Origin of the sequence: Corynebacterium sp. HMSC073B01 (genome assembly GCF_001838255.1) — a bacterium.
GTDB classification, from domain to species: domain Bacteria; phylum Actinomycetota; class Actinomycetes; order Mycobacteriales; family Mycobacteriaceae; genus Corynebacterium; species Corynebacterium jeikeium_D.
This window is the reverse complement of the sequence record NZ_KV836149.1, coordinates 33,406-91,076: the sequence shown is the minus strand read 5'-3', so window position 1 is coordinate 91,076 and position 57,671 is coordinate 33,406. Positions and strand designations below refer to the sequence as shown.

Annotated in this window: 50 protein-coding genes and 1 pseudogene (1 of these 51 running past the window's edge); 42 read left to right on the top strand and 9 right to left on the bottom strand. The window is 58.9% G+C overall.

Features of this window, described 5'->3' with window-relative positions:
- The 31 genes and pseudogenes from nusB to secG all read left to right on the top strand — a co-directional run.
- Positions 1 to 418: pseudogene (nusB, locus tag HMPREF2849_RS04115) on the top strand (transcription antitermination factor NusB); its annotated part reaches 104 nt to the left of the window's first position; the annotation flags it as partial.
- A gap of 434 nt (positions 419 to 852) precedes the next feature.
- A complete protein-coding gene (gene pyrR, locus HMPREF2849_RS04110; protein ID WP_049193730.1) occupies positions 853 to 1,422 on the top strand; it encodes a bifunctional pyr operon transcriptional regulator/uracil phosphoribosyltransferase PyrR in 570 nt (189 codons plus the stop codon).
- Positions 1,419 to 2,372 carry an aspartate carbamoyltransferase catalytic subunit gene (locus HMPREF2849_RS04105; protein WP_016422709.1) on the top strand — a complete coding sequence of 318 codons (954 nt, stop codon included), beginning with the start codon at positions 1,419 to 1,421 and terminating at the stop codon, positions 2,370 to 2,372. The genes pyrR and HMPREF2849_RS04105 overlap by 4 nt, the downstream gene beginning before the upstream one ends.
- Positions 2,373 to 3,734, top strand: a complete 1,362-nt coding sequence (locus HMPREF2849_RS04100) for a dihydroorotase (RefSeq protein ID WP_049193729.1) — start codon at positions 2,373 to 2,375, stop codon at positions 3,732 to 3,734. It abuts the gene before it with no gap.
- Between the two features lie 38 nt (positions 3,735 to 3,772).
- Positions 3,773 to 5,005, top strand: a complete 1,233-nt coding sequence (carA, locus tag HMPREF2849_RS04095) for a glutamine-hydrolyzing carbamoyl-phosphate synthase small subunit (protein WP_371259590.1) — start codon at positions 3,773 to 3,775, stop codon at positions 5,003 to 5,005.
- A 24-nt stretch (positions 5,006 to 5,029) separates the two neighbouring features.
- On the top strand, positions 5,030 to 8,389 hold the full coding sequence (gene carB, locus HMPREF2849_RS04090; RefSeq protein WP_070862632.1) for a carbamoyl-phosphate synthase large subunit: 3,360 nt from the start codon (positions 5,030 to 5,032) through the stop codon (positions 8,387 to 8,389).
- Position 8,390: 1 nt separating this feature from the next.
- Positions 8,391 to 9,260 (top strand): orotidine-5'-phosphate decarboxylase, encoded by an 870-nt coding sequence (gene pyrF, locus HMPREF2849_RS04085; RefSeq protein WP_070438379.1) that lies wholly within the window; start codon positions 8,391 to 8,393, stop codon positions 9,258 to 9,260.
- 421 nt (positions 9,261 to 9,681) lie between these two features.
- A complete protein-coding gene (mihF, locus tag HMPREF2849_RS04080) occupies positions 9,682 to 10,008 on the top strand; it encodes an integration host factor, actinobacterial type (RefSeq protein ID WP_016422714.1) in 327 nt (108 codons plus the stop codon).
- A 5-nt stretch (positions 10,009 to 10,013) separates the two neighbouring features.
- Entirely contained in the window at positions 10,014 to 10,586 is a 573-nt protein-coding gene (gene gmk, locus HMPREF2849_RS04075) for a guanylate kinase (protein WP_070438382.1), read from the top strand.
- 117 nt (positions 10,587 to 10,703) lie between these two features.
- Entirely contained in the window at positions 10,704 to 10,982 is a 279-nt protein-coding gene (rpoZ, locus tag HMPREF2849_RS04070; protein WP_005510796.1) for a DNA-directed RNA polymerase subunit omega, read from the top strand.
- Positions 10,983 to 11,009: 27 nt separating this feature from the next.
- Positions 11,010 to 12,290: a bifunctional phosphopantothenoylcysteine decarboxylase/phosphopantothenate--cysteine ligase CoaBC gene (coaBC, locus tag HMPREF2849_RS04065; RefSeq protein WP_049190762.1), complete on the top strand. Its 1,281-nt coding sequence runs from the start codon at positions 11,010 to 11,012 to the stop codon at positions 12,288 to 12,290.
- Positions 12,291 to 12,408: 118 nt separating this feature from the next.
- Positions 12,409 to 13,626: a methionine adenosyltransferase gene (metK, locus tag HMPREF2849_RS04060; protein WP_048731861.1), complete on the top strand. Its 1,218-nt coding sequence runs from the start codon at positions 12,409 to 12,411 to the stop codon at positions 13,624 to 13,626.
- Positions 13,627 to 13,675: 49 nt separating this feature from the next.
- Complete coding sequence (locus HMPREF2849_RS04055; protein ID WP_070862631.1) at positions 13,676 to 15,712, top strand: primosomal protein N'; 2,037 nt, start codon at positions 13,676 to 13,678, stop codon at positions 15,710 to 15,712.
- A gap of 60 nt (positions 15,713 to 15,772) precedes the next feature.
- Positions 15,773 to 16,276, top strand: a complete 504-nt coding sequence (def, locus tag HMPREF2849_RS04050) for a peptide deformylase (RefSeq protein WP_016422719.1) — start codon at positions 15,773 to 15,775, stop codon at positions 16,274 to 16,276.
- 94 nt (positions 16,277 to 16,370) lie between these two features.
- Positions 16,371 to 17,345: a methionyl-tRNA formyltransferase gene (gene fmt / locus HMPREF2849_RS04045; RefSeq protein ID WP_016422720.1), complete on the top strand. Its 975-nt coding sequence runs from the start codon at positions 16,371 to 16,373 to the stop codon at positions 17,343 to 17,345.
- Positions 17,346 to 18,803: an RsmB/NOP family class I SAM-dependent RNA methyltransferase gene (locus HMPREF2849_RS04040; protein ID WP_016422721.1), complete on the top strand. Its 1,458-nt coding sequence runs from the start codon at positions 17,346 to 17,348 to the stop codon at positions 18,801 to 18,803. It abuts the gene before it with no gap.
- A gap of 11 nt (positions 18,804 to 18,814) precedes the next feature.
- Positions 18,815 to 19,483: a ribulose-phosphate 3-epimerase gene (rpe, locus tag HMPREF2849_RS04035; RefSeq protein WP_016422722.1), complete on the top strand. Its 669-nt coding sequence runs from the start codon at positions 18,815 to 18,817 to the stop codon at positions 19,481 to 19,483.
- Positions 19,484 to 19,499: 16 nt separating this feature from the next.
- Positions 19,500 to 20,552, top strand: coding sequence for a bifunctional diaminohydroxyphosphoribosylaminopyrimidine deaminase/5-amino-6-(5-phosphoribosylamino)uracil reductase RibD (gene ribD, locus HMPREF2849_RS04030; protein ID WP_070862630.1), 1,053 nt, complete (start codon positions 19,500 to 19,502; stop codon positions 20,550 to 20,552).
- A 69-nt stretch (positions 20,553 to 20,621) separates the two neighbouring features.
- Complete coding sequence (locus HMPREF2849_RS04025; RefSeq protein ID WP_070567147.1) at positions 20,622 to 21,209, top strand: riboflavin synthase; 588 nt, start codon at positions 20,622 to 20,624, stop codon at positions 21,207 to 21,209.
- Between the two features lie 11 nt (positions 21,210 to 21,220).
- A complete protein-coding gene (locus HMPREF2849_RS04020; protein ID WP_070567144.1) occupies positions 21,221 to 22,483 on the top strand; it encodes a bifunctional 3,4-dihydroxy-2-butanone-4-phosphate synthase/GTP cyclohydrolase II in 1,263 nt (420 codons plus the stop codon).
- Complete coding sequence (ribH, locus tag HMPREF2849_RS04015) at positions 22,484 to 22,966, top strand: 6,7-dimethyl-8-ribityllumazine synthase (protein WP_048731874.1); 483 nt, start codon at positions 22,484 to 22,486, stop codon at positions 22,964 to 22,966.
- Positions 22,967 to 22,968: 2 nt separating this feature from the next.
- On the top strand, positions 22,969 to 23,463 hold the full coding sequence (locus tag HMPREF2849_RS04010; RefSeq protein ID WP_070862629.1) for a PH domain-containing protein: 495 nt from the start codon (positions 22,969 to 22,971) through the stop codon (positions 23,461 to 23,463).
- Positions 23,464 to 23,492: 29 nt separating this feature from the next.
- On the top strand, positions 23,493 to 25,541 hold the full coding sequence (gene uvrC / locus HMPREF2849_RS04005; RefSeq protein ID WP_070862628.1) for an excinuclease ABC subunit UvrC: 2,049 nt from the start codon (positions 23,493 to 23,495) through the stop codon (positions 25,539 to 25,541).
- Positions 25,542 to 25,653: 112 nt separating this feature from the next.
- Positions 25,654 to 26,544, top strand: a complete 891-nt coding sequence (gene rapZ, locus HMPREF2849_RS04000) for an RNase adapter RapZ (RefSeq protein WP_005510809.1) — start codon at positions 25,654 to 25,656, stop codon at positions 26,542 to 26,544.
- Between the two features lie 23 nt (positions 26,545 to 26,567).
- Complete coding sequence (gene yvcK, locus HMPREF2849_RS03995) at positions 26,568 to 27,515, top strand: gluconeogenesis factor YvcK family protein (protein ID WP_048731879.1); 948 nt, start codon at positions 26,568 to 26,570, stop codon at positions 27,513 to 27,515.
- Positions 27,516 to 27,706: 191 nt separating this feature from the next.
- Positions 27,707 to 28,705: a DNA-binding protein WhiA gene (gene whiA, locus HMPREF2849_RS03990; protein WP_049190810.1), complete on the top strand. Its 999-nt coding sequence runs from the start codon at positions 27,707 to 27,709 to the stop codon at positions 28,703 to 28,705.
- A 183-nt stretch (positions 28,706 to 28,888) separates the two neighbouring features.
- On the top strand, positions 28,889 to 29,893 hold the full coding sequence (gap, locus tag HMPREF2849_RS03985; protein ID WP_048731894.1) for a type I glyceraldehyde-3-phosphate dehydrogenase: 1,005 nt from the start codon (positions 28,889 to 28,891) through the stop codon (positions 29,891 to 29,893).
- A 110-nt stretch (positions 29,894 to 30,003) separates the two neighbouring features.
- Positions 30,004 to 31,215, top strand: coding sequence for a phosphoglycerate kinase (gene pgk / locus HMPREF2849_RS03980; RefSeq protein WP_070547090.1), 1,212 nt, complete (start codon positions 30,004 to 30,006; stop codon positions 31,213 to 31,215).
- Positions 31,216 to 31,284: 69 nt separating this feature from the next.
- Positions 31,285 to 32,073 (top strand): triose-phosphate isomerase, encoded by a 789-nt coding sequence (gene tpiA / locus HMPREF2849_RS03975; protein WP_049190741.1) that lies wholly within the window; start codon positions 31,285 to 31,287, stop codon positions 32,071 to 32,073.
- Between the two features lie 202 nt (positions 32,074 to 32,275).
- The gene (gene ppc, locus HMPREF2849_RS03970) at positions 32,276 to 35,104 is read left to right on the top strand and encodes a phosphoenolpyruvate carboxylase (RefSeq protein ID WP_070862627.1); all 2,829 of its coding nucleotides are present in this window, start codon (positions 32,276 to 32,278) and stop codon (positions 35,102 to 35,104) included.
- A gap of 101 nt (positions 35,105 to 35,205) precedes the next feature.
- Positions 35,206 to 35,442, top strand: a complete 237-nt coding sequence (gene secG, locus HMPREF2849_RS03965; protein WP_005510775.1) for a preprotein translocase subunit SecG — start codon at positions 35,206 to 35,208, stop codon at positions 35,440 to 35,442.
- Positions 35,443 to 35,559: 117 nt separating this feature from the next.
- Here secG and pgl read toward each other — a convergent pair whose 3' ends face one another.
- The 3 genes from pgl to zwf are packed head-to-tail and all read right to left on the bottom strand — an operon-like array spanning position 35,560 to position 38,995.
- On the bottom strand, positions 35,560 to 36,327 hold the full coding sequence (pgl, locus tag HMPREF2849_RS03960; RefSeq protein WP_070567129.1) for a 6-phosphogluconolactonase: 768 nt from the start codon (positions 36,325 to 36,327) through the stop codon (positions 35,560 to 35,562).
- Positions 36,324 to 37,340 (bottom strand): glucose-6-phosphate dehydrogenase assembly protein OpcA, encoded by a 1,017-nt coding sequence (locus tag HMPREF2849_RS03955; protein WP_070567126.1) that lies wholly within the window; start codon positions 37,338 to 37,340, stop codon positions 36,324 to 36,326. The genes pgl and HMPREF2849_RS03955 overlap by 4 nt, the downstream gene beginning before the upstream one ends.
- Before the next feature lie 50 nt (positions 37,341 to 37,390).
- Entirely contained in the window at positions 37,391 to 38,995 is a 1,605-nt protein-coding gene (zwf, locus tag HMPREF2849_RS03950; protein ID WP_049193711.1) for a glucose-6-phosphate dehydrogenase, read from the bottom strand.
- Between the two features lie 104 nt (positions 38,996 to 39,099).
- Here zwf and HMPREF2849_RS03945 point away from each other — a divergent pair, with 104 nt between their 5' ends.
- From HMPREF2849_RS03945 to HMPREF2849_RS03935, 3 genes are read left to right on the top strand one after another with little or no spacing between them, the layout of a single operon-like run.
- On the top strand, positions 39,100 to 39,492 hold the full coding sequence (locus tag HMPREF2849_RS03945; protein ID WP_370449830.1) for a GntR family transcriptional regulator: 393 nt from the start codon (positions 39,100 to 39,102) through the stop codon (positions 39,490 to 39,492).
- The gene (locus tag HMPREF2849_RS03940; protein WP_070862626.1) at positions 39,489 to 40,208 is read left to right on the top strand and encodes an AAA family ATPase; all 720 of its coding nucleotides are present in this window, start codon (positions 39,489 to 39,491) and stop codon (positions 40,206 to 40,208) included. Before HMPREF2849_RS03945 ends, HMPREF2849_RS03940 begins: the two co-directional genes overlap by 4 nt.
- Complete coding sequence (locus tag HMPREF2849_RS03935) at positions 40,205 to 40,924, top strand: hypothetical protein (RefSeq protein WP_070862625.1); 720 nt, start codon at positions 40,205 to 40,207, stop codon at positions 40,922 to 40,924. Before HMPREF2849_RS03940 ends, HMPREF2849_RS03935 begins: the two co-directional genes overlap by 4 nt.
- A 268-nt stretch (positions 40,925 to 41,192) precedes the next feature.
- On the opposite strand, the gene tal is transcribed toward HMPREF2849_RS03935, so the two are convergent.
- Entirely contained in the window at positions 41,193 to 42,308 is a 1,116-nt protein-coding gene (gene tal, locus HMPREF2849_RS03930) for a transaldolase (RefSeq protein WP_070567121.1), read from the bottom strand.
- A gap of 170 nt (positions 42,309 to 42,478) precedes the next feature.
- A complete protein-coding gene (gene tkt, locus HMPREF2849_RS03925) occupies positions 42,479 to 44,578 on the bottom strand; it encodes a transketolase (RefSeq protein WP_070854076.1) in 2,100 nt (699 codons plus the stop codon).
- Positions 44,579 to 44,867: 289 nt separating this feature from the next.
- Here tkt and HMPREF2849_RS03920 point away from each other — a divergent pair, with 289 nt between their 5' ends.
- Entirely contained in the window at positions 44,868 to 45,782 is a 915-nt protein-coding gene (locus tag HMPREF2849_RS03920; protein WP_172954651.1) for a heme o synthase, read from the top strand.
- A gap of 382 nt (positions 45,783 to 46,164) precedes the next feature.
- Here the strand turns inward: HMPREF2849_RS03920 and HMPREF2849_RS03915 are convergent, their stop codons facing one another.
- The 4 genes from HMPREF2849_RS03915 to mptB form a co-directional block, all read right to left on the bottom strand.
- Positions 46,165 to 47,178, bottom strand: a complete 1,014-nt coding sequence (locus HMPREF2849_RS03915) for a COX15/CtaA family protein (RefSeq protein WP_016422745.1) — start codon at positions 47,176 to 47,178, stop codon at positions 46,165 to 46,167.
- Positions 47,179 to 47,271: 93 nt separating this feature from the next.
- Complete coding sequence (locus HMPREF2849_RS03910; RefSeq protein ID WP_070862624.1) at positions 47,272 to 48,075, bottom strand: ABC transporter permease; 804 nt, start codon at positions 48,073 to 48,075, stop codon at positions 47,272 to 47,274.
- Complete coding sequence (locus tag HMPREF2849_RS03905; RefSeq protein WP_049193479.1) at positions 48,075 to 49,043, bottom strand: ABC transporter ATP-binding protein; 969 nt, start codon at positions 49,041 to 49,043, stop codon at positions 48,075 to 48,077. Before HMPREF2849_RS03905 ends, HMPREF2849_RS03910 begins: the two co-directional genes overlap by 1 nt.
- A 25-nt stretch (positions 49,044 to 49,068) precedes the next feature.
- Positions 49,069 to 50,808: a polyprenol phosphomannose-dependent alpha 1,6 mannosyltransferase MptB gene (mptB, locus tag HMPREF2849_RS03900; RefSeq protein WP_070862623.1), complete on the bottom strand. Its 1,740-nt coding sequence runs from the start codon at positions 50,806 to 50,808 to the stop codon at positions 49,069 to 49,071.
- 185 nt (positions 50,809 to 50,993) lie between these two features.
- Between mptB and HMPREF2849_RS03895 the strand changes: the two genes are divergently transcribed.
- The 7 genes from HMPREF2849_RS03895 to HMPREF2849_RS03865 all read left to right on the top strand — a co-directional run bounded on the left by HMPREF2849_RS03895 (position 50,994) and on the right by HMPREF2849_RS03865 (position 57,444).
- Positions 50,994 to 51,692: a helix-turn-helix transcriptional regulator gene (locus HMPREF2849_RS03895; protein ID WP_048734176.1), complete on the top strand. Its 699-nt coding sequence runs from the start codon at positions 50,994 to 50,996 to the stop codon at positions 51,690 to 51,692.
- Entirely contained in the window at positions 51,689 to 53,155 is a 1,467-nt protein-coding gene (sufB, locus tag HMPREF2849_RS03890) for a Fe-S cluster assembly protein SufB (RefSeq protein WP_016422750.1), read from the top strand. Before HMPREF2849_RS03895 ends, sufB begins: the two co-directional genes overlap by 4 nt.
- A gap of 5 nt (positions 53,156 to 53,160) precedes the next feature.
- Positions 53,161 to 54,351 carry a Fe-S cluster assembly protein SufD gene (sufD, locus tag HMPREF2849_RS03885; RefSeq protein ID WP_016422751.1) on the top strand — a complete coding sequence of 397 codons (1,191 nt, stop codon included), beginning with the start codon at positions 53,161 to 53,163 and terminating at the stop codon, positions 54,349 to 54,351.
- 92 nt (positions 54,352 to 54,443) lie between these two features.
- Positions 54,444 to 55,205, top strand: a complete 762-nt coding sequence (sufC, locus tag HMPREF2849_RS03880; protein WP_049190726.1) for a Fe-S cluster assembly ATPase SufC — start codon at positions 54,444 to 54,446, stop codon at positions 55,203 to 55,205.
- Positions 55,198 to 56,451 (top strand): cysteine desulfurase, encoded by a 1,254-nt coding sequence (locus HMPREF2849_RS03875; RefSeq protein ID WP_049190724.1) that lies wholly within the window; start codon positions 55,198 to 55,200, stop codon positions 56,449 to 56,451. The genes sufC and HMPREF2849_RS03875 overlap by 8 nt, the downstream gene beginning before the upstream one ends.
- Before the next feature lie 20 nt (positions 56,452 to 56,471).
- Positions 56,472 to 56,987, top strand: coding sequence for a Fe-S cluster assembly sulfur transfer protein SufU (sufU, locus tag HMPREF2849_RS03870; protein ID WP_070567113.1), 516 nt, complete (start codon positions 56,472 to 56,474; stop codon positions 56,985 to 56,987).
- Entirely contained in the window at positions 56,980 to 57,444 is a 465-nt protein-coding gene (locus tag HMPREF2849_RS03865; protein WP_016422755.1) for a metal-sulfur cluster assembly factor, read from the top strand. Before sufU ends, HMPREF2849_RS03865 begins: the two co-directional genes overlap by 8 nt.
- Positions 57,445 to 57,671 lie beyond the last annotated feature (227 nt).

Here is a 57,671-nt window from a genome sequence, read left to right as displayed (position 1 = left end):
CCGTCGTGCGGTAGATCTGCTATTTGAGGCCGAGCAGCGAGGCGTCGACGTCGTCAAGCTTCTTGAAGAGCGGCTGGAAATGGTCCGTAATCCCGATCTGGATGTGAATCCAATTGCGGAGTACACCGAGCAGATCGTGCGCGGTGTAGCTGCGGAAATTATCGGTATCGACTCGACGATTTCTTCGTACCTGACGGAGGAGTGGCCGCTGCGTCGCCTACCGGCAGTCGACCGTGCTATTTTGCGTCTTTCCACCTGGGAGCTGTTCTACAACTCCGACGTGCCTCCGCGTGTGGCCGTGGTGGAAGGCGTTGAGCTGGCATCGGAATACTCCACTGATGTGGCGGCACCGTACATCAACGCAGTTCTCGATGCCGAGGCCAAGATTGCCGACCAGGCACGCCTGGCAGCAGCAGCTGTTAGCACTTCGGTGGGCGAGTCCCAGTTCGACGAGGCTATTCAGGCACAGGCTGCTGCAAATGAGGAAGCTGACAAGGCACTGGCTGACTCCGATGAGATGGCTAAGATTACCGGCCTGGACATGAGCGATATTGCCAAGCTGGTGGCTGAAGACGTGGCTAAGAGCGAGAACGGGTCCTAGCCAATCAAAGCGGCCGGGCTCACTGCGAGCCGATCACAGTCGGTTCTCGCGGATTGTCTGAAACTCCAAGTCCCTTTTTTGGGGGCTTGGAGTTTTGTTGCATTTAGAGGCAATTTAAGTGTGAGTGCTATTCTGGTCAGCGGAAGTTTGCACCGCGACCGTAGTTGCGGGTCACGCAAACTGATAATCAAATATCCACAATCAAGACATCCTTTAACGGACCGCACTGAGAGGCGGGGAAGGAGGTCACGATGAGCGAAGGAACGCCGCAAACAACCGAGCTGCTCAATGCAGACGAAGTTGCACGTACCATCGCGCGCATCGCGCACCAAATTATTGAAAAAACTGCGCTGGATAGCCCAAATGCTGGGCGCGTAGTTCTCCTCGGTATTCCGTCTGGTGGCGTACCGCTGGCGGAGAAGCTAGCCGATTTGATTGAACAGTTCTCCGGCATTCGCCCGGAAACTGGATCGCTTGATATCACCCTGTACAGGGATGACTTGCGCAAGGGCCCGCACCGCGCCCTGCAGCCCACGAACATTCCAAACTCCGGAATCGACGGCACCACCGTTGTTCTCGTAGACGATGTCCTCTTCTCAGGTCGCACAATTCGTGCCGCACTCGACGCTATTGCTGACATGGGTCGCCCGCGAGTAATTCAGCTTGCAGTGCTGGTTGATCGTGGTCATCGTCAACTACCAATTCGCGCCGATTACGTCGGTAAGAATCTGCCAACTTCCCGCGACGAAGACGTCGATGTGCTGGTAGAGGCACTTGACGGCCGTGACGCGGTTATTCTCACCCGGGCGGAGGAACAGTGAAACACCTGATTAGCATTGCGGATTTGACCAAGGATGAAATTGTCGGCCTGATGGATGAGGCCGATCGTTTCAAGGAGGTCATCCGCGGTCGGGAAATTAAGAAGCTGCCGACCCTGCGCGGCCGCACTATTTACAACCTCTTTTACGAGAACTCCACGCGTACCCGCTCTTCTTTTGAGACTGCGGGTAAGTGGATGAGCGCCGATGTTATTAATATCTCGGCTTCCTCTTCCTCTGTGAAGAAAGGCGAAAGTCTGAAAGACACCGCGCTGACTTTGGATGCTATCGGCGGCGATGCCATCGTCGTTAGGCACCCATCGTCGGGCGCGGCACAGCTGATCGCCAAGTGGACTGAGGAATTTGGCAACGGTCCATCGATCATCAACGCGGGTGACGGAAAGCACCAGCACCCGACGCAGGCTCTCCTGGACGCGGTGACGTTGCGTCAGCGCCTCGGTGGAATTGAGGGGCGCAAGGTCGTCATCGTTGGCGATATTTTGCACTCTCGCGTCGCTCGCTCTAACGCCGATCTGCTAAGCAAGCTCGGCGCCGAGGTCGTCTTCGTCGCGCCACCGACGTTGCTGCCGTTTGGCATCGAGACCTGGCCGGTGCGTGTTGCCTACCGCATGGAAGACGAGATCCGAGATGCTGATGCCGTGATGATGCTCCGCGTTCAGCAGGAGCGCATGAACGGAGGCTTCTTCCCATCCCATCGCGAATACGCCACTCGCTACGGGCTGTCGAAGGCTCGCGAGAAGATGCTTCGCGACGACTGCATTGTGATGCACCCAGGCCCGATGCTTCGTGGCATGGAAATTAACGATGCCGTCGCTGATCTGCCGCGCACTGCCGTGCTGCAGCAGGTAGCCAACGGTGTCCACGTCCGTATGGCAGTTCTTTTCACACTGCTGACCTCAGGTGTTTCCGCCAACTTGGAAGGACAGGCATAAATGTCGAATCGCAATGAGTATGACGAAGCCTCGTACCCCGAGGTAGGACCGCTGGCAGCGTCCGCGAGGGGACAGCTGCTGCTGAAGGGTGTGCGTCCCTACGGTGAAGGCGAAGATGTCGACGTTCTGATCGAAGATGGCGTTATCGCTGAGATTGGTGAAAATCTCACGGCCGAGGACGGGGTAGAGGTCCTGGAGTTCGACTCCCTCGTTCTCTTGCCAGGCCTGGTTGACATCCATGTGCACCTGCGCGAGCCGGGCCGTGAAGATACGGAAACCCTGGCCACTGGTTCCGCCGCCGCAGCACGCGGTGGTTTCACCGCAGTGTTCACTATGGCCAATACCGCGCCGGTAACCGATGACCCCTCGATTGCTGAGTCGGTGTGGCTCAAGGGCCAGGCGCTGAACCTCTGCGACGTTCACCCGGTCGGATCCATTACTAAGGGGCTGAAGGGCGAGACGCTGACTGAGTTCGGCATGATGGCAGACTCGCAGGCGAAGGTACGCATGTTCTCCGATGACGGTAAGTGCGTTGATAATCCGCTGATTATGCGCCGCGCGATTGAATACGCCCGCGGCGAAGACGTATTGCTGGCGCAGCACTGCGAAGATCCGCGTCTGACCGCAGATGCATCGGCTCACGAAGGTCCGACCGCCGCACGACTCGGCCTGACCGGGTGGCCGCGCGTAGCTGAGGAGTCCATCGTGGCCCGAGATGCCATTATGGCTCGCGACTACGGCGGACGCATGCACATCTGCCACGCTTCCACCGAAGGTACGGTTGAGCTGGTCAAGTGGGCAAAGGAGCATGATATTCCGCTGACCGCCGAGGTTACCCCGCATCACCTGATTCTCACCGATGAGAAGTTGGAGACCTACGACGGCGTCTACCGCGTCAATCCGCCGCTGCGTGAGCAGCGCGACACCCTGGCTCTGCGTCAGGCTCTGATTGACGGGATCATTGACTGTGTCGCTACCGACCACGCTCCGCACGGCTCTGAAGAAAAGTGCTGCGAGTTCGAGCACGCTAAGCCCGGCATGCTTGGTCTGGAGACCTCGATGCCAATCATCGCCGAAGAGTTCGTTTTGAAGGGCGATTGTGATTGGCGCTGGCTGGCCAAGGTCATGAGTGAGCGTCCCGCTCAAATCGTGAAGCTACCGGGGCACGGCCGTCCGATTGCTGTCGGTGAGCCTGCCAACCTGACCGTTGTTGACCCGGGCAAAAAGTGGACGGTCCGCGGCGAAGACCTGGCGTCGAAGTCCGAGAACACTCCTTATGAGGAAATGGAGATGGCCGTGTCCGTGGCAGCTACCGTGCTGCGCGGTAAGGTGACCGCTCTTAACGGAGAGGTCGCTGGATAATATTCATGTCAACGCATAAAAATTCACATGCGTCCCGTATGATTAATGTAAATTCCTCGCACGCTACCCAACTGAAAGGCAATAACGTGAGCAACGAGTCGCAGGCCGCGGCCGCTACAGCGGCAGTCCTGGTATTGGCAGATGGCCGAGTGTTCCGCGGACGCGGTTTCGGCGCCACCGGTACAACCCTGGGTGAGGCAGTTTTTACCACCGCTATGACGGGCTACCAGGAAACCCTGACGGACCCGTCCTACCACCGCCAGCTGATTGTGGCTACCGCACCACAGATCGGCAACACCGGTTGGAACGATGAGGACTACGAGTCCCGCGGAAACAAGATTTGGGCAGCTGGCTTTATTATCCGCGATTTGTCGCGCATTCCCTCCAACTGGCGCTCGGAGCGCAGCTTGGAAGATGAACTGAAGGCACAGGGCATCATCGGTATCCGCCAGATTGATACCCGCGCGCTGGTTCGCCATTTGCGCGACAATGGCTCGATTGCCGCTGGTATTTTCTCCGGTGAGGACGCACAGCAGCCCGTCGATAAGCTGGTGGAAATCGTTCGCGCTCAGCCTGCGATGAAGGGCGCGGATCTGGCTCGCGAGGTCAGCACCGATGAGGCCTATGTCGTGGAACCACAGGGGGAGAAGAAGGCACGTGTTGTGGCCTACGACCTGGGCATCAAGTCCAACACCCCGCGTGAGCTGGCTAAGCGTGGCCTGGAAGTCGTAGTTGTTCCGGCTAACACTCCGTACGAAGATATTAAGAAGGAATACCAGCCGGACGGTGTCTTCTTGTCCAACGGCCCGGGTGACCCGGCAACTGCTGATGAGATGGTTGCGGTCGCCAAGGCTGCCCTCGATGACGGCATGCCGCTATTCGGTATCTGCTTCGGTAACCAGATTCTTGGTCGCGCACTCGGCCTGAATACCTACAAGCTGGTCTTCGGTCACCGCGGCGTCAATGTTCCGGTGAAAGACCACCGCACTGGCCGTATTTTTATCACCGCTCAGAACCACGGTTTCGCACTTGAAGGCAAGGCCGGCGAGAGTTTCGATACCCCGTGGGGCGAGGCAGAGGTTACGCACAACTGCCTTAACGACGACGTCGTGGAAGGTGTCGCACTGAAGAACGGCATGGCCTTTTCTGTGCAGTACCACCCGGAGTCCGCAGCCGGCCCGCACGATGCGCACTCTCTCTTTGATGACTTCCTGGCGCTGATCCAGAAGGTCGATTTCAACAAGTCCGCAACCGGAAACTCGAACAAGTAGGAAAGGGCTAAGGGACCTAACACCATGCCACGTCGTACAGACATCAACCACGTACTGGTTATCGGCTCCGGCCCGATTGTTATCGGTCAGGCCTGCGAGTTCGACTACTCCGGCACCCAGGCTTGCCGCGTGCTGCGCGAAGAGGGCCTGAGAGTCACGCTGGTCAACTCCAACCCGGCAACGATTATGACTGACCCGGAGTTCGCAGACTCCACCTATATCGAGCCGATTGAAACCAAGTACATCGAAAAGATCCTGGCCAAGGAAGCTGCAGAGGGCAACCCGATTGACGCTGTCCTGGCAACTCTCGGTGGCCAGACTGCACTGAACGCAGCTATTCAGCTGGACCGCGAGGGCATTCTGGAGAAGTACAATGTCGAGCTGATTGGTGCTGATATTCCGGCCATTCAGCGCGGTGAGGATCGCCAGATGTTCAAGGACATCGTCGCCAAGATTGGTGGCGAATCCGCTCGTTCCCGCGTCTGCCACAACATGGAAGAAGTCCATGAGACTGTTGCAGAGCTCGGTCTTCCGGTCGTTGTTCGCCCGTCGTTCACCATGGGCGGTCTGGGTTCCGGTCTGGCCTTCAACCAGGAAGACCTCGACCGTATTGCAGGTGGCGGCCTGGCCGCATCGCCCGAGGCCAATGTTCTGATCGAGGAGTCCATCCTCGGCTGGAAGGAATTTGAGCTCGAGCTCATGCGTGATGGCGACGACAACGTTGTCGTGGTCTGCTCCATTGAAAACGTTGATGCCCTCGGTGTCCACACTGGTGACTCGGTGACTGTCGCTCCGTCGATGACTCTGACCGACCGCGAGTTCCAGACCATGCGTGACCAGGGCATCGCAATTCTGCGTGAGGTCGGCGTTGACACCGGTGGCTGTAACATCCAGTTCGCCATCAACCCGAATGACGGCCGCATCATCACCATTGAGATGAACCCGCGCGTCTCCCGCTCGTCGGCGCTTGCTTCCAAGGCAACTGGTTTCCCGATTGCAAAGATTGCTGCCAAGCTGGCTATCGGCTACACCCTTGATGAGATCACCAACGACATCACCGCTGAAACCCCGGCAGCGTTTGAGCCGGTGCAGGATTACGTGATTGTCAAGGCTCCACGCTTTGCTTTCGAGAAGTTCCCAGGTGCTGACGATACGCTGACCACCACCATGAAGTCCGTCGGTGAGGCCATGGCTATCGGCCGTAACTACATCGGCGCGCTCGGTAAGGTCATGCGTTCGCTGGAGAACAAGCCAGCTGGTTTCTGGACTGTTCCGGATGAGGACTTTGCAGGTGAGCGCGCAAACGATGTCAACGCTGTCCTTGAGGACCTGAAGCGTCCGACTGAAGGTCGCATCTACGACGTTGAGCTGGCTCAGCGTCTGGGTGCTTCCATCGAGCAGATCCACGAAGCTTCCGGCCTGGATCCGTGGTTTATCGCCGAGATGGAAAACCTGCAGGATATCCGCAAGGAGCTTATCGACGCTCCGGTGCTGACCTCCGACCTGCTGCGTGAGGCTAAGTACTGGGGCCTGTCCGACGCCCAGATTGCTGCGCTGCGTCCGGAGTTGGCCGGGGAAGACGGCGTGCGCGAGCTGCGCTGGCGCCTGAACATCCACCCGGTATTCAAGACTGTCGATACCTGCTCCGCCGAGTTCGAAGCACAGACTCCGTACCACTATTCGGCATACGAGCTGGACCCGGCTGCTGAGTCCGAGGTCGCCCCGCAGACCGAGAAGGAAAAGGTCATCGTCCTCGGTTCCGGTCCTAACCGCATCGGCCAGGGTATTGAGTTCGACTACTCCTGTGTCCACGCGGCGCTCGAGCTCTCCCGGGTTGGGTACGAGACCGTCATGGTCAACTGCAACCCGGAAACGGTTTCCACCGACTACGACACCGCAGATCGCCTCTACTTCGAGCCATTGACCTTCGAGGATGTCCTCGAGGTCTACCACGCTGAGAGCCAGTCCGGAAAGGTCGCAGGCGTCATTGTTCAGCTCGGTGGCCAGACTCCGCTGGGCCTGGCGGAGCGTCTGCAGGCCGCAGGTGTTCCGATTGTCGGCACTAGCCCAGAGGCAATCGACCTGGCTGAGGACCGCGGTGAGTTCGGCAAGGTGCTGGCTGAGGCCAAGCTGCCGGCGCCGGAGTTCGGTACCGCCACCTCCTTCGCAGAAGCTCGCCAGGTTGCCGCTGGTATCGGTTACCCGGTGCTGGTCCGTCCGTCCTACGTCCTCGGCGGCCGTGGCATGGAAATCGTCTACGATGAGGCCACTCTGGAGGACTACATCAACCGCGCTACCGAGCTGTCCAATGAGCACCCGGTACTGGTTGACCGCTTCCTGGACAGCGCCATCGAGATTGATGTTGATGCACTGTGTGATGGGGAAGAGGTCTACCTCGGAGGCGTTATGGAGCACATCGAGGAAGCCGGTATTCACTCCGGCGACTCCGCGTGTGCGCTGCCTCCGATGACTCTGTCTGCAGGCATCATCGACAAGGTGCGTGAATCCACCAAGGCACTGGCACACGGCATCGGTGTCAAGGGCCTGATGAACGTTCAGTACGCACTCAAGGACGAGACCCTCTACGTCATCGAGGCCAACCCGCGTGCATCTCGCACCGTACCGTTTGTCTCCAAGGCAACCTCGGTTCCGCTGGCTAAGGCCGCGTCCCGCGTCATGATGGGCGCTACTATCGCGGAACTGCGCGAAGAGGGCATGATTCCGTCCAACTTCGACGGCGGCTCTCTGCCTGCTGACGCTCCTATCGCGGTTAAGGAAGCGGTCCTGCCGTTCAACCGCTTCCGCGACTTCGAGGGCCGCGCTCTCGACAGCCTGCTGAGCCCGGAGATGAAGTCCACCGGTGAAGTCATGGGCTTGGCAGACAACTTTGGTGCCGCTTTCGCCAAGGGCGAGCTGGCCGGTTTCGGTGAGCTGCCGACCGAGGGCACGATCTTCGTCTCGCTGGCCAACCGCGATAAGCGCACTCTGGTCTTCCCGATCCTCACGCTGGCGGATATGGGCTTCCGCATCCTGGCAACGGAGGGTACGGCCGGTATGCTGCGCCGCAACGGTGTTGAGTGTGAGGTCGTCGCAAAGCGTACGACTGATTCCGATGCGCCGACGGACGAGCGCGACATCGTCGACATGATTCGCGACGGTGAGGTTGACATCATTATCAACACCCCGTCCGGTTCTGCTGGCGCACGCTCTGACGGATATGAGATTCGCGCTGCTGCTGTGAGCCAGGGCGTAACTTGTGTGACCACCGCTCAGGGGGCCGTCGCCGCACTGCAGGGCATTCTGGCACTGCGCAACGGTGAGATGAGCGTTAAGGCTCTGCAGGAACTCCACCCGGCAGAGTTGGCTGCTCAGGAGCAGGCCTAACATGACCGCGAAGGCTGAAGGTTCCGCAGTGCGGACAGTCAAAGGTTTCGGCGATCGCCTCAGCGAGGTTGTCGCCGAGCGCGGTCGGCTCTGCGTGGGCATCGACCCGCACCCGGGGCTGCTGGATGCCTGGCAGTTGCCGCATTCGGCTGACGGTCTAGAGCGTTTTGCCGCCACATGCGTCGAGGCGTTCGGTGACATCGTTGCCGTCGTCAAGCCCCAGGTGGCGTTCTTCGAAGCCTACGGTTCCAAGGGCTTTGCCGTCCTGGAGCGGACGTTGGCGGATCTGAAGGACGCCGGTGCGCTGTCGATTGCAGATGCCAAGCGGGGCGATATCGGTTCGACGATGGCTGCATACGCTGATGCCTGGCTGTCGGATAGCTCGCCGCTAGCCGCCGACGCACTGACGGTATCTCCGTACCTTGGGTTCGGTGCTCTTGATCCGGCGTTTTCGTTGGCGTTGGAGAACGGACGCGGCCTGTTCGTGCTGGCCGCAACGTCCAATCCGGAAGGTGCGTCCGTACAGAAGGCGACGGTTTCGGGTGAGAGTCTGGCTCAGACCATGGTCAACCAGGCAGCCGCTATTAATGCCCGCCAGATTGACGCTGGTGCAAAGGCGGGCAGCATCGGCGTTGTTGTTGGCGCAACGCTTGACGACGCCCCGGTGCTCAGTGACCTGCGTGGTCCCATTCTCATGCCCGGTGTGGGAGCTCAGGGTGGAACCCCGGCCGATGTAGATCGTCTGGCAGGGGAATCCAAGGGGCTTGCACTGCCAAATATTTCGCGTGCAATTCTCTCCGCTGGGCCTGATCCTGCTGCGCTGCGGCGCGCAACTATTGAAGCTGCGGCTCCGTTCCTATCCGAGAGTTAGCAGCGAATCGACAATTTGGCAGAGGCCCGCAGGGCGCACCTCATAGAACAGGTGCCCCTGCGGGCTTCTTCCGTACCTAGCTGCCGAGATTTTCCTAATGAGCCTCAGGTGGCGGCGGAGTAGGTATAGGCAAGTTACTGTGACGATTCCTGGGAGATTTCGTACAAAAACCGTGGTCAATTTCCATTCTCCTGGGCAAACGGTGCTACAATCGCCGGAGTTGGTTGACCACGACCGAAAGGTGGGGCGGATAAAGCCCTGGTGTCATTTTTATCGACACCCCGTCAGCATTTGCCTCAACAACCGGTAAGTGCGGTACGGTCTCCAATCGTTAAGCACGGTGTCGTTGCCTGCCCTTGGTGGACGCGAGGCTCGTGCAAGTAAATAAGAAACTAACCAATCTATTTTTACGGAGGAACACGTGGCCCTTCCGCAGTTGACCCCGGAGCAGCGTGCAGCAGCACTCGAGAAGGCAGCTCAGGCCCGCAAGGTACGCGCAGAGCTCAAGGACAAGCTGAAGCGTGGCGCTATCGACCTGCCAGAGGTTCTCAAGCAGGCTGACGAGAACGAGATCATCGGCAAGATGAAGGTCTCCGCTCTGCTCGAGGCTCTGCCGAAGGTCGGCAAGGTCAAGGCACAGGACATCATGAATGACCTGGAGATTGCTCAGACCCGCCGCCTGCGTGGCCTGGGTGACCGTCAGCGTCGCGCTCTGCTGGAGCGCTTCGGCTACGCAGTGGAGGACTAGTCGCAGTGGCCGGGAATGAAAACGGTCAGCTGGTAGTCCTTGCCGGCCCTGCCGGTGTGGGAAAATCCACTGTTGTCAGTCGGCTCCGTGCCGAGGTTCCCGGACTGTACTTCAGCGTTTCCATGACCACCCGCGCCGCACGGCCGGGTGAGGTCGATGGCCGCGACTATTTCTTCGTGACCCCGGAGAAGTTCCAACAGCATATTGATGCAGGAGAGATGCTCGAGTGGGCTGAAATCCACGGTGGTCTGCAGCGTTCTGGAACGCCGCGTGGCCCGGTGGATAAAGCTCTCGCCGAGGGACGTCCGGTACTCGTTGAGGTGGATCTGGCGGGAGCCCGCTCCATCCGTAAGGTAGCGCCGAATGCTCACCTGCTGTTCTTGGCTCCGCCAAGCTGGGAGATTCTCGTCAGCAGGCTCACTGGTCGTGGCACGGAAACCGAGGCGCAAGTCAAGCGTCGCCTGGAAACCGCGCGAGTGGAAATGGATGCTCAGCACGAATTCGATGAGGTTGTTGTCAACGACAATGTCGATGATGCTGTGGCGGCCATCGCTCAGGCGCTGACTACTGGCAAGTAACAGGGCGACTCCACATCATCGATAGTAGAAATCGTTTCCAAGCAATGGTGTTTCTATTGCTCCGACGGTTTCTATTGTCACCCCAGTAACTCACGTTCTATTGAGGAAAGATTTCTCGTGACCCAGGAAAATACCGCCACCGAGGCAGTGTTCGACCCGCCAATTGGTATTACCAATCCGCCGATCGATGAGCTGCTTGGTAAGGCTTCTTCGAAGTACGCTCTGGCTATCTTCGCTGCCAAGCGTGCACGCCAGATTAATGACTACTACCAGCAGATTGACGAAGGCATGCTGGAGTACGTTGGCCCGCTGGTTACTCCGGGGGTCGCTGAGAAGCCTCTGTCCATCGCTCTTCGTGAAATCAACGCTGGTCTGCTGGACCACACTGAGGGCTAGAGCATTTCCTTAAGGGGAGATATCTGTATGCATGCCGCCGGTAATGCTGACGTATCCGAATGTTTAAAGGTTGTCGTCGGGGTTGCCGGCGGCATCGCTGCATATAAGGCCGCACACGTTGTTCGTGGCTTCAAGGAACTCGGTCACGATGTTCGCGTCGTTCCCACCGAGTCCGCATTGAATTTTGTAGGTGCGGCTACTTTCGAGGCGCTGTCGGGGAACCCGGTGTCGACTACGGTTTTTGACGCAGTCGATGAAGTTCAGCATGTCCGCGTGGGGCAGGAGGCCGACCTCGTCGTCGTGGTTCCCGCGACTGCCGACTTTATGGCGCGTGCCGCACACGGGCGTGCCGACGACCTTCTCACCGCAACTTTGCTTGTGGCGACCTGCCCGGTGGTTCTGGCTCCTGCCATGCACACTGAGATGTGGAACCATCCAGCTACGCGCGATAATATCGCGATTCTTCGTCGCCATGGCACTATTGTCCTCGATCCGGCCCATGGCCGTTTGACTGGTAAGGACACTGGTCCAGGTCGTCTGCCGGAGCCAGAGCAGATAGTTTCGCTGGCATTAGCGGCAGTCGAGAATCCGCGCCACTTCCGCCGCGACTTCGAGGGCGTGCGCTTCATGATTACTGCCGGTGGCACCCGTGAGGCTATCGACCCGGTACGTTTTATCGGCAACCACTCCTCAGGGCGTCAGGGCTTCGCGCTAGCGGAGATGGCAGCACAGCGTGGCGCTCAGGTCACTGTGGTGGCAGGACATACAGATCAGTTGCCGACACCGCTGGGCGCGAATGTTGTAAAGGTTGATTCCACTTTGGAGATGGCCAAGGCCGCCCACGAACACTCCAAGTTGGCCGATGTCTGCATTTTTGCCGCTGCCGTCGCCGACTTCCGTCCGGCATCGACCGCTGGGGCCAAGATGAAGAAGGGCGTCGCAGACGACGCTTTGAGCAACATCCAGCTCGTAGAAAACCCTGACATTCTGGCTACCACTGTGGAGCGTCGTAAAGCGGGCGAGATTCCGGCAACCACGACGATGGTGGGCTTTGCGGCTGAGACCGGCGACGAGACGACGACGCCACTCGAGCTTGCGAAGCAGAAAATTGTGCGCAAGGGCTGCGATTTGCTCATGTGTAACGACGTCTCAGGTGGGCAAACTTTCGGTGCGACGGACAATGTCGGATGGTTGTTGTCTCTCGATGGCGAGCAGTGGGACGTGCCGCGGGGCTCAAAATTCTCGGTGGCCGGTTCGATTTTGGATGCAGTTTCCGAGCTGCGACAGGAACCTCAGCCAGCGGAGTAGCGGAGGCCTACTACGGCGACTGAACCGCTTGGTCTATAATTATCGAATCAAACGAAAACCCACGCCGCAGCGACATCGCAGGGCTGGGGAAATGATCTAGAAGAAAGTTGTACTGCTCGTGGCCTCTAATCTTCGGCTGTTTTCCAGTGAATCTGTTACCGAGGGGCACCCAGATAAGATTTGCGACTCGATTTCGGACTCCATCCTTGACGCTATGCTCGCGCAGGATTCTGCATCGATGGTCGCCGTTGAGACTGTGGTGACTACCGGTTTAGTCCATGTTGTTGGCGAGGTTCGCACGAAGAGCTACGTTGACATCCCTGGAATTGTCCGGAGTCGACTGAAGGAGATCGGTTTCGATTCTTCTGAAAAGGGCTTTGACGGCAAGACCTGTGGCGTCTCCATTTCGATCGGTGAGCAATCTTCAGACATCCACGACGGTGTGCACACTTCTCTGGAAGCACGCAGCTCTGGTGGCGAAGTCGAAGCAGAAGATCTCAAGGGCGCTGGCGACCAGGGGCTGATGTTCGGCTACGCTACCAACGAAACTCCGGAGTACATGCCGCTACCGATTGCACTGGCGCACCGTCTGGCTCGCCGCTTGACGCAGGTACGCAAGGAAGGCATCGTCCCATCGCTTCGACCGGATGGTAAGACTCAGGTCACCTTCGCTTACGACGAAGACAATAACCCGGTGTACTTGGACACCGTAGTGGTGTCCACGCAGCACGACCCGGATGTGACCCAGGAGTGGATTACCGAGCAGATTAAGACTCACGTAGTCGATTGGGTGCTCGACGACGCTAACTTGCGCGAGCGCTTTGTTACCGAGGAATTGAATCTGCTGGTCAACCCGTCTGGCCAGTTTATTATCGGTGGCCCGATGGGCGATGCCGGCCTGACCGGCCGCAAGATTATCGTCGACACTTATGGCGGTATGGCTCGTCACGGTGGCGGCGCATTCTCGGGTAAGGACCCGTCAAAGGTGGACCGCTCCGGCGCCTATGCCACCCGTTGGGTTGCGAAGAATGCCGTGGCCGCAGGTCTGGCTGACCGCCTGGAGATTCAGGTCGCCTACGCTATCGGCCGCGCTCGCCCGGTAGGCCTTTACGTCGACTCTTTCGGCACCGGTCACGTTTCGGACGACGCCATCCGCGAGGCTATCAACAAGGTCTTCGACCTTCGTCCGGCCGCTATTATTCGTGACCTGGACTTGCTGCGCCCGATTTATGCGCAGACCTCCACCTACGGTCACTTTGGCCGAACTGACTTGGACCTGCCGTGGGAGCAACTCAACCGTGTTGAAGAGCTCCGCGCAGCCGCTGGCCTGGGATAAACACCACCCGCCAGCATGACCCTGGGGTGGGGAAGTAGAGTAAGACTCTATGACCGACGCCCCCTTCGCACCCGCCGCCGCAGCTGAGAAGCTGCCAGTCGCGCGGGTGCTTCCACTTTTGGGGCTGCCGCAGTTGGATCGCCCCTTCGATTACCTGGTTCCGCGCGCGCTAGCGGAGGAAGCGGTTGTCGGTTGCCGCGTGCGGATTCGCTTCCACGGCCAATTGGTCAATGCGCTGGTACTGGAGCGCTGTGCCACGCCCACTCACGACGGCAAACTGTCCTATCTCAAGGATGTCATCAGCTCTGAGGTTGTCTATCCGCCACAGCTTCGACGGTTGGTGGATTTTCTGGCGGAGTATTACGGCGCAACACGCTCAAACATCATTCGATCCGCCATCCCAACCCGTCATGCACGGGCCGAACGTGCCCGCAAGGAGAACATGCCCCCAACGTGGGAGGAATTGGGAAAGCTTGCCACCGAGGATCCGGATCTTTCCGCTTGGGGCAACTATGTCTTCGGCGAATCCTTTGTCGATTCCGTCCGCAAGGGCTCCCCGGCACGCGCAGCGTGGCAGCCAGTTCCAGGGGAACAGGTGGCAGCCATGCTCGCCGCGCTCAGCGTTTCGGTCGCCCGCGATGGTGGCGGTGTTCTCATCATTGTGCCGGACGCACGCATGCAGGCGCGCTTCGAGAGCGCTTTTCGCGAGCTCATTTCTGCCCGTCAGCTCACTCTTCTCGGGGCTGGTCTCGGGCCCGAGTCCCGCTATCGCCGGTACCTGGATATCCTGCACGGCCAGGGGCGCATAGTCGTCGGCACACGTTCGGCAGCGTACGCCCCAGTGCAGAATCTGCGTTTAGCAGTGATTGTCGATGATGGCGATGACAACCTCGTAGACCCCCGCGCACCCTACGTCCACTCTCGCGAGGTGCTGGTCACGCGAAGTGCGCAGGAGGGATGCGCTCTTATTTTTGCATCGTATAGCCGTACAGCAGAGGTGCAGCTGCTGGTCTCCTCAGGTTGGGCGCACAATCTGGTTGCAGGCGCCGACGCCCTGGCTGAATCCATGCCGGAGATGATTGCCTCCACGGACACTTCCGAAGACCCGGATGACGTGAGTAGGGGACGCCTTCCTGCCATCGCTTTTCGACGGGCAAAAGCCGCGCTGCGCGAAGAGCTTCCGATTCTGGTCCAGGTACCCCGCAAGGGATATGTACCGACATTGTCGTGTCGTTCCTGTGGCGCGCCTGCGCGCTGTCGCTGGTGTAACGGTCCACTGGGAATTCCACCGTCCGATAACCCGGACGATCCGGCGCCGCCGACCTGTCGGTGGTGTGGCCGCATCGACATCCACCACCGTTGCCATAGCTGCGGTTCCACCAAGATTCGGCCAGTCGTGGTCGGCAGTGAACGTACGGCGGAAGAGTTTGGTCGTATTTTCAGTCCATTCCCAGTCGTCGCTTCCTCTGGCGAACGGATTGTTGACGACATTCCCGAAGGCCCGAGGGTCGTGGTGGCCACGCCGGGAGCCGAGCCTTATGCGCCGGAGGGCTACGGTGCAGTGATGCTGCTGGACACTTGGGCGATGCTCGGCCGGCAGGACTTGCGCGCTCATGAAGAGGCCTATGCGCATTGGTCTCGAGCTGTCACGCTTGCGCGACCGCGGGAGCGAGGAGGGGCAGTGGTTATCGATGCGGATGCTGCAGTCCCGACTGTGGCCGATCTTCTGGCATGGGACGCGGTAGGCGCTGCGAACAGGGAATTGGCCGACCGTACAGCCGCCACTCTGCCTCCGGCCTTTCACGTGGCAGCGGTGGACGGGACTGAAGAGGGCCTGCGTAACTTCATGGAGTCCCTGGAGGTTCCATCGGGCGCGGAAATCCTGGGGCCGGTAGACCTTCCCCGCAACGCCAGACCACCAGCAGGCGTGGAACCGGGTACACCTATTCAGCGGATGTTGGTGCGCTGTGACCGTCGGCAAGCACGGGCGGTGGGAGCGGCGTTGAAGGCAGCACAGGTCGTTCGAGCGACCAGGAAGGACCCGACGCCGGTGCGCGTTGTCGTCGATCCGATTAATTTCGGCTAGCTGCTAAAATGAGCGCGTTATCGCTTGATTCACACCAGTTTTCTTGGAGGCTCTAAGTTCATGGCAGTTCGTGAGGTACGTCTTTTCGGCGATCCGGTGTTGCTGTCCAAGGCGGATACCGTCACTGATTTCGACGCGACGCTGTCGCACCTGATTGATGACATGTTCGACACGATGGACGAGCAACAGGGCGTCGGGCTCGCGGCAAACCAGGTCGGCGTGCTGCAGCGCGTTTTCGTCTACGACTGCAACGGCACCCGCGGGCACATCGTCAATCCGGAATGGGAAGCCATCGGCGACGAGACTGTCCACGAAATCGAAGGATGCCTATCTATCCCGGGTATTAATGGACCCGTGACTCGACACGCACGTGTGCGCGTTACTGGCCAGGATCGCCACGGCACACCGGTGAGCTTCGAAGCTGATGATTTGCTGGCTCGCTGTGTGCAGCATGAAAGCGACCACCTGGATGGTGTGCTGTTTTTGAAGCGTCTCGAGGGCGACGAGCGCAAGACCGCGATGCGTTCTCTGCGTGAGCAGGACTGGTTCCTCAACCGCGGTTAACTCACCTGCGCCTAGACCCCTGGGTGTGGCGCCCCGAGTTTCATCACTAGATTAACTAGAACAACTAGGTCCACCAGGAAGGAATCCACTTACTGTGCGCCTGATTTTTGCCGGAACCCCGGAACCTGCTGTCGTTGCACTGAAGAAGTTGCTCGAAGACTCCCGTCATGAAATCGTCGCTGTTCTCACTCGCCCCGATGCCCGCCGTGGCCGCGGTAAGTCGCTTTCGCCCTCGCCGGTGAAGGCTCTGGCCTTGGAACACGACATTCCCGTGCTCACCCCGACGACCCTGCGCGATGAAGAGATCCAGCAGCAGATCCGCGAATTAAACGCCGACTGCATCCCGGTGGTCGCCTACGGCAATCTCGTGCCGGAGGAATTGCTCGATGTACCGACGCACGGCTGGGTCAATCTGCATTTCTCACTGCTTCCTGCTTGGCGAGGTGCCGCGCCGGTGCAGGCAGCTATCGCTGCCGGCGATGAAGTCACGGGTGCCAGTACTTTCCGGATTGAAAAGGGTCTGGATACCGGACCAGTTTTCGGTACCGTCACCGAAGCGATTCGCCCGACCGATAATGCCGACGACCTTTTGACCCGCCTGGCATACTCCGGCGCGGATCTTCTAGCCGCCACCATGGACGGCATCGAAGCCGGTGCGTTGCGTCCGACCGCTCAGCCAGAACAGGATGTCAGTTACGCCGCTAAGTTCGGGCCGGAGGATGCCCGAATCGTTTGGACTCAGCCGCGACATCTTCTTGACCGCCGCGCTCGTGCATTCACGCCTGCCCCAGGTGCGTGGACAACTCTCGACGGCGCACGTTTGAAGGTCGGAGAGCTCACCCCGCTTTCCGACGAGGACAGCGCCGCGGTCGACGAGGTGCGAAAGGCAGCTGCTCCGGAGGCGGCAGCCGCCACACCGGGTGAGTTGGTAGTGGAGAAGCACCGAGTATCTGTGCGTTGTGCCGATGGCTATGTGCAGCTGGTGAAGGTGCAGCCACAGGGTAAGAAGATGATGGATGCGTCCGACTGGGCGCGAGGTAGCCAACCCGGCGGAAAGGTCTGCGAGTAAATGGGCAACGACAAACCCCGCCACACCGGTGGCGGACGGCAGCGCGGCAACCGCAGCGGACAGAACCGCAATGACCGCAACCGTAACCGTGACAACAGAGGTGGGGACAATCGCGGTGGCATTGACCAACCGCGCAAGGTCGCACTGAAGGTACTAGCCGACGTTCGCGAGAATGATGCTTACGCGAACCTGCTGCTGCCCAGGTTGCTGAAGGCACACAAGCTCAAGGGTCGGGATGCTGCTTTTGCAACTGAGCTGACGTACGGCACACTGCGGGCGGAAGGCCTGTTGGATGCCGTGATTGAGGCATCGTCGTCACGCCCGTTAAACGATATTGCTGGACCGGTGATGGATGTGTTGCGCCTGGGCACGTACCAGCTGCTGCGTACGCGCGTCGATGCCTACGCGGCGGTCGATACCTCGGTGCGGGCGGTGGCGAAGGTAGCGGGACCTGGTGCGCGCGGCTTTGTCAATGCCATTTTGAGGAAAGTTTCCTCGAAGACCGAAGGCGAATGGGTGGCTGAGGTCGCGCCGGATCCTGCGACCGATCCGATTAGCTACGTAGCGATGAAGCATGCCCACCCGCGCTGGATTGCGATGGAGTTTGCCCGCGCACTCGGTGCACAAGCCGGTGAGCTGCAGCAGGCACTCGCTGCCGACGATGCGCGCCCGTTGGTGCACTTGGTCGCTCGTCCGGGCGAGATTACTGCTGAGGAATTGGCACTGATCACCGGCGGTGAAGAGGGACCGTGGTCGCCGTACTGCGTGCGCTTGGATTCCGGTGCCCCAGGAGAATTGGAGCCGGTCCGACAGGGCTTGGCTGCGGTGCAGGACGAGGGTTCTCAGCTCATTGCGCGTGCCGTCACCATGGCACCCGTTGCCGGTGAAGACAGCGGCCGCTGGTTAGATTTGTGTTCCGGCCCCGGTGGTAAGTCAGCTTTCATCGGCGGCATCGCAGCTATTGAGGGCGCGAAGCTCGACGCTGTTGAGGTATCTGCGACTCGCGCAGAACTGGTGAAGAAGGCCACGGCCGGGCTGCCAGTGACTGTAACCGTTGCGGATGGTCGCGATACCGGGCTGGAGGCAGGCTTTGACCGCATTTTGGTAGACGCGCCGTGCTCTGGTTTGGGCTCGCTTCGCCGTCGCCCGGAAGCGCGCTGGCGGAAGTCGCCGTCCGATCTGAACTCCTTGACTGCGCTGCAGTTTGAACTGCTCAGTGAAGCTGTGCGTCTGGCACGGCCGGGTGGCATCATCGTCTATTCCACGTGTTCTCCGCATCTGCGGGAAACCAGGGGCATTGTCGATAGGGCAGTGACGGAATTGCCGGTGACGGAGCTGAATGCACACGAGTTGGTAGCGCCGATGACTGATGTCGGACCGTATCCATCTGTGCAGATGTGGCCACACCGCCACGGTACCGATGCGATGTTCTTCTCAGTTTTGCGCAAGAACGACTAGGCTCAGAGGTTATGAGCGCACCAATTATTGCCCCGTCCATTCTCGCTGCTGACTTCGCTCGCCTCGACCGCGAGGTTGAGGCTGTAGCCAATGCAGATTGGCTGCATATCGACGTCATGGATGGCCACTTCGTTCCCAACCTGTCCTTCGGCGCTCCGGTGCTGGAGGCCGTAGCTGCGGTGACGGACAAGTACTTGGATGTCCATCTCATGATTGAGAACCCGGAGAAGTGGGTCGACACCTACATTAAGGCGGGGGCGAGCTCCGTTATTTTCCATGTGGAAGCCGTCGACGATGCCATCGCACTGGCACGCCACATTCGTTCCCAGGGCGTGAAGGCCGGGTTCTCGCTGCGCCCGGGTACCCCAATTGAGCCGTGGCTGGATCACCTCGCCGAATTCGACGAGGTGCTGGTCATGAGTGTCGAACCCGGTTTCGGGGGCCAGTCCTTTATGCCGGATCAGCTAACCAAGGTCGAGAAGCTGCGTCAGCGCATTGATGCCGAAGGTCTGGATACTCTGATCGAGATTGACGGTGGTATCTCCGCCAAGACCATCGAATCCGCTGCCGCCGCCGGTTGCGACGCCTTCGTTGCAGGGTCGGCCGTTTTCGGCGCTGATGATCGTGCGGCGGCTGTCGATGAGCTGCGCGCATTGGCCACTACTGCTGCAACTAAGTAGACGGCGGTGAAGCACGGTGGCACAGTTTCCGGATCTCGTCTCCGCACAGCCGCTGACTGACGCTCAAGCTATGGCATTGGCCATAGAAGCCGGCCAGCGAGTTCGGGGCACCACCTATCCCAATCCACCGATTGGTTGCGTCATCCTCGATACCGCAGGGATTGCGGTAGGAGTGGCCGGAACTGAGCCGGTAGGTGGCCGACACGCAGAGCCACAAGCATTAGAAATGGCGGGGGCACGAGCTCAGGGCGGTACTGCAGTGGTCACACTAGAGCCGTGCAATCATATCGGCCGTACACCACCGTGCACCGAGGCACTTGCGGCAGCCGGAGTTTCCCGCGTCATATTTGCGGTCGCCGATCCTAATCCCGTGGCCGCTGGCGGCAGCGAGTGGTTGCGATACAAGGGAATCGACGTGGTCGAGGAGTTCCAACGCAATCGTGTGGCGGATGGCTATCTGCGTCCATGGTTACACTGGCAGCGCACTCGGCGCCCACACATCACGCTGAAGACGGCGGGCACACTTGATGGTTTCGCCGCCGCTACCGACCGCACCTCGCAGTGGATTACGGGGGAGCAGGCGCGGGCACGGGTACATGTAGATCGTGCACGTCGGCAAGCGATTGTCGTCGGAACGGGAACAGTGCTCGCCGACAATCCGCGATTGACCGCGCGCACACCAGACGGCGAGGAGCTGTCAACGCAGCCTCTGCGCATCGCGATTGGCACCTCGGAGGTTGCCGCCGATGCGAATATCCGCGGCGATAGTTTCCGCCACATTCGCACTCACGATGTGGAAGTCGCGCTGGAGACAATGGCGGATATGGGGCTTATTGACGTGCTGGTAGAAGGCGGCCCACGGCTCGCCAGCGCTTTCTTAGAAGCCGATGCTGTCGACGCGATTGAGTCTTACATTGCCCCGGCGTTTCTCGGCGCTGGCCTGCCAGTGACATCGTCCAACCACGAGACCTCCATCACTGACATCTCCCGTTTCCGTACCGTCGCGGTAGAGACTCTGGGGGACGACATTTTGATCACGGCACTCCGCAGTGGCAAAGATCGCGGGTAGACCGGCTAGAGTTAACTTTGTAAAAGTCTTTCATTTTATAACAAACGGTAAAGGATTTTCCTGACCACTATGTTTACGGGAATTGTTGAGGAACTCGGCGAAATTCGCGAAATCGACCGCGAAGCCGATTCCATTACTCTGACCATTCGCGCGACCACCGTGCTTGACGACGTGCACCACGGTGACTCCATTGCTGTCAATGGCGTTTGTTTGACCGTCGTGGAGTTTGGCGATGACTTCTTTACCGCTGATCTCATGCAAGAGACTCTGGATAGGTCGAGTCTCGGCCAGGTTGAGGTCGGTTCCAAGGTCAACCTCGAACGTGCAACCGCAGTAGGGCAACGCCTCGGCGGCCATATCGTGCAGGGACATATCGATGGCACCGGCGAGGTTATTTCGCGCACGCCAGGGGAACGCTGGGAAGTAGTGCGGATTTCTCTGCCGGAGCAGCTCTCCAAGTATGTCGTGGAAAAGGGCTCAATTGCCGTGGATGGCACCTCGTTGACTGTCTCTGCAGTAGGCGAGGGGTTCTTTGAGGTCAGTCTGATACCGACGACGCTGACGGACTCCGTTATTGGTTCGACCGCAGTAGGCACCAAGGTCAATTTGGAAGTCGATGTGCTAGCCAAGTACGTCGAGAAAATGTTGGAAAGATAAGCTACAAGACTGTGATTAAGTTCGATTCTGTTGAACGGGCCATTGCGGACATCGCAGCCGGTAAGGCCGTGGTCGTCGTCGACGATGAAGATCGTGAGAACGAGGGCGACATTATCTTCGCCGCAGAGAAGGCAACGCCTGAACTTGTTGCCTTTATGGTTCGCTATTCCTCTGGTTACATCTGTGCACCGCTGACCGCCGAGGACTGCGAGCGTCTGAATTTGCCACCGATGGTGTCGGAGAATGAGGATGCCCGCGGTACCGCATATACAGTGACCGTGGATGCCAACACCGGTACGACCGGCATTTCCGCCACAGATCGTGCGAACACCATTCGTACTCTGGCTGACCCCACGTCCAGCCCGCACGATTTCACCCGACCGGGACACGTGGTTCCGTTGCGAGCTCGCGATGGTGGCGTCCTCGTCCGTGCCGGCCACACCGAGGCTGCGGTCGATCTCGCCCGCCTGGCAGGGCTTCGTCCTGCCGGTGTGCTGTGTGAGGTTGTCTCCGAGGAAGACCCGACCGGCATGGCTCGCGCGGAGGAACTACGTCGCTTCTGCGACGAGCACGATTTAGCGCTGATTTCCATCGAGCAGCTGATTGAATACCGTCGCCACAACGAGCACTTGATTGAGCGCGTTGTCGAAACCAAGCTGCCGACCGACTACGGCGAGTTCCGTGCCATTGGTTACCGCAGCCTTATCGACGGTGTCGAGCATGTCGCTCTCGTTGTGGGGGATGTGTCTTCCAACGATGGCCAGGATGTCCTCGTGCGTGTGCACTCCGAATGCCTCACCGGTGACGCATTGGGATCTCGCCGCTGCGACTGCGGTCAGCAGCTGCACAACTCCATGCGCATGGTCCACGAAGCGGGGCGCGGCGTCATTCTCTACATGCGCGGTCACGAAGGCCGAGGCATTGGTCTGATGCCGAAGCTGCAGGCCTACCACTTGCAAGATGAAGGCGCTGACACCGTTGATGCCAATCTTGCGCTCGGTTTGCCGTCGGATGCACGTGAGTACGGCACTGGTGCACAGATTCTGCAGGATCTTGGGGTCACCTCTATGGCGCTGCTGACGAACAATCCGACCAAGCGTGCCGGCCTAGGTGGTTATGGACTGGAGATGAGCCGCCGGGTACCGGTGCCAGTTGAGGTCAACGAGGATAACTTGAAATACTTGTTGACAAAGCGCGAACGCATGGGCCATGAGCTCCCTTGGTTGGATGAGTACATGGAGACCCACGGCATTTCGACAGAAGGAGCACAGTAGATGAGTGGCGCAGGTCTTCCTGAAATTTCCGTTCCCGATTCCACTGGTGTGACAGTCGGTCTGGTCACCTCTCACTGGAACGAGGAGATTACTGGGCAGCTTCGTCGTGAAGCGCTGGCCCAGGCCGAGGAGGTCGGCGCTGTAGTTACGGATGTGACTGTCGTCGGTGCTCTGGAGATTCCGGTTGTGGTGCAACAGCTCGCCCGAACTCACGACGCCGTGGTGGCGCTGGGGTGCGTTATCCGCGGTGGTACGCCGCACTTCGACTATGTCTGCGACTCGGTGACTGAGGGCCTGACGCGGATCGCACTGGACTGTGAAACGCCAGTTGGCAATGGTGTGTTGACCTGCAACACTGAACAGCAGGCAATTGATCGTGCCGGCGGTGAGGGCGCCGCGGAGAATAAAGGTCGCGAGGCCATGGCCGCAGCGCTGCACACCGTCGCAGTGTTGAAGTCCCTTCGTGAAGGTGGAGCTGAGTGAGAATGGGTAACTCCGAACGCCACAGCAATTCGACTGCCGTCGACACCGGTAGCGAAGACAAATGGCTGTTGGAAATCACCTCGCAAAAGCTGCGTCTGTGGGCGATTATCGCTGCAGTTGTGGTTTTCGCTATCCATATCTTCATGGGTATCGTGGTGGACTTTGGTAACACCGGAGCTTCGGTGACCTTTATTGACCAGCTGGCTTTCCCAATGATTGGTTTGATCATCGCCGGGGTAATCCTGCTGCTGACTCGGGCTCGCGTTCGCGTAAATGCCAGGGGTGTGGAAGTCCGCAATCTACTCAATGCGAAGTTTTACCCGTGGGTCGATATCTACGGCCTGAGTTTTCCAAAGAAGTCCCGCTGGGCTCGCTTGGAGCTGCCTGACTTTGAGTTTGTGCCGATGCTCGCGATCCAGTCGGCCGACGGCAACCGCGTCGTGGAAGACATCCGCCGGTTCCGTGAACTTGAAGACAAGTTCATGCCGGAGGACTAACCCAAGGACATGTTTTAAGGACACCGTAAGTGACTGACCCTTCTCAGTACCGTCCCGCCCCCGGCACCATTCCCACGGAGCCGGGGGTGTACCGTTTTCTCGATTCAACCGGGCGCGTTCTCTACGTCGGCAAGGCGAAGAATCTCCGTGCGCGTTTGTCTAACTATTTCCAGGACTTAACTCGGCTGCATCCCCGCACCCGTCAGATGGTGCAGTCCGCTTCGAAGGTGACGTGGACTGTTGTCCACAATGAGGTCGAAGCGCTGCAGTTGGAGTACACCTGGATCAAGCGCTTTAATCCGCGGTTCAACGTGATGTACCGCGACGATAAGTCGTATCCGATGTTGGCCGTCAGCGTTGGAGAGCTGTACCCGCGGCTCTTTCTCTACCGAGGACCGCGCCGGAAGGGCGTGCGTTATTTCGGGCCTTATTCACACGCGTGGGCTATCCGAGAAACCCTCGACTTGCTGACACGAGTTTTCCCGGCCCGCACTTGTTCCAAGGGTGTCTTCAACCGGCAGCAGGCCCTGGGGCGGCCCTGTTTGCTCGGCTATATCGACAAATGCTCGGCGCCTTGTGTCGGCCGTGTCAGTGCCGAGGAACATCGCGAAATTGTCCGTGGTTTTACCAGCTTCATGTCGGGAAATACGGGCCCGGTCACGAGGCGCTTGAAGAAGGAAATGGAGGAAGCTGCCGGCGAGTTAGACTTCGAGCGCGCCGCTAGTCTGCGCGACAACCTCGCTGCCATCGACAAGGTCATGGAGCGGCAGTCAGTCGTGCTTTCCGACGCCGCCGATGCCGATTTTATTGCGCTAGCAACCGACGAACTGGAAGCGGCCGTGCAGATTTTCCATGTTCGGGCAGGACGTATTTACGGTCAGCGCGGCTGGGTAGTGGAGAAGTCCGGCGAATACGCGACTACGGAGTTTCGAGAGGGAGAAACTGACCCCAGTTTGGGTGGGCTGCTAACGCAGTTCCTGACACAGTTCTATGGCGATGCCGCCAAGCACGCGGATGTCGACGGCGATGAATCGACCACTGCCGCCCAGGTTGTGCCACGCGAAATTCTCGTCCAGGCCACGCCCGACGATCTTGAGGAGGTTGCTGCATTTTTGGCCGATATTCGTGGCACCAATGTGGACATTCGGGTCCCGCAGCGCGGTGACAAGCGGACGCTCATGGAGACCGTGCAGAAAAATGCAGCTGAAGCGCTGCGCCAGCACAAGCTAAAGCGAAGTGGAGATTTAACTACTCGATCGCAGGCTCTCTCCGAACTTCAGGACGCGCTGTTTATGGATGAAGCGCCGCTGCGTATCGAATGCACTGACATCTCGCATATTCAGGGCACCGATGTGGTGGCCTCGTTGGTGGTCTTCGAGGATGGATTGCCCAAGAAGTCCGACTATCGCCGCTACCGTATCAAGGATGCAGCGGGTGACGGTCGCTCCGACGACGTCGGCTCCATCGCTGAGGTGGTGCGCCGTCGTTTTCTGCGCCATAACGAGGACAAGCTCGCCATGCCCGATGATGCCAGCGAAATGTTCGTCGAGGAGACGACTGATGCCGTCGATGAGCAGTCGAGGAGTAGCCGCAAGTTTGCCTACCCGCCACAGTTGTTCATCGTCGACGGTGGTGCACCGCAGGTCGCAGCCGCTCAGGCGGTCCTCGATGAACTCGAGGTCACCGATGTGACGTTGGTGGGGATTGCCAAGCGCTTAGAAGAGCTGTGGATTCCCGACGACGATGAGCCACTCATTCTGCCGCGCAATTCGGAGGCGATGTACCTTATTCAGCGAATTCGTGATGAGGCGCACCGCTTTGCCATTAATTATCACCGTCAGCAGCGATCTAAACGCATGCGCTCGTCGGTGCTTGATGGCATTAAGGGGCTGGGGCCAGCACGCCGCAGTGAGTTGGTCAAGCACTTTGGTTCCGTTGCGGCGCTGAAGAAGGCCAGCGTCGTGCAGATAGAAGAAGTGGCTGGTTTCGGGCCGATGCTCGCGAAAACTGTTTACGATTACCTCCATCCAGACGAGAAGTCGTCAGAACCAAACTCGGATGTCGGTCCGGGAGAGTAGGCGTAGAAGTAGGTAAACAAGTGGCTAAAACCGCACTTGAAACAGTGCTAGCGGGTTTACTTCCGCTAGTAAAACCGAGAGCGGTTGGCCGAAATTGTATTAGAGTGATGGCATGATTACTTCGGGTTATTCCCCTCAGGCTGAAAAGTCACTTGTGTTGATTACCGGCATGTCCGGTTCCGGACGCAATACGGCCGCCAGCGTCTTGGAGGAGATGGGCTGGTATGTCGCAGACAACCTGCCCCCGGAGTTGATTATGCGCATGGTCGAGTTGTCGTTTGAGGCGGACTCTCCAGTAGAGCGCCTCGCTATCGTCACCGACGTTCGCTCGCGCGCATTCGCGGGCAGTTTGGGGGAGGTGCTCGACGGACTCCGCAATGAGGGGCGCCAGCCCTATGTCATCTTCTTTGATGCTAACGACGACACCCTCATCGCCCGCTACGACTCAGTCCGCCGCACACATCCGCTGCAGGAAAATGGCACGCTTTCACAGGGTATTGCAGCTGAACGTCAGATGCTGCTGCCCATAAAGGGCATGTCGGATTTAGTAGTGGATACCTCTGACATGAGCGTGCACGATTTGCGCCGTGAGTTAGAGCATCAGCTGTCGGATACCGCTAGCAAGATTCAACAGATTACCATCGAGTCCTTTGGGTTTAAGCACGGTGCACCGCGCGATGCCGACATGCTTTTCGACGTCCGTTTTCTCCCCAACCCCTATTGGGTACCTGAGCTGCGTGCGGGCCGCGGTACCAACAAAGCAGTGGCCGACTACGTACTGTCCCAACCGGAGTCTCAGGGGTTTTTGGACAACGTCACAAACTTGATTGAATTGGTTTTGCCCGGTTACCGGCGTGAGGGCAAGGGTTTTATGACTATCGCTGTGGGATGCACCGGAGGCCATCACCGAAGTGTGGCCATGTCGGAGGCGCTGGCTAAGAAGCTCGAGGGAGTTTCCGGGATCAACGTCAACGTCGTCCACCGCGATATTGACCGCAATTAGCGGTTTTCGTGGAGGTGTAGAAATTGACATCAATTACCAGTCTGGGTGGCGGTCATGGTCTATTTGCCACGCTGAGAGCTGACCGTCAGGTTGCGGACCATGTCACAGCGGTGGTCACAGTTGCCGACGACGGCGGATCCTCGGGTCGCCTTCGTCGTGAGCTGGGGCAGATTCCCCCTGGAGACCTTCGCATGGCACTCGCCGCGCTTTCCGCAGATACGGAAAAAGGCGATCTGTGGGAAAAGACACTGCAGCACCGCTTTGGCGGAACTGGCGCACTGGCAGGGCATGCGATTGGCAATCTGATTATCGCTGGCCTCACTAGTGTGATGGGAAATGAAGTCGACGCGCTTGACGAAATTGGCCGGTTGCTGCAAATCCGGGGTCGAGTCGTGCCCATGTCGCCGATCCCGCTAGAGATTGAGGCCGAAGTCGTTGGCTTGGAGCAGGATGCTCGCGTTGTGCGCCAGGTCCGTGGCCAGGTCGCAGTGGCCACGACACCTGGCCAGGTGCGCCGAATCCGGCTGATTCCTGAGACTCCGCCGGCATCCGAGGAGGCCATTGAAGCTATCCTCAATGCCGATTTGGTGACGCTGGGTCCGGGTTCGTGGTTTACTTCGGTTCTGCCACATCTTCAGGTGCCCGGGCTGCGGGATGCTCTGCAAGAAACCAATGCCACAACCGTCGTGGTGCTGAATCTTGTCGCCGAGCCGGGGGAGACCGCCGGTTTTTCTTCCGAACGGCACATCCATATGCTCACGCAGCATGCACCTAACTTGAAGCTCAATTACGTGCTTGTCGACGACAACACGCCGCTCGCGGATACCGAACGAGAATACCTGCAGCGAGCGGCGGATAGCCTAGACGCGCAGGTTGTCTTCGCCGATGTGCAAGAAGTTGATGACCACGGAGCTCTGACGGGTCGGCATTCGCCGGAGAAACTAGCTGTCGCACTTCGTCAGTTCCTCTAAAGCGTCCGGTCAGTCGAGGGTTTTTATGCATTCTCCTGCGAGGATGCAATAGACAATCAACTAATTGCCACTCGATTGGTTCCGGATACTATCCTTGAGGTTTATTGCTAAAGCTCAAATGGGGTTAATTTTACCTAAATTAACCAGGCCCAAACCCAGCTCGTACACATGAAATGAGGATGGACAGCATCGTGGCATTGACGGCGAAGGTCAAAGACGAACTAGCCCGCGTGTCAGTTTCGCAGGAAAGCGCTCAGGCAGCGGAGATTGCGACCCTGTTCCGCTTCGCAGGAGGACTCCACCTGGTGGCAGGTTCGATTGTGCTGGAGGCTGAGTTGGATTCCGGCGCTGTCGCACGCCGCCTGCGCTCCATGCTGGCCGAACTCTACGATGTCAAAGCCAGCCTCAATGTCTTATCTCCCGGTGGCTTGCGAAAGACCTCGAAGTACATCGTGCGGGTAACTGATGGCGCGGAACTCGTCGTTAGGCAAACTGGCCTGATTGACTCTGCGGGACGTCCCGTACGTGGGCTACCACGCAAGCTGATCATGGGGCAGAAAATTGATCAAGAAGCTGCATGGCGGGGTGCTTTTTTGGCACATGGTTCACTGACTGAGCCGGGGCGTTCCTCAGCTTTGGAAGTCACTGCTCCTTCTGCTGAAGCGGCACTCGCATTGGTGGGATGTGCTCGTAGGCTCGGAATTACGGCTAAGAGCAAGGAGAATAAATCCCGCGGTGGCGATCGCGTAATCATCCGGGAGGGCGATGCAATCGGTGCGCTGCTGACGCGAATGGGAGCCCAGACTACTCGCCTGCAGTGGGAAGAACAGCGTATGCGTCGTGAAGTGCGAGCGACGGCCACCCGCTTGGCAAACTTCGACGATGCCAACCTGCGGCGCTCGGCTCGTGCGGCCGTTATTGCAGCAGCACGAGTAGAGCGTGCATTAGAGATTCTCGGAGACGATGTACCAGACCATTTGGTGTCTGCAGGACAGCTGCGCATCGAGCACAAGCAGGCTTCATTGGAAGAACTTGGGCAGCTGGCAAATCCGCCAATGACCAAGGACGCCGTCGCAGGACGCATCCGCCGTTTGCTCTCCATGGCGGACAAAAGAGCAAACGAACTCGGAATTCCCCCCACAACTGCAGTCGTTACAGACGAACTTTTTGACAAAGAAGTTGACGAGTAAAGCACCTGTTATGCCTAGTCAGGTGCGTAATTTTTGATAAATCTCCGTTTATTTGGGATTTTCGCACCAAACCACCGCTGCGCGAATGAAAAACCCAACGTACACTTCTGTAGTGAACCTGTTGGAGCGCAATCAGCGCCCTGACAAGTGGCATCGATTCGCCAATCCATTAAGGAGATTATTGTGACGGTTCGTGTAGGTATTAACGGTTTTGGTCGCATCGGCCGCAACTTCTTCCGCTCCCTGCTCGCTGCGGGCGCTGACCTGGAAGTCGTTGCTGTAAACGACCTCACTGATAACAAGACCCTGGCTCACCTGCTCAAGTACGACTCCATCATGGGCAAGCTTGACGCAGAGGTCACCTACGACGATGAGTCCCTCACCGTCAACGGCAAGCGCATCGCGGCATACGCTGAGCGCGACCCGAAGGACCTGCCGTGGGGCAAGCACGAGGTCGACATCGTCATTGAGTCCACCGGTTTCTTCACCGATGCCAACGCTGCCAAGGCTCACATCGAGGCTGGCGCCAAGAAGGTCATCATCTCCGCTCCGGCTAAGAACGAAGACGCAACCTTCGTTGTCGGTGTTAACCACACTGACTACGACCCGGAGAAGCACAACATCATTTCGAACGCTTCTTGCACCACCAACTGCCTGGCTCCGATGGCTAAGGTCCTGGACGACAAGTTCGGCATCGAGCGCGGTCTCATGACCACCATCCACGCATACACCGGTGACCAGCGTCTGCACGACGCTCCGCACAAGGACCTGCGTCGCGCCCGCGCTGCTGCACTGAACATTGTTCCGACCTCCACCGGTGCTGCAAAGGCAGTCGCTCTGGTTCTGCCGCAGCTCAAGGGTCTGCTGGACGGCTACGCACTGCGTGTTCCGACCCCGACCGGCTCTGTCACCGACCTGACCTTCACTGCGAAGAGCGAGGTCACCGTCGAGTCCGTCAATGCTGCCATCAAGGAAGCTGCTGAGGGCGAGCTCAAGGGTGTTCTGGGCTACAACGAGGACCCAATCGTTTCCAAGGACATCGAGGGCGACCCGCGTTCCTCGATCTTCGACGCACCGCTGACCAAGGTCATCGGCGATCAGGTCAAGGTTGTCTCCTGGTACGACAACGAGTGGGGCTACTCCAACCGCCTCGTCGACCTGGCTGTCTACGTCGGTGAGCGCCTCTAATAACTCACCTGGTTAATCCCAGACCCCGAACGGGCCGGGGTGGTTGCGCCTGAGTAGGGCACGCCACCCACGGCCCGTTTTTTACACACTTTCACAAGGATTTCATTGAGATGACTGTTAAGACTGTCAAAGACCTGATCAACGAAGGTATTGAAGGCCGTTACGTCCTCGTCCGCTCCGACTTTAACGTTCCGTTGAAGGACGGCGTTATCACCGATCCGGGTCGAATCGATGCTTCGCTGCCCACCCTGTCCGCGCTTGTCGAGGCCGGCGCCAAGGTCGTTGTTATGGCTCACCTGGGTCGCCCGAAGGGCGAGGTTAAGTCCGAGTTCTCCCTGGCCCCGGTCGCTGAGGCGCTATCTGAGCGCCTGGAGCAGTACGTCGCGCTCGCCGGTGATGTCTCCGGTGAGGACGCGCACGAGCGCGCAAATGGTCTGACCGAGGGCGATGTACTCCTGTTGGAGAACGTCCGCTTCGATCCGCGCGAGACCTCCAAGGACGAGGCAGAACGCGCCGAATTCGCAGCCGAGCTGGCCGCACTTGTTCCGGACGGAGCATTTGTTTCCGACGGTTTCGGTGTTGTTCACCGCGCCCAGGCTTCCGTCTTCGACGTCGCTAAGAAGCTGCCGCACTACGCCGGCAACCTGGTTCAGGCTGAGCTTGAAGTTCTGCGCAAGGTCGCAGAGACCCCGGAGAAGCCGTACACCGTCGTGCTCGGCGGTTCCAAGGTTTCCGACAAGCTGGGCGTTATTGAGGCTCTCGCGCCGAAGGTTGACTCCCTGGTCATCGGCGGCGGCATGTGCTTCACCTTCCTGGCTGCCAAGGGCTACGACGTTGGTGCGTCCCTGCTGCAGGAAGAGATGATTGACACCTGTAAGGATCTGCTGGACCTCTACGGCGAAAAGATTGTTCTGCCAACCGACGTAGTCGTGGCCGACAAGTTCGCTGCTGACGCTGAAAACAAGGTCGTCGATGCCACCGAGATTCCGGAAGGCTGGATGGGCCTGGACATCGGATCGGCTTCCGCTGAGGCATTCGGCAAGGTGCTGGCTGAGTCCAAGACTGTGTTCTGGAACGGTCCGATGGGCGTGTTCGAGATGGAGGCTTTCGCAGCTGGTACCCGCGAGGTTGCACAGGCCATCATCGATGCCACCACTAACAACGGTTGCTTCTCCGTCGTCGGTGGCGGCGACTCCGCAGCAGCAGTACGTACTCTGGGGTTGAACGAGGACGGCTTCAGCCACATCTCCACTGGTGGTGGCGCTTCGCTGGAGTTCCTCGAGGGTAAGACTCTGCCGGGCGTCTCCGTCCTGGAAGACTAAGATTTTTCCACCACCGGATTTTCATCGCTTAAAAATCCGCTAATTGATAGGGAAGTGAATTCCACCACTATGGCACGTACACCATTTATTGCTGGTAACTGGAAGATGAACCTGAACCATCTCGAAGCTATCGGTGTGGTGCAGAAACTCGCGTTCGCTCTGCCAAAGGAGTACTACGACAAGGTTGACGTCGCTGTCATCCCGCCGTTTACCGACCTGCGTTCGGTCCAGACTCTGGTTGAGGGCGATAAGCTCGGCGTCACTTACGGCGCGCAGGATGTCTCAGTCCACGAGTCCGGCGCTTACACCGGCGAGATTTCCGCATCGATGCTGGCAAAGCTCGGCTGCACCTGGGTCGTCGTCGGTCACTCCGAGCGTCGCGATATGCACGCAGAGGACGATGAGCTGGTCGCAAAGAAGGCCAAGGCAGCACTGCGCGAGGGCATGAACCCAATCGTCTGTGTCGGCGAGCCGCTGGAGGTCCGAGAGGCCGAAGAGCACGTCGAGTACGTTGTCTCTCAGGTCAAGGGCTCCCTGGCTAACCTGACCAACGCTGAGCTGGCCAAGACCGTCATCGCTTACGAGCCTGTCTGGGCTATCGGCACCGGTAAGGTCGCATCGGCTGCAGACGCGCAGGAAGTCTGTGCAGCTATCCGCGAGACCGTCGCAGAAATTGCGGACGAGAACATCGCAAAGGAGATGCGCATCCTCTACGGTGGTTCCGTCAAGGCCGAGAACGTCGCTGAGATCGTCGGCAAGCCCGACGTCGACGGCGGCCTCGTCGGTGGCGCTTCGCTCGACGGTGAAGCATTCGCGAAGCTCTGCGCACTTGCTGCAGATGCCGCTCAGAACGCCTAAGTGCATATAAATTCAGAACAACTGATAAGATAGGCGCCATGCGCGACCCCGGATTGGTTTTATTGATTCTCATAAAACCGATTCGGGGTTATTGCCTTTAGGCGGACTCAATCCAGGCACACCGACTGGCAATGTTTTAGCGCGATACATTTCCCGAGGCTTTCCACTTGGAATGCCCGGCAATTTTCAAAGGACGTGCTCAATGAACGAACAAGTACATGGTGACACTGACCGACACACTGCAAGCAATGAGCAATCCTCATCGACCGCTACCGCGAAGCAGCAGGACTTGCTCTGGGAGGATATTCGCCACCTGGGTCGAATTCTTGGGCAGGTAATCCGCGAGCAAGAGGGTGACGAGGTCTTTAACCTGGTCGAAAATGCTCGCCGTGCAGCCTTCGAACTCCATCGTGGCGATGGCGACATCGAGAAGCTCACCGGCCTCTTCCGCGATATTGACCCAGCCGAGGCAAGCCCTGTCATCCGTGCTTTCACGCACTTCGCACTTTTGGCCAACCTCGCTGAGGATTTGCACGAGGAGCTGGGCATCGAGGCATCTCTCGATGCTGGCGATCCACCGCAGGACTCCACGCTGGAGGCAACATGGCAGAAGCTTCGCGACGCCAAGGTTTCCGGCGGCGCGATTGCGGACATGATGGACCACATTGAGGTCGTCCCGGTTCTGACCGCACACCCAACGGAAACTCGTCGTCGCACAGTGTTCGATGTGCAGAAGCACATCACGGCCGCAATGCGGCGCCGCCACGAGATTCAGGCGGCCCCGATGAATGCGCGCACCGCGGACCGACTCGCTGAGATTGATGCCGATATCCGCCGCCGTATCCTGACGCTGTGGCAAACGGCTCTCATTCGCATGAACCGCCCGGACATTCGCGATGAGGTCGAGGTTGGTCTTCGCTACTACCAGCTTTCTCTGCTGGAAGCTGTGCCACAGATTAACCGAGACGTCGTCAAGCACTTGCGTCAGCTCGGCGGCAACAAGCTGCCGGCTAACCCAACGATTCGCATGGGATCGTGGATCGGCGGCGACCACGACGGTAACCCGTACGTGACAGAGGAGACGCTGCGCTACGCCTCCGATAGGGCAGCGGGTACCATCCTGCGTCACTACTTCTCGCAGTTGCATCTGCTGGAGCGCGAGCTCAGTCTCAGTGATCGCCTGACCAAGGTCACCGTGGATCTAGTCGCCTTGGCCAGCCGAGGCCACAATGACGTACCAAACCGCGAAGATGAACCGTACCGTCGTGCGGTTCACGGTATCCGCGGTCGCGTGGCGGCAACAGCGGTGAACTTCTTCGACGAGTCCATCATTGAGGGCGACTGGTCGGAATTCACTCCGTATGACAGCGCCGAGGAGCTACTTGAAGAGCTCTCGATTATCGACGACTCCCTGCGGTCCAGCCACGATGACCTCATCGCCGATCACCGCCTGCGCGACCTGATGGATTCAGTGGAGGTATTTGGTTTCCACCTGTACTCGATTGATCTCCGCCAGAATTCGGACTCTCAAGAGGAAATTCTCACCGAGCTGTTCTCCGCTGCCGGTGTGGTGGACAACTACGCGGGATTGAAGGAAGCCGACAAGGTCGAGCTGCTGACCAAGGAACTGCAGTCCTCCCGTCCGCTGGTTTCGACTTCCGCAGATCTTTCCGAAGCTACGGCTCGCGAGCTAGGCATTATGCGTGCGGCATCTCGTGCGGTGCGCAAGTACGGTCACGACGCGGTACCGCACTGCATCATTTCGATGTGTACATCGGTCTCCGACCTGCTGGAGCCGATGATTCTGCTCAAGGAAGTCGGTCTGATTCGCCCGAATGGCTCCCAGCCGACCGGTTCTGTTGACGTCATTCCGCTGTTCGAAACCATCGAAGACCTGCAGGCTGGTGCCGACGTGCTGCGTGCTGCGTGGGACATTCCGGTCTACCGCGCATACGTGTCCGCACGCGGAGATCTGCAGGAAGTCATGCTCGGCTACTCCGACTCCAACAAGGACGGCGGGTACTTCGCTGCAAACTGGGCGCTTTACGACGCGGAGGTCGCAATCGTGGCAGCCGCGAAGGACAACGACATTCGCCTGCGTCTCTTCCATGGCCGCGGAGGTACTGTCGGCCGTGGTGGCGGTCCGTCCTACGAGGCAATCCTGGCGCAGCCGTCGGGTGCAGTCCAGGGGTCCGTGCGTATCACTGAGCAGGGCGAGATTATCTCTGCAAAGTACGGTCACCCTGCAGCGGCACGCAGGAACCTCGCCGCGCTGGTTTCGGCAACGATTGAGTCGACTCTGCTCGACGTCGATGACCTGAAGAACCCAGCTCGCGCCCACGAGATTATGTCGGAGATTTCCGACCTGTCTCGCGAGGCCTACTCGAAGCTCATGCACGAGGACCCGGGCTTTATTGACTTCTTCACGTCGTCGACCCCGGTCGATGAGATCGGCAGCCTGAACATCGGTTCGCGTCCGACCTCACGCAAGCAGACCCAGACCATTTCTGACCTGCGCGCAATTCCGTGGGTACTGTCCTGGTCGCAGCAGCGTTCTATGGTGCCGGGCTGGTTTGGTGTCGGCTCTGCACTGCAGGAGTGGATCGGCGAGGACGAAGACGGTTCCCGCCTGGCTGAGCTCCGTCAGCTCAACGAGATTTGGCCGTTCTTCAATTCGGTGCTGTCGAACATGGCGCAGGTCATGTCCAAGGCTGATCTGAACCTGGCGCGCGCCTACGCTAGCCTTTGCCAAGATAAGGCCGACGGTGAGCGCATCTACGGCATCATCAAGGCTGAGTTCGACCTGACTTTGGAGATGTTCCTGAAGGTAACCGGGTACAAGCACCTGCTGGAGGACAACCCGCTGCTCAGGCGTTCGGTGGACATGCGCTTCCCGTACCTTATGCCGCTGAACATCATCCAGCTGGAGATGCTGCGTCGCTACCGCGCCGGCGATAATCGCGACAAGGTGCGTCGGGGCATTCAGCTGACCATGAATGGTCTGGCAACTGCACTGCGCAACTCCGGCTAGGAATCCGCCTAGGGATACGGCTAGGGATACCTAGCCAGCCGAGCAATTGCGCTAGTATAGTTGGAGTTCTTAAAGAAGCGACGTTTCAAAAGGAAGTGCGCGTGTACCTCGCCATTCAGATTGTCCTGGTCATCACATCCATCCTGATGACGCTGTTCATCCTGCTCCACAAGGGTAAGGGTGGCGGACTGTCCAGCCTCTTTGGTGGCGGCATGCAGTCGAATCTGTCCGGTTCGACTGTGGTGGAGAAGAACCTTGACCGCGTCACTATTGTGACCGTGATTATCTGGTTGCTCTGCATTGTCCTGTTGCTGCTGTTCAATACTTTCGGCTGGTAGGTTCCGCACGCAGCACGCCCCACCGCAGGCCTTTAAGCAATAAAAATTCCCGTCGATAGCATTTCGCTTATCGACGGGAATTTGCTGGTTCTGGGCTGTTAGCGGTGAAGCGGAAGCCTAGAGCTGCGCAGCCGCAGCATCGTCAACAAAGACAACGGTTTCCTGAACACCGCGAACCCCGGCCGCCGGCCACTGCGCTGGGTCGTCCTGCTGAGCGATAGCTGCAATTGCCTCAGCCTTTTCGCCGCCCGCTACAAGTAGCCACACACGCTGAGAGCTGGCGATGGCCGGCATCGTCAGCGTGATGCGGGTCGGCGGTGGCTTCGGGCAGTTATGCACGTCCACGACCAAGCGTTCCTGCTCAGCCAGCGCTGCGGTATGTGGGAAAATCGAGTTGATGTGTCCCTCTCCGCCCATACCGAGAAGGTGAAGGTCAAAGCCATTTGGAGCCTTCTCCCGAACGATCGCTTCGTAGCTTTCGGCGGCCTCCGTGGTGGTCACGCCGCTGTCGGCAGCGGCAAACTCGAAGATGTTTTCCTCCGGCACGCCGACAGGGGACAAGAGACGCTTACGAGCAGCCAACGCATTGCGATCTGCCGAGTCGGCAGCGACAAAGCGTTCATCTCCGAAGAACACCAGGACTCGGTTCCAGTCGATGTCTCCGGAATCGTCGGCAAGCGCACTGAGCAAAGCGGTACCCGCGCCGCCACCGGTGAGAACGACGCGTACGAAACCGTCATCGGTGACCGGAGAGGCGTTGCCATGGTGGACGGCGACAACCGCATCGATGAAGCGCTGACGTGCAGCCTCGACGATGCCCGCCTGGTCAGCGGCGCGGTGGAACTGAGGGGCAGGGACGGTATTCGAGGCGTTATCGGTGGTCACTTGTCAGAGACTCCTGGTTCGTTAGCGAAGCTAGTTGTTGTGGACGTCGGAGATTGCATTCCCACCGTGTGAATCTGACTGAGGCCACGCAGGGCACGTCCGTAGGCAGTATCGTGGTCGAGGTGACGCAGCTCCTCTGCCAAACATTCGGAGCGTGTTGGACGCGATACTGCAACCTTGAACGGGGGCTTTTCTCCGTTGGTGACCGATGCAGTGGTGGCGCTTTCAATATCGATACGCAAAGTCTGGCCATTTTCACGCTCAAAGGCGACGGAGGTCACCGGTGGCTTGGCGCGGCCCTTTTCGTCCACCGGAATCTTCTTCTCACCGGTGGAGTAACGGTTGACCGGCAGCCCCAGGCGATCTGCCAACCATCCGGCGGCGACCTCGACCGATGGCGAGTCCTGTGGGCCGTAGATGGACACGGAGGTCACCGGCGAGTGCGGCGGCAAGTCGAAAGCGGATGCCAACACACCGCGCCAGTTCGTCAGCCGCGACCAGCTCAGGTCGGAATCGCCGGGCGTGTAGCCCGTACGGCGCGTGTAGATAGCGTTGCTATTCGGGTCACAGAGTGAATCGGTGATACGGCGCTGGGCAATCCGGCCGATTGGTGTCGCCGCTGGGACCTGCGGCGCCTCAGACGGCCACCACGCCACGACCGGCGTATCCGGTAGCAACAGGGGAGTCACCACAGAGCTGTGGTGCTGACCAATCTCACCGGACATATGCATAACGACGATCTCAGCGGCACCGGCATCACCACCGACGCGGAGCTCCGCGTCAAGGCGATTGTCCAGGCGTGGATCATCGGAGACCAATACCAGCACACGGGATGGGTGCTCGCGGGAAACGGAGTTGACCGTGGAAATAATGTTTTCCAGGTCGTCTTCGCTTTTGGCCAAAACAATCAGGGTGAGGACACGGCCCGTGGTGACGATGCCGCCCTGCTCTCGAAGCTGCACCAACTGACGAGCAATGCTCGCGGTGTCAGTGTCTGGCAAATTGACAATCATGAAAGTGTTCTTTCTGTCAGAAAATTCTTAAGAACTGAGAGGTCGGCAACCTATGGCCGTCGCCAAGCGCGACCGTCGCGCTCGAGCATGTGGTCAGCGGAGGAAGGCCCCCACGAACCTGCGGGGTAGCCCTCGGGACGACCGCGCTTGGCCCAGTACTCGATGATGGGGTCAAGAATCTTCCAGGACAGCTCGACTTCCTCATTAGTGGGGAAGAGGCTGGCCTCGTCGAGAAGCGCATCCAGAATCAGGCGCTCGTAGGCCTCTGGCGACTGCTCGGTAAACACCTCGGAGTAGGAGAAGTCCATGTTGACATCGCGTACCTCCATGGCCGAGCCCGGAACCTTCGAGCCGAAGCGCATGAGCACGCCCTCGTCTGGCTGGACTCGAATCACCATGGCGTTCTGGCCGAGAGCGGCAGTCATCGTCTCCGCAAAAGGCAAGTGCGGTGCGGACTTAAAGACCAGCGCAATTTCAGTGACGCGACGGCCGAGGCGCTTGCCGGTGCGCAGGTAGAAGGGGACACCGGCCCAACGACGAGAATTGATCTGGAGCGTACAAGCGGCGTAGGTCTCGGTCGTGGACTCGGGGTCGAATCCTTCCTCATCGCGCAGCCCCGGCACAAAGTTGCTGCCCTGCCAATCCGCGGTGTACTGGCCACGTGCGGTGTATTTCGAAAACGGACGCACTGGCTCGACGGCACGCAGAACCTTAATCTTTTCCGCCTGCAGCTCTTCCGGGGTAAAGGCGATGGGCTCTTCCATTGCCACCAGTGCCAGCAGCTGGAGTAGGTGGTTCTGAATTACGTCACGAGCCGCACCGATACCGTCATAGTAACCGGCGCGACCACCCAAACCGATGTCCTCGGCCATGGTGATCTGAACGTGGTCAATGTAGTGAGAATTCCACATCGGATCGAACAACTGGTTGGCAAAACGCATGGCCAAAATGTTCTGGACGGTTTCCTTGCCCAAGTAGTGGTCGATGCGGAACACGGCGTCTTCTGGGAAGACCGAGTTCACAATCCGGTTGAGTTCCTGAGCGGAGGCCAGGTCGTGGCCGAATGGCTTCTCAATGATCACGCGACGCCAATAATCCTCGCCCGACTGCGCGAGCCCCGACCGATCGAGCTGATGACAGACATCGGGGAAGTTAGCTGGCGGAATGGACAGGTAGTAGGCCCAGTTGCCAGCGGTGCCGCGGGAGCGATCGAGCTCCTCAAGTTGCGCGGCCAGGCGATCGAACGCCTCGTCATCGGTGAAGGTACCGGTAACAAAGTGAATGCCCTCAGCCAGACGCTGCCAGACACTCTCACGGAAGTCTGTGCGGGCGCCCTGTTCCACTGCGGTGCGCACATAATCCTCAAAGTCCTGCTTCGACCATTCGCGACGACCGTAGCCAACTAGCGCGAAGGAGGCAGGGAGCAGACCGCGGTTGGCCAGGTCATAAATGGCAGGAAGGAGCTTCTTTCGGGCCAGATCGCCCGTCACACCGAAAATCACCATGCCACCCGGCCCCGCAATACGCGGCAAGCGCTTATCCTGCGGGTCGCGCAGCGGGTTGATGTATCCGTGGTGGTTGGTGCTGCCATCTCCGTTGTGCCGAGAACTGGCAGTAGGGGAGTTCGGATCGTTGCGTTGCAGAGAATCACTCACGGTTTACATAATGTCATATCGAGAAAAGTCCGGTGGAATCGTTTCCGATTCCTTCGATGGGGCCTTGACGGGCCCCTTTCTTTTGCTTTAGGTTTATGACATAGATGGTATACCCGTACACCATGGAGGTGGATATGCAGGCGAAGGAGGCGGATTCTCGGCCCATCTACGTCCAGATTGCCGAGGATCTGAAATCAATGATTCTGTCCGGGGAGCTCGCGGCTGAGAATCGCGCCCCCTCAACCAAGGAGCTCTCGGAGTTCTATCAGGTCAATCCCACCACGGCCGCCAAGGCCATGACAGAACTGTCGATGGTGGGGCTCGTAGAGAAGAAAAGAGGTCTCGGCATGTTTGTCACTCCAGGCGCCCGTGAGCGCATTCGAGCTGAGCGTCGTGAAGCGTTCCAGCGCACCTACATCGAGCCACTAAAAGCGGAGGCCGGCGTCCTCGGCCTCACCCTTGACGACATCATCGCCATGCTGGAGGAGGAGAAATGAGCATCTACGGCGTGATCGGCCCCAACGGTGCCGGCAAGACCTACTACCTTCACACCCTCGCGCAACTGCCCACGGCTGCCCTGGCGAAGGCGGCACCCGACACCCAGATTTTCGGCGCCACTCCGCGCGAATATTTCCACGTCTTGCGCACGGGCTGGGATCAGCTCGATGTGTCCCACGCGGAGTCTCTCCTCGATTTCCCCGGCGACACCCCCATCAAGAAGCTCAGCCTGGGCCAGCGCCAGCTGCTCATCGCCGTAGCAACCCTGGCATCGGGCAAGGATGCATTACTTTTCGACGAACCCTTCAACGGCCTCGATGTCGAGCACCGCACCATACTGCGCGGCATGCTTATCGACGCTGCCGAATCGGCCAACATTGTGGTCACCTCGCAGCACTCCCAGGATCTAGCCGGCCTAGTCGACACCTTGATTGTCATCCACAAGCAGGATGCGTACGGGCCCTATGACGTCGATAAGCTGCGCGCTAGCCATCCGGTGCTGCGAGGCCCTACGGATCTCGTGGCGCAGGTGGCCGGCCCAGTGCTCGCTAAGAAAACCCTCGGCGAGCGCTGCGAGGCAATCCTGGCTACAGAGCTCAGTTCGTCTGCCGCTGCGCATGCCCGCGCCCTCGGCGTTGAGGTGAGCTACCTCGACCCCGCGGCCCTCATCGACCTCGCAAGCACCTCCTCCTACATCGAACGGAGCAAGAAATGAGCACCGGAGCTTTCATCGCGACCAACAAGAAAACCTTCCTCGGTGTTGCCGCCGTGGCCATCCTGTACTCGGCCTTCGGGCGCATGCTCGTAGGCAGCGGAACCGGCAACACCTTGCTTGGCATTATCGCGCTGGGCATCCTCTTCCTCATCACAGCCCGGCGTTCGGTCACCCTGCGTGACTACGGCGTGAGCACCGCCCGCTGGGTACGCTCCGCAATCATCGCAATCTTGGGCACATCGTTGGTGGCTACCGCCTTCATCGTCACGGCGATGGTCATCGAACAGAACAAGTCCGGTTACTACCGCGGATTCGATAGCTTCATTGTCACCTCCGGACCGGCCCTGTTTCCGGACACTAACGGGGAGCTGTACATGATTGAGGATTCCGGGCAAAACTACACCACAGTTCTGCTCACCGCGCTGTGCGTCTTCTTGAGCTTCCTCATGGCTACCGTGGCGAGCACCGCAGTCGGCACCGTCGCCGGCGCGAAGGGCACTCGTGCAGGATCAATTACCATTGGCCTGGCCCTGGCCACGCTCTTCCTCTTCAGCTATCTGCTGGACGTGACCGACTCCGTACCGGGTGCCCCCTGGCCGGCTGTGCCGATCTTTGCCTCAATCATCGCCGTAATCTCTGCGTTCGTGATGGCCTGGGCTTTAAAGGAAGACAAACGCCCACTGCCCTCTGTGCGTCCCACCTTCGCCACGTCCTAGCACCAATAGAAAAGCTCCCCGCGCAGGGGAGCTTTTTCATGTCCAACGTTGAACATGCGGGTTAAGTAACACAACAGGCGAACCGAAACTGACAACCCCAAAAGTTACGGGCTGCAGATGTGAAACTGTGCAAGTTTATGACACCTTCAGGCTATTTTTCGGGCCGTTTTTGACATAACCGCAGTCAGTAACTCGGATCGCCAGGCGACCTGCTGGCGCCAGCCAGAAACGCAGCCACTACCAACAGGCACCTAGATAATCAGCAGGCTTACTTCAGCTGCTCCATGCGCTGTGCAATCGACTCGAGCAAGGACTGCCAGGAGTCCACGAACTTCTCCACGCCCTCGCGCTCCAGGACAGCGAAGACGTCATCGAGGTCGATGCCAATCTCGCTGAGCTGAGTCATAACGGCATTGGCTGCGTCACCCTGGCCGCTGACGGCGTCGCGAACCTCGCCCTCGAAGCCCGCGGCAGCACGCAGCGTCTTCTCCGGCATGGTATTCACAGTCTGCGGTGCAGCCAGCTCAGTGACGTAGAGGGTGTCCGGGTAAGCCGGGTTCTTCACACCGGTCGAAGCCCACAGCAGGCGCTGCGGCTTAGCACCGGCGTTTTCCAGCTGTGCCCAGCGAATATTCTGCGCCGAGAAAGTCTCCTCGAACTTGGCGTAAGCTGCACGGGCATTGGCCAGACCAGCCTTGCCGCGCAGAGCCAGGGCCTCCTCGGAGCCGATCTTGTCCAGGCGAGCATCGATTTCGGTGTCAACGCGGGAAACAAACAGCGACGCAACAGAGTGGACCGAAGCCAGGTCCACGCCGTTGTCCTTCGCACGCTCAATGCCCTCGATGAACGCATCAATGACCTGCAGGTAACGCTCCACCGAGAAAATCAGGGTGACGTTTACCGAGATTCCCTCGGACAGAGCCTGGGTGACAGCCGGCAGGGAAGCATCGGTCGCCGGAATCTTAATCATCGCGTTCTGCTTGCCGACGCGCTCCCAGAGCTTACGGGCCTGCGCAATCGTGGCCTCGTAGTTGTCGGCGTAGCGAGGATCGACCTCGATGGACACACGGCCATCGACACCGTCGGTTTCTTCGGATACACCAGCGAAAAGGTCACAGGCATCGCGGACGTCGTCGATTGCCATCGCGAACACAGCATCTGCCGAGTTCGCACCCTCTGCAGTGAGCTGCGCCAGCTGAGAGTCGTAATCCTCACCGGCGGTCATCGCCGAAGAGAAGATTGCCGGGTTAGTAGTGACACCGACAACCCGAAGCTCTTCAATCAGATTTTTCAAATCGCCCGAGGTGAGGCGCTGGCGCGAAAGATCGTCGAGCCACGCCGAAGTCCCTACCTTGGCGAGCGCTTCCATCGTGGTGCTTCCCATAGTGTTTAACGCCTTTCTGTCAATACCGCTTCGTTGCCTAAAGACTTCGCTAAAAGTTGTATGTCCTTAAACTACTGTGCGTCACAAACAATACTGGCGCTACCGGAGCGCGGTACGGTTTTCACAAATCCCGTCCCGACAGCGGCCGATAGCGCCAGGTTTTAACAAACTTACTTAGCAGCCTCGATGGACTCCTTGGCGGCATCGACAACAGCCTCTGCTGTGATGCCGAACTTCTCGAACAGCTCCTTGTACGGAGCCGATGCACCGAAGTGCTCCAGGGAGACAGCGCGACCAGCATCACCCAGGTGGCGGTACCACGGCATTGCAATACCGGCCTCAACCGAGACACGAGCGCGGACGGACTTCGGCAGAACCTGCTCGCGGTAGGCATCGTCCTGCTGCTCGAACCAGTCAAGACACGGAACGGAGACAACGCGGGCGCTGACGCCTTCCTCAGCCAGCTTGTCAGCAGCTTCGACAGCGAGGTGAACTTCCGAACCGGTAGCCATCAGGATGACGTCCGGGGTCTCCTTGGCACCGTCGACAAGCACGTACGCACCACGACGGACGCCCTCAGCGGCCTTCTCCTTGGTACCTTCCAGGACCGGAACGTTCTGGCGGGTCAGAGCCAGAGCCTTCGGGCCTGCCTCTCCCTGAAGAACAGCGGCCCAAGCCTGAGCGGTCTCGTTAGCGTCAGCCGGGCGGACAGTGGACACACCCGGGATAGCGCGCAGCGAAGCCAGCTGCTCAACAGGCTGGTGCGTCGGACCGTCTTCGCCCAGACCAATGGAGTCGTGGGTCCAGACATAAATAGGGGAGATGCCCATCAGCGATGCCAGGCGGACAGCCGGACGCATGTAGTCCGAGAAGATAAGGAAGGTGCCGCCGTACGGACGGGTACCACCGTGGAGCAGAATGCCGTTGAGGATCGAGCCCATGGCGTGCTCACGAATACCGAAGTGCAGGTTGCGGCCGTACGGGTCAGTGGTCCAGGTGCCGGTGGTGATGGACTTCGGACCGAAAGACGGCTCGCCCTTCAGGACGGTGTTGTTGGAGCCAGCCAGGTCAGCCGAGCCACCCCACAGCTCCGGCAGGGTCTTGCCCAGTGCCTGCAGCGCGGCCTCAGAAGCCTTGCGGGTAGCAACACCCTTCTCGTCCGGCTCCCAGGTCGGCAGCTCAGCGTCGAAGCCCTCCGGCAGCTCGCCAGCGGTCAGACGGTCCAGCAGAGACTTGCGCTCCGGGTTAGCCGCAGCCCACTCGTCGAACTTGACCTGCCACTGTGCGTGAGCCTCAGCGCCGCGCTCAACTAGCTTGCGAGTGTGCTCAATGACCTCGTCAGCGACGTCAAAGCTCTTGTCGGTATCGAAGCCGAGAGCTTCCTTGATGCCGACAATCTCCTCGCCACCAAGAGCAGCACCGTGCGATGCGCCGGTGTTCATCTTCGTCGGAGCCGGGTAAGCGATCACAGTACGAACGCGAATGAATGTCGGACGCTCCGTATCCTTCTTGGCCTCCTCGACAGCAGCCTCGAGTGCCGCGACGTCCTCGCCGCCGTCAACCTCAATGACCTGCCAGCCATAAGCACGGTAGCGGTCCGCGACATTCTCGGTGAAAGCAATAGTGGTGTCGTCCTCGATGGAGATGCCGTTGTCATCCCAGAAGACAATCAGGTTGCCCAGCTGCTGAGTGCCGGCCAGCGAGCCGGCCTCGGCAGTGACACCCTCCTGAACGTCACCATCAGAAGCGATGACGTACACGTAGTGATCAAACGGAGACTCACCCGGAGCAGCTTCCGGGTCGAACAGCCCACGTTCCCGTCGCGAAGCCATGGCAAAACCGACAGCCGACGCCAGCCCCTGACCCAGCGGGCCAGTGGTGATTTCCACGCCGTCAGTGTGGCCGTACTCCGGGTGACCCGGGGTGAGAGCGTCCCACGTACGCAGCGCCTTCAGGTCATCGAGCTCCAGGCCAAAACCGCCGAGGTACAGCTGGACGTACTGCGTCAGAGAGGTGTGACCACAGGAGAGAATGAAACGGTCACGGCCGATCCACTTCGTATCCTTCGGGTCATGGCGCATAACGCGCTGGTAAAGAGAGTAAGCCAGCGGTGCGAGGCTCATCGCAGTGCCGGGGTGCCCCGAACCTGCCTTTTCAACGGCGTCTGCGGCCAGCACACGGGCCGTATCAACGGCCTTCGTATCCAAGTCAGACCAGTCCGAGGGGTAGTTGCGCACAACCCGTGCTTCATGCTCAGTCGACAGTGTCACGTGAATGACTCCTAGTATCCAAATGGATTAGTAAAATTCTCCTCCATACTAACTAGGATTGCGCGCTCCGGGTTCAAACCGGGCCGAATAGCTGAGAGATAAGTCTCAGAGGGCGCGCCGCACATGCTTTACGACGGTCATTATTGGAACCGTTATGATTACCGGTAAACTGATTGCCTGCCCCTCATTTAATTTTGCGGAAAAACTCGTCGGGAACTTTCCGACCGTTACATCCGACTATCTGTAAACGGGGGGTTTGTTTATGGCGCGTGAAAGGGACATTGCTTTGTTGGAAACAGTCAAGGCGTATATTGCACTGACTAAGCCAAGAATTATCGAGCTCCTGCTCGTCGCGGCCATTCCCGCAATGCTTCAGGCTGATCGCGGTCATGTTCACGTTGGACTGATTCTTCTCACCTTGTTCGGTGGTTGGCTGGGTGCAGCGGCTGCGCACACCTTCAACATGGTCATGGATTACGACATTGACCAGAAGATGCGCCGTACTCGCCGTCGCCCGCTCGCGCGCAACCAGGTTAGCCGTCGAGCGGCAGCGATTTTCGGCACTGTCTTGATGATTGCGTCGTTCCTATGGCTGTGGTTGCTGTGTAACTCGCTGCTGGCCGCCGTTTTCATTCTGATTACGATTGCCTTCTACATCTTCGTCTACACGTTGTGGCTGAAGCGCCGTACTGATCAGAACGTAATTTGGGGTGGCGCTGCGGGGTGTATGCCGGTGATGGTCGGCTGGGCCGTAATCACTGACAACAACCCGGAGATTACGGGGCTGGCTCACTGGTGGCAGGCATTCATCCTGTTCCTGCTTATCTTCTTCTGGACTCCGCCGCACACCTGGGCATTGGGCCTGCGCTACAAGGAGGACTACAAGGCCGCTGGCGTGCCGATGATGCCAGTGGTCAAGCCGGCAATCGTCGTTTCCAAGCGCATTATTTACTACACCGCCGCGACCGTGATCACCACTCTGCTGTTGGTTCCGTACGCTGGTTGGATCTATCTGATTGGCGCCGTTGGCGCTGGTGCCTGGTTCCTGTGGGGCGCCATTGACCTGCACCGCCACGTTAAGACCGGTGGCAAGATCAAGCCGATGAAGCTGTTCTTCATGTCGAACAACTACTTGTCTATCGTCTGTGTGGCGCTTTCTCTCGATGCCGTACTCGGATTGCAGACAATTTCGAGCATGTTCTAGGTCAGCTGCTGAGCTCCTTTGAAGAGGCCCTTTCCGGTTGCGGGAAGGGCCTCTTTTTGTGTGTGGAGATGGGCACGGGCTGCAAACGTGAAACTGTGCGAGTTTATGCCACTTTCAGGCAATTTTTCGCGCGATTTCTGTCATAAACATAGTCAGTAACTCGGATCGATAGGTGGGCAGACCGCCCCCTTGCACCGCCCGCGCAGCCCGCGCAGCCCGCGCAGCCCGCTAGCCACTGGGAAACGCACATCCGAGCACACGGAGCCGAGCAGACAGCAGAACCGCCTAAACACGCACAGCCAAAGCGCGTGTTTAGGCGGTTCAAGCAGGAATCAACAGCCGGTAACCACAGTGGTTAATACAGCCGCTGACCGGCAGCTAGCTACGCGGTAACCTCGACGTTCTTCTCCGAAGCAACAGTGGCGGCAGCCGCATCGCCTTCAAGCGAGCCAGTGACTTCTGCGCTCCCACCGACAGTGCGGTAACCGTGCTGGAAAAGTACTGCAGTCAAAGCGGTGCAGATACCAGATCCGGCAACGTGAACCGGCACCAATGCCTCCGGTACACCGGACCAATACTGAATCATTCCAACTACGCCCTGAGCCAAAATGAACACAACGAGTGCGATGGCAACCTTACGCACAGGTGCAAAGGCTTCCGAGGCCAGCAGACCGAAAATGAGGCCGATAACCAGGCCAAGGTAGAGGTACATAAAACCAGCGTGGATATGCGCCAGGTCAACAATCGGTAGCTGGAGGCGATCCTCCGGGAGCACCGAAGCATCGCCAGCGTGTGGTCCGGCACCGGTGACCATAGTTCCGGTAATCAGCGTCATCGTCAGGGCCAGGCCGGAGGCGGCAGCCAAATAGCGCAGATAGCGCGGGTACATGCGGGTAGCAGTGCCGTCGTCAGGCTCAGAAATCTTGACGAAAAGCATGCCAGCGAGCCAGACCAGAATCATCGAAGGCAGGAAGTGCAACGCTACGGCGTACCACTTCAGGTCAACCCAAACGGAGATACCGCCGATAACAGCCTGGACGATAACGCCGAGACCGTTGAGGAAGGCCAGCAACTTGATTTCCTGACGGCGACCGACACGCATAACCGAAAGGAAGAGCAGAAGTGTCAGAGCAACCAGCACAAAGGTGAGCAGCCGGTTGCCAAACTCAATAATCTGATGGAGCATTTCTGCTTCCCCCGCGACAGGAACGAAGCTGCCTGGGTGACATTCAGGCCACGAAGCACAACCGAGACCTGAACCAGTAACACGGACGATAGAACCGGTTACCGCAATTGCCGCCTGCGCAATCAAAACCAGCAGGGCATAGAGCTTCTGGCGCCCGATTGGTGTCAGCGGCAAAAACGATAGGGGCAAACTTCGATCTGCAGTATTCACATTAAGAAATTCTACCCATGCTGGCGGAAAATGGTAATAAGCGAAACCCCTGCGTTGGGCTGCGCTTTTCTATGCAGATTCCCCGACAGATTCCTAGTCATTCGGCATATCAAAACGGAACCAGCGGGCCGCGAATGCAGCGCCAAGGACGCCCCACACAAGTAGCACCCCGACAGCTGACCAATGGACGGACATGGCCAATGCCGCGGAGATCACGTCGGTAAGCGCGACGGACGGCAAGAGGTGTAGCAGTACAGAGCTGATGTCATCTAACGATGGCGCAACGGCCACATACGTAGTAGCACCGATGAGGATGAACCAGATCAGGTTGGCCAGACCTAGGATTAGCTCGGCTCCCAACGTACCTCCCATGAGCAAGCCCAATGAGGTAAAGACGAACGTTCCCAGAAGCATCCCCACATAAGCCAGCAGCCAGCCGCCAATCGACAGCTCTGCGCCAAGGGCGAGTCCCACGAGACTAAACAGTACGTACTGCAACGTGACGGTGGTGCAAACCGACACAATCTTGCCTGCGATAATGCCCCAGGGTGGCACGCCTGAGGCGCCGATGCGCTTCAGGGCTCCGTAACGGCGGTCAAAGCCCACGGCAATTGCCTGTCCGGTAAACCCTGCAGACATGACGGAAATCGCCAGCACCATGGGGAAGATACGCTCGAGCGAATCATCGAGCTCCAACACCGGCACCATCACCAGGCCGATGAGCATCGCCAACGGGATAATGATGGTGAGGAGCATTTGCTCACCATGTCGCCAGAAGAGCTTCGTTTCCAACCACGCCTGCGACATGACCAACTTCGCCATGTCCGAACGCTGTGGCGCTGGGGCGAAAGTGCCCTTTGCAAAGCGGGAAGCATCGGCCCTCGGTGCGGTAGTCATTAGCTCCTCATCTCCGTTCCAGTGATCTGCAAGAAGACATCTTCAAGCGATTGCGTCGCCCTATTCAACGAGGTGATCAACACCTCTTGCTGCTCGCAACTCTGCGCCAAGACAGTCAAGGCGCGCGGTGAAGCTTCACCAATCAGGGAAAACTCTCCACCGCCAGAACGCTGCAGACGCTGTGGAAGACCGGACTCGCTGAAGTTGCGGTTGACCTCTTCGAAGTCAAGGCTGCCTCGAACGCTGATCTTCATAGCAGTGCTTGACGACGTTCCCTGGAGAGCCGATGCGCCTGCGCTAGTGATCTCCTCGGTGGTACCGGCCACAACTAAATGGCCCCGGTCGATAATCGCAACGTCGTCGGCAAGCGATTCGGCCTCGTCCATGAGGTGCGTTGTCAGGACCACGGTGACCCCATCACGGCGCAGCGACGAGATGAGATCCCAGACGGCTAGACGGGACTGAGCATCGAGGCCTGCTGTCGGCTCGTCGAGGAACACAAGCTCCGGGCGTCCGACCAGGGCACATGCGAGCGACAGTCGCTGCTGCTGACCGCCAGAGAGCCTGCGGTAGTTCGTCTTACGATGGCGTTCTAGGCCAACGACTTCAAGAAGCCAATCAGTGTCCAGCGGGTTTGCGGAGTAACTGGCAACGAGGTTCAGCATTTCGCCAACGCGAACACCGGGGTAGGCGCCTCCGCCCTGGAGCATGATGCCAATGCGACTGCGCAGTGCTGTGGTTTGAGCGACCGGGTCGAGATCGAGAATGCGAATTCGCCCTTCATCCGGCTTGATGAAGCCCTCACACATTTCAACGGTTGTGGTCTTACCAGCACCGTTGGGGCCGAGGAGCGCAAGAACCCTACCTCGATCCAGGGAAAGCGAAAGGTCTGATACAGCCTCAACGTCATCGAATTTCTTCGTTACGTTCTCAAGGCGCAGAGCAGGAGAATTGGCAGCGTTATTCACGGTTAGTCAGTCTAATCTCACAGTTTTAATGAAGGCGAAATACCTTAGATCGCGTCGAGTACGCCAAGATGACGAACATGACTGCGACGAAGAATACCAACGCCAGTAGGTAAATCTGAGCGACGGTGCCCGGAGGCAACCCCAGGCCGCGTGGTAGTACTACAAAACTGAAAACTGCCGAGTACAGAACCACGGCAATGCGAAATTGTACCCGGTTGGCCCAAGCGGACAGGGGCACGATGGCCCATAGCAGGTACCAGGGGTGCACGACGGGGAAGAGGATTACTAGAGCGAACATCGCGAGGCCGTAGCCGCCGAGCGGGTGAATGCGCCCACGGAACGTCGCTAACAGCATGCGCAGGAGCCAGGCAGCCACCAGCACTACGCCAATGCCGCGGGTAAACAGCAAAGCACTGTCGCTGATATCGCCGAGCCCCAGAAGCCTGCCGAAGAAACCAGCGATGATCCCGAGCAGGGTAGTCAACGACATCCAACTGCGCACCGTTGCGGCGCCACCCTGCGCGGTGATCCAACCAAAGCCCAGACCAGTTCCTAAGGAAACAACGACTGCCGTGACGACGGTCATTGCGCCCGTCACTACCGCGGAAAGAGCAACGGCCTTCCAGGTACTGCCAAACTTTCGAGCCAGCCACATGCCGGCGAAGCCGAGCGCCACGAAACCAGTGACTTTGACCATTCCGGCGAGACTGATGAGCACAATACCGCCTGCATACATTGCCCACGATCTACCTCGGCTTTGGTTCTCGTGTCCGATTGGTCCGGGTTCTGGCAGCTCATCGGGCACCATCGATTGCGCAGGGCCGTGGATAGCGCGCAGACACAGTTCGAGACCAACAAGCAGGAGTGCCAGCAGCAGGGCCTCATTGTGGATACCGCCCACCAGGTGCAGCAATACCAGCGGATTGAGCGTGCCCAGCCAGAGGGTGAACTGAGAGCTAACGCCGCAGCGGCGACCAAGCTGCACCAGCGCCCAGGACACCACGAGAAGCGAAACAATGGCGACGAGTCGATGCAGAAAGACGGAAGCGATCACCCCGTCGCTGGTTATCTTGGCGATACCCCATGCCACTGCGAGGGCCGTGGGACCGTATGGGCTCGGAGAGTGCGACCAAATCAATGGCACCGATCGGGCAAGTGGGTCGTTGGCTCCCAATAGGTCAACAGGCCCTGCGAGGTAGGGATCCATACCCCGCTCCACAATTGCAGCCTGCGCCAAATAGGAATAGATATCCTGCGTAAACAGGGGAGCGGTAAACATCAAGGGCAATACCCATGCCGCGTAGGTGCGTATGAGCATCGGAGTAGTCACTGCGGTGACGCGAGTCCGCGCACCGGCCAGAACGAAAGCGCCGACACCCAACCAGGCTGTGACTAACATGCCAATGCCCACGAAGGTGACGATTGTCGTTGCCACCAACATTCGACCGAGGATTAGCCCAAGTGGTGTACCCCAAAACTCATTTCCAACCACCGGTGTCGCGCCTGCGCCAATCCCGGCGACCATAATAAAGACCGCCCCGAGAGCACCCAGCCAACGCAGCCAGGTGAAGCGTCGGAGTTCGCGGTAATTGATGCGGTGTTGGAGCGGCTGTTCTGAGCCCTGGTGGAGGGTTGCCGACCTAGAACCGGCCAGACCAATTTTCGGAATGGCGTCACGCACCCCGAGAGCGTCGTCGAAGGTGGACGAGCGGCGCGAGGTAGGTCGGTTAGTTTTCACAAGGTCACATAGTAGACGATTCGACACGCCGAAAGGGCGTTCTAATCAGCGACGTTGCATTGATATTTAAATGCGTTGGACATTGTGGCCCAATTACGACACAATTATGTTGTCTAATACACCAGCGGCGCAAGTGGGATACTTGCCTCGCTGAGCCACCTAGACACCCATTATTATCCAGCAGTCCAATCGCAGGAGGTGACTCACCAGTCATGGCAGATCGGAAGCCGACAGTCAATGATGGTGATACGCGCAAGCGCATTCTCCAATTGCTTCTGGAACACAACCCGGCGTCCGCGACTTTTATCGCAGACACCCTGGGACTATCCGCTGCAGGCGTCCGCCGTCATATTGACATTCTGGTGGACGAAGGTCTTGCCGAAACCGCTCCGGCACCCAGCACCGGCCCCCGGGGCCGAGGCAGGCCAGCAAAGTCCTATCGCCTGACAGATCGGGGCCGCGCTAGATTCGGGCACGCTTACGACGATCTTGCCAGTGCAGCTCTGACCGCACTGCGCAAGGCCGGTGGTGAGCAGGCAGTTGCCCAGTTTGCCCGTCAGCGCATTGATGACATTCTGCTCGGCGTCACCCCAGTGGGGCAGGACGCAGAGAAGGAAGAGGTCGTAGAGGCCGTCGTCGATGCTTTCCGACGGGCCGGGTACGCGGCAACTATCAACCAGAACACTGGCGGCGTGCAAATTTGCCAGCACCATTGCCCAATTAGCCACGTAGCCTCCGAGTTTCCGGAGCTCTGCGCGGCGGAGCATGAAGCCGTTAGTAAATTATTAGGTCAGCACACCCAACCGTTGGCGACTATCGCTGATGGAAACGGTATCTGCACTACGAATATCCCACTCACTCCCGTAACAAAGACACTTACTGAATCGCCACAAGAAAGGAGCGGAGAATGACCCTCGCCCATGAGAACTCCACCGACGTGGCTGAATCCACGAAGGCTGCCACTCCGCAGACTGACGAAGAGATTATCGAGTCCATTGGTGCCTACCAGTTCGGTTGGCACGACCCGGATACCGCTGGCGCTTCCGCGAAGCGTGGCCTGTCTGAAGCGGTCGTTCGCGATATTTCGGCTAAGAAGAACGAGCCGGAGTGGATGCTTGAACGTCGCTTGAAGGCTTTGGAAATCTTCGACCGCAAGCCGCTGCCCACCTGGGGCGCGGATTTGTCGGGCATCGACTTCGACAACATTAAGTACTTCGTTCGCTCCACCGAGAAGCAGGCCCAGACCTGGGAAGACCTGCCGGAGGATATTAAGAACACCTACGACAAGCTCGGCATTCCGGAGGCTGAGAAGCAGCGCCTGGTCGCAGGTGTCGCCGCTCAGTACGAGTCTGAGGTTGTCTACCACCAGATTCGCGAGGATCTGGAGGCCCAGGGCGTTATCTTCCTGGACACCGACACCGCTCTCAAGGAGCACCCGGAGCTGTTTAAGGAGTACTTCGGCACCGTCATTCCGTCCGGTGACAACAAGTTCTCCGCTCTTAACACCGCAGTCTGGTCCGGCGGCTCCTTCATTTACGTGCCGAAGGGCGTCCACGTGGACATCCCGCTGCAGGCATACTTCCGTATCAACACGGAAAACATGGGACAGTTCGAGCGCACGCTCATTATTGTCGACGAAGATGCCTACGTGCACTACGTCGAGGGCTGTACCGCTCCGATTTACAAGTCCGACTCGCTGCACTCGGCTGTTGTGGAGATCATCGTGAAGAAGGGTGGCCGCTGCCGCTACACCACGATCCAGAACTGGTCGAACAACGTCTACAACCTGGTTACCAAGCGCACCAAGTGCGAAGAGGGCGCAACCATGGAGTGGATTGACGGCAACATCGGTTCCAAGGTCACCATGAAGTACCCGGCAGTGTGGATGACCGGTCCGCATGCCAAGGGCGAGGTGCTGTCCGTGGCTATGGCTGGCGAGGGCCAGTTCCAGGACACCGGCGCCAAGATGGTGCACATGGCTCCGCACACGAGCTCCAACATCGTGTCCAAGTCCGTGGCCCGCAACGGTGGCCGCGCTGCCTACCGCGGTCTGGTGCAGGTCAACAAGGGTGCCAAGCACTCGCACTCCAACGTCGAGTGTGACGCACTCCTGGTGGACACGATTTCACGTTCGGACACGTACCCATACGTGGATGTCCGCGAGGACGACGTCACCCTCGGCCACGAGGCAACGGTTTCCAAGGTCTCTGACGATCAGCTTTTCTACCTGATGAGTCGCGGCATCGAAGAAGAAGATGCAATGGCCATGGTCGTGCGCGGCTTTGTCGAGCCCATCGCCAAGGAGCTCCCGATGGAATACGCCCTCGAGCTCAACCGCCTCATTGAACTGCAGATGGAAGGTTCGGTCGGTTAATACCAATGACTACGACGATTAACAACGAAAACCAGGCTGCTCATAGCCGTCGCGTGCTGGCGAACAAGGGCGACGTTTTCTCATCCTTCAACGTGGAGGACTTCGCCGTGCCGCATGGCAAGGATGAAGAGTGGAAGTTCACGCCGCTGCGTAAGCTCCGCGGTCTCCACAACGGCACCGCAGCAGAGCCGGTTGCAGCCTCAATTTCGGTCGAGACTGCTGGTCAGGATGGCGTCGCTGTGGACGTCGTCAAGCGTGACGACGAGCGCCTTGGTCGCGCCGGCGCCCCAACGGACCGCGTGGCAGCACAGGCGTACTCCAACTTCGACGATGCGCACATCGTGACCTTCGCGAAGAACTCGGTGTCCAAGGAGCCTGTCGTCATCGACATCGATGGTCCGGGCGAGGACAAGGTGTCCTACGGCCACATTGTCATTGACGTGCAGTCCCATGCCGAGGCCGTCTGCGTCATTAACTACCGAGGCAGTGGCACGTTCGCGGACAACATCGAGTTCGTAATCGGCGACGGCGCCAAGCTGGGCGTCGTGACCATGGTGAACTGGAACGAAGATGCCGTTCATGGTTCGGCGCACCACGTTCGTGTCGGCCGGGATGCTACGCTGCGCCACACTGTCGCAACGTTTGGCGGCGAGGTTGTCCGTATCGTTCCGCGCGTTGCTTTCACGGCACCCGGCGGCGACGTCGATCTGCTGGGCGTGTACTTCGCCGATGCCGGTCAGTACTTTGAAAACCGCATGCTGGTCGACCACGCTGTGCCGAACTGCCGCTCCAACGTGATGTACAAGGGCGCGCTGCAGGGCGAGCCGAATGTCGCTCATCGTGAGGCCCGCACCGCGTGGGTGGGAGACGTGCTCATTCGTGCAGAAGCTACTGGCACCGACACCTACGAGCTCAACCGCAACCTGCTGCTCACCGAAGGCGCGCGTGCCGACGCAGTTCCGAACCTGGAGATTGAAACCGGTGAGATTGCCGGTGCTGGTCACGCTGCCACCGTCGGCCGCTTCGACGAGGAACAGCTCTTCTACCTGCTCTCGCGTGGTATTCCGGAGCTGGCCGCTCGCCGTCTGGTGGTTCGCGGCTTCTTCAGCGAGGTCATCAACCTGATTCCGGTCGAGTCCGTTCGCGAGAAGCTTGAAAAGCTCGTTGACGAAGAGCTCAACACCGCTGGCTTCTAACCGCTTATCTTCTTTCTCACCCTTTCCGTCCTGTCACCCCGGAAGTGCCGGGGGACAGGCCACTTACACCGATTAAAGGAAAAGATTTCACTATGAGCACTTTGGAAATCCGTAACCTCCACGCGCAGGTGCTGCCGACCGACGAGTCCGCCGAGCCCAAGGAGATTTTGAAGGGCGTCAACCTGACGATTAAATCCGGCGAAACCCACGCTGTGATGGGGCCGAACGGCTCTGGTAAGTCCACCCTGAGCTACACCATCGCAGGTCACCCGCGTTACGAAGTCACCGAGGGCGAGATTCTCCTCGACGGCGAAAACGTGCTGGAGATGAGCGTCGACGAGCGTGCTCGCGCTGGCCTCTTCCTGGCAATGCAGTACCCGGTCGAGGTCACCGGCGTGTCCATGTCCAACTTCCTGCGCTCTGCAGCGACCGCTGTCCGTGGCGAGGCACCGAAGCTGCGTCACTGGGTCAAGGAGGTCCGTGAGGCAATGGCTGACCTGGAGATCGATTCGTCGTTCTCCGAGCGCTCCGTCAACGAGGGCTTCTCCGGTGGCGAGAAGAAGCGTCACGAGATTCTGCAGCTCGACCTGCTGAAGCCGAAGTTCGCCATCCTGGACGAGACCGACTCCGGCCTGGACGTCGACGCTCTGCGCGTTGTCTCTGACGGCATTAACCGCTACCAGGACGAAAACGACGGCGGCATTCTGATCATTACTCACTACCAGCGCATCCTGAACTACGTGAAGCCGGACTTCGTCCACGTCTTCCACGATGGTCGCTTCATCACCTCCGGTGGCCCGGAGCTTGCAGACGAGCTGGAAGAGCACGGCTACGAGAAGTACATCAATGCCTAACGCCGAACTACTCACCCCATCACTCCGCGAGGACTTTCCGATTCTGTCGCGCACTGTCCGTGACGGAAAGCGGCTGGTCTACCTGGACTCCGGAGCGACCTCGCAGCGCCCCAAGCAAGTCATCGATGCTGAGGTGGAGTTCCTAACCCACCACAATGCACCGGTGCACCGCGGCGCTTACGAGATCGCTGAGGAGGCCACGGACGCCTACGAAGATGCCCGCGAAGCCATCGCTGGCTTCATCGGCGCCGACTATGACGAGCTAGTCTTCACCAAGAACGCCACCGAAGCGTTGAACACAGTGGCATTCGTGCTTGGCGACGACCGCGCAGGTCAGTACCAGGTCGGCGAAGGTGACGAGATTGTCGTCACCGAGCTGGAGCATCACGCGAACTTGGTGCCGTGGCAGGAGCTGGCTCGCCGCACCGGTGCGACACTTCGTTGGTATGGCGTGACTGAGGACGGCCGCATTGACGTGGACTCGCTGGAGCTCAGCGAGAAGACCAAGGTAGTGGCCTTTACCCACCAGTCAAACGTCACCGGTGCAGTCACCGATGTGAAGGAGATGGTGCGCCGTGCACGCGAGGTCGGTGCGCTGGTAGTCCTCGATGCCTGCCAGTCGGTGCCGCATATGCCTGTCGACGTCAAAGATCTCGATGTGGACTTCCTGGCGTTCTCCGGCCACAAGATGCTCGGCCCCAACGGGGTCGGCGCGCTCTACGGTCGCCGGGAACTGCTCGAGGCACTGCCGCCGTTCCTCACTGGTGGTTCGATGATTGAGGTCGTCACCATGGAGAAGACCACCTTCGCGGCGCCTCCGCAGCGCTTCGAGGCGGGTACCATGATGACTTCCCAGGTCGTCGGTCTGGGGGCTGCGGTGAAGTACCTGGATTCCATTGGTATGGATAAGGTGGCTGCTCATGAGCACCACCTGACCGCGCTCGCACTGGAGAAGCTGCAGGAAATTGACGGCGTGACCATCATCGGGCCGACTACTCCAGAACAGCGTGGCTCTGCAGTCTCCTTCAAGGTCGAGGGCATTCACCCGCACGATCTTGGCCAGGTTTTAGACGACCAGGGCGTGTGCATCCGCGTCGGTCACCATTGCGCGTGGCCAATTCACCAAATCCTCAACGCCCAGTCGACCGCCCGGGCATCCTTCTACATCTACAACACGGAAGAGGACGTTCAGGCGCTTGCCGACGCAGTGCGCCATGCACAGAAGTTCTTCGGTGTCACCCCGTAACTTTAAGAAAGGAGAAGGACATGAAGCTCGAGCAGATGTACCAGGAAGTTATCCTGGATCACTACAAGCATCCGCAGCATGCGGGTTTGCGGGAGCCTTTCAATACGGAAGTGCATCACGTCAACCCGTCGTGTGGCGATGAACTCACACTTCGCGTCACTCTGAACGACGACCTCACTGTCGTCAATGACGTCTCCTATGACGCCGTGGGCTGTTCTATCTCGCAAGCCTCTACCTCAGTTATGGCTGAGGAGATTGTCGGCAAGACTGTCGACGAGGCCATGGCCAAGCTTGCCGAGTTCGAGAAGATGGTCACCTCCCGAGGCAAGATTGAGGGCGATGAGGACCTTATCGGCGATGGGATTGCCTTCGCTGGTGTTTCTAAGTACCCCGCCCGCGTGAAGTGCGCTCTTCTCGGTTGGAAGGCTTTCCAGGCCGCGACCGCTGAGGCTCTGGCCAACGCCGCTGAAGGCAACGGCGTTGGTACCGCGACTGTAACCGTTACCGATGACGAGGAAGGCCATCGCCATGACTGAACCAATCGCTAATGACGCCACCTCGCCCGCACAGCCTGATGCTGTCGACGAGGACACCATGACTACTGGTGCTCCCATTGATGAGGGGGATGCGTACGAGTCCATCACCGTCCCGCCGGCACCGGAGCAGACCGAAGCCGATAACAAGCTGGCTATCCAGGTTGAAGAGGCAATGTACGAGGTTGTTGACCCGGAACTCGGAGTCAACGTCGTGGACCTGGGCCTGGTATATGACATCTGGATTGAAGAAGGCGACATTGCCGCTATCTTCATGACACTCACGTCCCCGGCCTGCCCGCTGACCGATATGCTCACCGACCAGACTGCCTCCGAGGTTATGAAGGTCGAGGGTATCCGCGACTTCCGCCTCAACTGGGTCTGGTCCCCGGCATGGGGCCCACACATGATTACTGAGGACGGCCGCGAGCAGATGCGCGCTCTCGGCTTCTCGGTCTAGATGATCAGTGACAGCGGTGATTAGAGAACCGCTACGTTAAAAGTGCTTGGCGACGAGCTCCTGGCTCGTTCAGCTAGGCACTTTTTCGTTTGTTTTTTGAGTTGCTGACTGCGTTTATGGCCGGGATCGGTAGGGCGATGCGAGTTACTGACTGCATTTATGTCAAAAATGGCTCAAAAAATGGCCTGAAAGCGTCATAAACTTGCACAGTTTCACATCTGCAGCCC

Excerpts from the sequence above, each read along its gene's own strand:
- pyrR (WP_049193730.1), top strand. The coding sequence starts at position 853 with ATGAGCGAAGGAACGCCGCAAACAACCGAGCTGCTCAATGCAGACGAA.
- HMPREF2849_RS04100 (WP_049193729.1), top strand. The coding sequence starts at position 2,373 with ATGTCGAATCGCAATGAGTATGACGAAGCCTCGTACCCCGAGGTAGGA.
- carA (WP_371259590.1), top strand. The coding sequence starts at position 3,773 with ATGATTAATGTAAATTCCTCGCACGCTACCCAACTGAAAGGCAATAAC.
- carB (WP_070862632.1), top strand. The coding sequence starts at position 5,030 with ATGCCACGTCGTACAGACATCAACCACGTACTGGTTATCGGCTCCGGC.
- pyrF (WP_070438379.1), top strand. The coding sequence starts at position 8,391 with ATGACCGCGAAGGCTGAAGGTTCCGCAGTGCGGACAGTCAAAGGTTTC.
- coaBC (WP_049190762.1), top strand. The coding sequence starts at position 11,010 with ATGCATGCCGCCGGTAATGCTGACGTATCCGAATGTTTAAAGGTTGTC.
- HMPREF2849_RS04055 (WP_070862631.1), top strand. The coding sequence starts at position 13,676 with ATGACCGACGCCCCCTTCGCACCCGCCGCCGCAGCTGAGAAGCTGCCA.
- def (WP_016422719.1), top strand. The coding sequence starts at position 15,773 with ATGGCAGTTCGTGAGGTACGTCTTTTCGGCGATCCGGTGTTGCTGTCC.
- HMPREF2849_RS04040 (WP_016422721.1), top strand. The coding sequence starts at position 17,346 with ATGGGCAACGACAAACCCCGCCACACCGGTGGCGGACGGCAGCGCGGC.
- rpe (WP_016422722.1), top strand. The coding sequence starts at position 18,815 with ATGAGCGCACCAATTATTGCCCCGTCCATTCTCGCTGCTGACTTCGCT.
- HMPREF2849_RS04025 (WP_070567147.1), top strand. The coding sequence starts at position 20,622 with ATGTTTACGGGAATTGTTGAGGAACTCGGCGAAATTCGCGAAATCGAC.
- ribH (WP_048731874.1), top strand. The coding sequence starts at position 22,484 with ATGAGTGGCGCAGGTCTTCCTGAAATTTCCGTTCCCGATTCCACTGGT.
- HMPREF2849_RS04010 (WP_070862629.1), top strand. The coding sequence starts at position 22,969 with ATGGGTAACTCCGAACGCCACAGCAATTCGACTGCCGTCGACACCGGT.
- rapZ (WP_005510809.1), top strand. The coding sequence starts at position 25,654 with ATGATTACTTCGGGTTATTCCCCTCAGGCTGAAAAGTCACTTGTGTTG.
- pgk (WP_070547090.1), top strand. The coding sequence starts at position 30,004 with ATGACTGTTAAGACTGTCAAAGACCTGATCAACGAAGGTATTGAAGGC.
- tpiA (WP_049190741.1), top strand. The coding sequence starts at position 31,285 with ATGGCACGTACACCATTTATTGCTGGTAACTGGAAGATGAACCTGAAC.
- ppc (WP_070862627.1), top strand. The coding sequence starts at position 32,276 with ATGAACGAACAAGTACATGGTGACACTGACCGACACACTGCAAGCAAT.
- HMPREF2849_RS03955 (WP_070567126.1), bottom strand. The coding sequence starts at position 37,340 with ATGATTGTCAATTTGCCAGACACTGACACCGCGAGCATTGCTCGTCAG.
- HMPREF2849_RS03945 (WP_370449830.1), top strand. The coding sequence starts at position 39,100 with ATGGTATACCCGTACACCATGGAGGTGGATATGCAGGCGAAGGAGGCG.
- HMPREF2849_RS03940 (WP_070862626.1), top strand. The coding sequence starts at position 39,489 with ATGAGCATCTACGGCGTGATCGGCCCCAACGGTGCCGGCAAGACCTAC.
- HMPREF2849_RS03935 (WP_070862625.1), top strand. The coding sequence starts at position 40,205 with ATGAGCACCGGAGCTTTCATCGCGACCAACAAGAAAACCTTCCTCGGT.
- tal (WP_070567121.1), bottom strand. The coding sequence starts at position 42,308 with ATGGGAAGCACCACGATGGAAGCGCTCGCCAAGGTAGGGACTTCGGCG.
- HMPREF2849_RS03910 (WP_070862624.1), bottom strand. The coding sequence starts at position 48,075 with ATGACTACCGCACCGAGGGCCGATGCTTCCCGCTTTGCAAAGGGCACT.
- HMPREF2849_RS03895 (WP_048734176.1), top strand. The coding sequence starts at position 50,994 with ATGGCAGATCGGAAGCCGACAGTCAATGATGGTGATACGCGCAAGCGC.
- sufB (WP_016422750.1), top strand. The coding sequence starts at position 51,689 with ATGACCCTCGCCCATGAGAACTCCACCGACGTGGCTGAATCCACGAAG.
- sufD (WP_016422751.1), top strand. The coding sequence starts at position 53,161 with ATGACTACGACGATTAACAACGAAAACCAGGCTGCTCATAGCCGTCGC.
- sufC (WP_049190726.1), top strand. The coding sequence starts at position 54,444 with ATGAGCACTTTGGAAATCCGTAACCTCCACGCGCAGGTGCTGCCGACC.
- HMPREF2849_RS03875 (WP_049190724.1), top strand. The coding sequence starts at position 55,198 with ATGCCTAACGCCGAACTACTCACCCCATCACTCCGCGAGGACTTTCCG.
- sufU (WP_070567113.1), top strand. The coding sequence starts at position 56,472 with ATGAAGCTCGAGCAGATGTACCAGGAAGTTATCCTGGATCACTACAAG.
- HMPREF2849_RS03865 (WP_016422755.1), top strand. The coding sequence starts at position 56,980 with ATGACTGAACCAATCGCTAATGACGCCACCTCGCCCGCACAGCCTGAT.